Origin of the sequence: Streptomyces cinereospinus (assembly GCF_042430725.1) — a bacterium.
GTDB lineage: Bacteria > Actinomycetota > Actinomycetes > Streptomycetales > Streptomycetaceae > Streptomyces > Streptomyces cinereospinus.
The window spans coordinates 53,521-96,241 of record NZ_JBHMCY010000023.1 but is presented as its reverse complement, the minus strand read 5'-3'; the positions used below and the strand labels follow the sequence as shown (position 1 = coordinate 96,241).

The following is a 42,721-nucleotide window of genomic DNA, read 5'->3' as shown; positions in this document are numbered from 1 at the left end:
CACCTGCCACCGCGACATACCGCCCCCGACACCCACATGACCAAGCACTACTAGGTGTCCGCGGCGAACTGTTCCTCGGCGGCACGGCGGTGGCCCGCGGCTACGTCAACCGCCCGGAACTGACCGAACAGAGCTTCCGCACCGACCCCTTCACCGCTCAGCCCGGCGCACGCCTGTACCGCACCGGCGACCTGGTCCGCTGGCGCCCCGACGGCCAGCTGGAATTCCTGGGCCGCGCGGATGAACAGGTCAAGATCCGGGGCTTCCGGATCGAGCCCGGGGAAGTGGCGGCAACGCTCAGGGAGCACCCGGACGTACGGGACGCCGTCGTCGTCGCCCGCGCGTCCACGGCCGGTGCCGAAGCCTCGCTCACGGCATACGCCTGCACCGACGGCCGCAGCGCAACCGTTCCCGAGGACAAGCTGCTGGCGTTTCTTCAGGACCGGCTGCCCGTGTACATGGTCCCGGACAAGATCGTGCTGCTCCCCGCCCTGCCGCTCACCGAACACGGCAAGGTGGACCACGACGCGCTGGCCGCCCTGGCACCGAGCACCCCGGCCCAGCCCCCGGCGCAGCAGGCGCCGCAGACACCGACGGAGGAGCGCGTCGCCCGGCTCGCCTCGGCGCTGCTCCACGACCAGCCGGTGGGGCGCACGGACGACTTCTTCCGCGCCGGCGGCCACTCCCTGCTGGCGGCCCGGCTGGTGGCCCAGGTCAACGAGGCCTTCGGCGTCGAGGTCCCGATCTCCACGTTCCTCCAGCGTCCCACCGTGGCGAGCCTGGCGTACGCCGTGACCGCCGCCACGACAGGGCCGGAGACAGGCCTCGCCCCGATCACGCCGCGCAACCGCCGCACCGCCGTGCGGCCGGTGTCCGAACTCGGCCGGCCCAGTGACGAGGAAGGCGAGTCGCTCCTGCGCGACCCGCAGGAAACCGAGGTGCAGCCGTGAGCGCAGCCATCGAACCGGAAGCCGGGGAAGACAACAGTTCGGCTCCGCTGTCGTACGCACAGCAGCGCCTGTGGTTCCTCGACCAGTTGCAGCCGGGCAGCTCGGTCTACAACGTCCCGCTCGGCTATGACATCACCGGCCCGCTGAACCACACCGCGCTCGAACAAGCGCTGACCGAAGTCGTGCGGCGCCACGAGATCCTGCGAACCGCCTTCCGCTCCACCGGCGGCATCCCCCACCAGGTGGTCCTGCCGCCCGCCCCCGCCTCCATACCCGTCACGGACCTGACCGCACCCGGCCGGACGCCGGACGAGGCGCCGCGGCTCGCGGACGAGGAAGCCGGTGCCCCGTTCGACCTGGTGGCCGGCCGGGTCATCCGCGCCCGCCTGCTGCGCCTGGGCGAACAGCAGCACCGGCTGCTGCTCACCGTGCACCACCTCGCCTGCGACGCCGCGTCGGTCGGCACACTCGGCAGGGAAATCGACATCCACTACCGGGCCGCCCTGGCCGGCCAGGAATGCCGCGAGCCCGACCTGCCCATGCAGTACGCGGACTTCGCCGAGTGGCAGCACAGCACGCTGGCCGGAGCCGAACTCGACCGGCTGCTGGGGTACTGGACGGACCGGCTGGCCGGCATGCCCGCCCAGCACCTGCCCACCGACCACACCCGGCCACCGGTACAGAGCTACCGCGGCGCCGCGCTCACCTTCGAGCTGCCGCCGGCCTCGGTCCAGCGGCTCGAAGAGCTGGGCAGGACCGAAGGCGTCACGCTCTACAGCGTCCTGCTCGCCGCCTTCTCGATACTGCTGCGGGCACACGTCGGCCAGGACGAGGTCGTCGTCGGCACGCCGGTCTCCGGCCGGAGCCGGCCCGAACTGGCCCGCCTCATCGGATTCTTCACCAACACGCTGGTGCTCCGCTGCGACCTCACCCACGGCCCGACGTTCCGTGAGCTGATCCAGCGGCTGTGGACGGAAGTCAAGGGAGCGCTCGCCCACCAGGACCTGCCGTTCGAGAAACTCGTCGAAGAACTGCACCCCGACCGCGACCTCGCTCACAACCCGCTGTTCCAGGTGCTGTTCAGCTACCGGTACGAAGACGAAGGAACGGGGCTGCGCCTGGACGGCTGCCAGGTGCGCCCGGTGCTGGGCGACACCGGCGCGGCGAGGTTCGACCTCACACTGAGCCTCACACGGACCCCGGCCGGCGTGACCGGCCGCCTGGAGTACAGCACGGACCTGTTCGAGGCCACGACCGCCGAGCGGATCGCCGAACGGTACGTCAACATCGTCACCGCCGCCGCGCAGGCCCCCGACCGCCCCGTCGAAGAACTGGCGGTGCTGCCGGCGGACGAGCTCGCCACCCTGGCCGACTGGCAGACCGGCCCCCGGGCCGAGGCCCCCGACGCCCTGGTGCACGAACTGTTCGCGCAGCGGGTGGCGGCGACCCCCGACGCGGTCGCCGTGATCGCGGCCGACGCCACCTTGACCTACCGCGAGCTCGACGGGCTCGCCGACCGGCTCGCCGGCCGGCTGCGCCGGCTCGGCGTGGCACCGGACGAGCCGGTGGGCATCCACCTCGGCCGTACATCCCTGCTGATGGTCACCCTGCTGGGGATCCTCAAAGCGGGCGCAGCGTACCTCCCGCTGGATCCTGACTACCCGCCCGACCGACTGGCGTTCATGGTCGGCGACGCCGGCGTGCGGCTGGTCGTCGCGGACTCCGCCTCCGCCGCGGCCGCAGACCGCCTCGGCGCCGCCCACGTCGTGGTCCCCGACCCGGCCGCGACACCGGACGGCCCGCCCGACGGCCCGCCCGACAGCCCGCCCGCGGCAGTCACCGCCGACAACCTGGCGTACGTGATCTACACGTCCGGATCGACCGGACAGCCCAAGGGCGTCATGGTCACCCACCGCAACGTGGCCAACCTCTTCACCGGGATGAGCGACGTCTTCGGCGCCGACGAGCCCAGCACCTGGCTCGCGGTGACCAGCGTCTCCTTCGACATCTCCGTGGTCGAACTGCTGTGGGCGCTGACACACGGCCACCGGATCGTGCTGCGCCGTGAACCGCCCCTGCCGTCGGCCCCGGCCGCCGCGCAGTCGGCCGCGGTGGCCAAGGCCCGTGCCCGCCCCATCGACTTCAGCCTGCTCTACTTCGGCAGCGACTGCGAAGCCGGCTCCGACGACCGCTACCGCCTGCTCCTCGACGGCGCGAGGTTCGCCGACCGCAACGGTTTCACCGCCGTGTGGACCCCCGAACGCCACTTCCACCAGTTCGGCGGGCTGTATCCGAACCCCTCGGTGATGGCGGCGGCCGTCGCCGCGGTCACCGAGCGCGTCCAAGTGCGCGCGGGCAGCGTGGTCATGCCGTTGCACGACCCGCTGCGAGTGGCCGAGGAATGGTCCGCCGTGGACAACATCTCGGCCGGCCGGGCCGGCATCTCCCTCGCGTCCGGCTGGCACGCCAACGACTTCACGCTCGCACCCGACCGGTACGACAAGCGCAAGCAGCTGATGCTGGACGGCCTCGCCGAGGTCCGCAAGCTGTGGCGCGGCGAGAAGGTGCAGCGGCGCAACGGCATCGGCACCGAGGTCGAGGTCGGCGTCTTCCCCCGGCCCGTCCAGCCGGAGCTGCCGGTGTGGCTGACCAGCGCCAAGCACCCGGAAACCTTCCGGATGGCGGGCGAGGCCGGCACCGGGGTGCTCACCCACCTCCTCGGGCACAGCCTGGAGGAACTGGCCGAGAAGATAGCGCTGTACCGCAGGACCTGGCGCGAGCACGGGCACGGACCCGGGGACGGCCACGTGGTGGTCATGGTCCACACGTTCGTCGGCCCGGACATCGACGAGGTCCGCGAGCTGGTCCGGGAACCGATGAGCCGGTACCTGGAGACCTCCTTCGACCTGATCGCCTCGCTCGGCATCACCACCCGGAGCGCCGAGGACTTCAAGGCGCTGCCCCCCGAGGAACTGCGGCAACTGGTCGACCGGGCATTCGACCGGTTCTTCGCCACCGCCAGCCTGCTCGGCACACCGCAGGTCTGCGCCGACATGGTGGACCGGATGAAGGCCATCGGCGTCGACGAGGTCGCCTGCCTGATCGACTTCGGCGTCGAGGAGAAGGCGGCACTCGACGCCCTGACCCACCTGGCCACCGTCAGGGACATCAGCGACGAGCGCAGGAACGCCGCGCTGGCGAGGGCCGAGGAACCGATCGCCGAACAACTGCGCGAGCACGCGGTGACGCACCTGCAGTGCACGCCCTCACTGGCCCGTGCCCTGCTGGCCGACCAGGACGCGCGCGCCCAGGTGCGCCGGCTCGACCGGCTGCTGGTGGGCGGCGAAGCGCTCCCCGCCGACCTGGCCCGCGAACTCGCCGACACCGTCGCAGGCACGGTCCACAACATGTACGGGCCGACCGAGGCCGCGGTCTGGGCGACGACGTCCCGGATCCGGCCCGACGGCGGCCCGGTGACCATCGGGCGGCCGCTGGCGAACGTACAGGCCTACGTGATCGATCGCGACAGGCGGCTGTGCCCGACGGGTGTACCCGGAGAACTGTTGCTCGGCGGGGACGGCGTGGTACGAGGGTACTTCGACCGCACCGAGGTGACAGCCGAACGCTTCCAGCCCGACCCGTTCGCCGGCCGGCCCGGGGCTCGCCTCTACCGAACGGGCGACCTGGCCCGCTGGACGCCCGACGGCGCACTCGAATTCCTCGGCCGGCTCGACGACCAGGTCAAGCTGCACGGCCACCGGATCGAACTCGGTGAGATCGAGACGACGCTGGCCGAACACCCGAAGGTCCGCTCGGCAGTCGCCGTCATCCGGGGCATCGGCGCGGAACAACGGATCATCGGCTTCTACGTTCCGGCGACCGGCCAGCCCGCGACCGGCACCGAACTGCGCGCCTTCCTCGCCGCACGGCTGCCCGGCTACATGCTGCCCAGCGCCTTCCGCCCCATCGACGCGGTGCCGTTGACCCCGAACAAGAAGGTCGACCGCAGGGCACTGCCCGACCTGCCGGACGCACGGCCCGAGGGCACGACCGCGTACGCGCCACCGACGACCGCGACCGAACGGCTGGTCACCGACGTGTGGCGGGAGGTACTCGGCGTGGACCGGGTGGGCCTGGACGACAGTTTCTTCGACATCGGCGGGAACTCACTGCTCGTGGTCGTGGCCAGGGCACGCCTGCTCGAACGGTGCGACAGCGAGCTGTCGCTGGTGGACATGTTCAGCTACCCGTCCGCACGCGCACTCGCCGAGGCCCTCGACCGCAAGCCGGCCGAGGGGCCCGACGAGGCCGTCGGCGCGGGCGCCGCACGGGCAGCCGCCCGCCGCGTCGCCGGACAGGCCGCCGCACGCCGGGCGGGCAGGACGGGGGCGTGAGCGTGTTCGCGGACTCTTCGACATGGCATCAAGCCGATGGGGGCCTTGGGTGAGTACCGGGATGGAAGACGGAGTGGAGCCGATCGCGGTCGTCGGGCTCGCCGGACGGCTGCCAGGAGCCCCCACCATCGAGGCGTTCTGGCGCAACCAGCGCGACGGCGTCGAATCGGTCACCAGGTTCAGCACCCAGCAACTGGTCGACGCCGGCTGGCCGAAGGACATGGTCGCGCACCCCGACTACGTACCCGCCGCCGCGGTCATCGAGGACGCCGACCACTTCGACGCCGAGTTCTTCGGATACACCGAGGAACAGGCGCGGATCAGCGATCCGCAGCAGCGGATCTTCGCTGAATGCGTCTGGCACGCGCTGGAGGACACCGGTCATGACCCGGCGCGGTTCGACGGCGCCGTAGGCGTCTACGCCGGCTGCTTCGCCAATAAGTACCTGCCACTGAACCTGCTGGCGAACGCTCGGTTCCGCGGATCGCTGTCGGCCTTCTCCGCACGCCCCTACAACGACAAGGACTTCCTCGCGACCAGGGCGGCGTACCTGTGCGACCTCCGCGGCCCCGCGATGTCCGTGCAATCGGCATGCTCCACATCGCTCGTCGCCATCCACCTCGCCTGCCAGGCGCTGCTGGGCCACGAGTGCGACATGGCACTGGCGGGAGGAGTGGCACTGCCCATCCCGCTGATCGGCGGCTACCCCGTCGTCGCAGGCGGCATCTTCGCGCGTGACGGCCACTGCCGGCCCTTCGACGCCGCCTCCAGCGGAACCGTCCCCGGCTACGGCGTCACGGTCGTGGCACTGCGCAGGCTGAGCGACGCACTCGCGGACAACGACCACATCCGCGCACTCGTCCTGGGCAGCGCGGTCAACAACGACGGTTCGGCGAAATTCGGATTCAACGCGCCGAGCATGCAGGCACAGGCCGAGGTGATCGCCACCGCGCAGGCCGTCGCCGGCGTGGAGCCGCAGAGCATCGGCTACATCGAAGCCCACGGCACGGGCACCCCGCTCGGCGACCCGATCGAGGTGGCCGGCCTCACCAAGGCCTTCGACACCGGCGAACGCGGGTTCTGCGCGATCGGCTCCGCGAAGGCCAACATCGGCCACCTGGACGCCGCCGCGGGGGCGGCGGGCTTCGCCAGGGCGGTACTGGCCCTCGAACACGGCGAGATCCCGCCGAGCATCAACTTCGACGCGCCCAACCCGGCCCTGCTGCTGGACCGCACACCGTTCTACGTCCCGACCACCGCCCGCCCCTGGCCACGCGGCGCGACGCCGCGGCGCGCCGGAGTCAGCGCCTTCGCGGTCGGCGGTACCAACGCCCACCTGGTGCTCCAGGAAGCACCGGCACCGCGAGCCACCGAGCCGGACCCACGCGAGAGGCAACTGCTCGTACTGTCCGCACGCAGCGGCAAGGCCCTGGCGGACGCCGCGAGCAACCTCGCCGACCGTCTGGACCGCCAGGACGACCTCGACCTCGCCGACGTCGCCCACACCCTGCAGGCCGGCCGCCGCGAACTCCCGTTCCGCCGGCATCTGGTGTGCCGCGACCGGGCCGAGGCGACAGCCGCCCTGCGCGCACTGGCACGGCCCGGCACCGTGGACACCGCCGAAGGCGTGAAGGCCCGCCAAGTGGTCTTCATGTTCCCCGGCAGCGCCTCCCACCGGCCGGACGCCGCCACGGCGATCCACCGCGGCGAACCGGTCTTCGCCCAGGAGGTGGACCGCTGCGCGGAGCTGGCACGGCCACTGCTCGGCTACGACCTGCGCGCGTTGCTCTTCCCGTCCACCTGGGACGGCCCGCCGGCAGGACACGACGACCCGCGCGGCGTGCCGGCCGCGGCCTTCGGTCTGCAGTGGGCCCTCGCACGGCTGTGGCAGTCGTGGGGAGTGCACCCCACCGCGATGATCGGCGAAGGAGACGGCGAGTACGTGGCGGCCTGCCTGGCCGGCGTGATCGGCCTGGCGGACGCCATCGACATCACGGTCGCCGGTGCCGAGGCCCGCTCCCACGCCGGGGCGGGCGGAGTGCCCGACGTGTACGAGTCCGAGTTCACCGCCAAGGTGGCGGGCCACGAACTCACACCGCCGCAGGTGCCGTACATCTGTGCGGCGACCGGAACCTGGATCACTCCCGAGGACGCCACGGAACCGGCCCACTGGGCCCGCCACCTGCACGAACCGGCCCCCTTCGCCGACGGCCTGCGAGAACTGGCCGCCGATGACAGCCGGATCCTGCTGGAGGTGGGGCCGGACAGCACACTGACCGAAGCCGTCGCCCGGCAGGAGACTGCGAAGCAGCTGACGGCGCTGCCGTCGCTGACATCCGGGAAGAACGGCCAATCCGGTCCCGCCGCGCTGCTCGACACTGTCGGCAGGCTCTGGCAGTCCGCCGTCGACATCGACTGGGACGCCTTCAGCGGCACATCGCGACCGCGGCGAGTGTCCTTGCCGGGCTACCCGTTCCAGCGCAGCCGCTACTGGATCGGCCCCGACTCCGGCAGTTACGAACCACTGGGTTTGGAGGAAGCGTCATGGACGAGCCACTCGTAGCCGTCGTAGGGGCGGGTGTCATGGGCACCGGGATCTCGACGCTCGTCGTCGGACACGGTCTGCCCGTCGTACTGGTGGACATCGACGAAGGCGTACTGGATCGCGCCGCCGCCGCGTGCGCCGACGGCCTGCGGCACGCGACGCTGACGGGCGCGCTGCCGGCCGGGCGCACCCCGGCGCGACTGCGCACCACACTCTCACTGGACGATGTCGCCGACGCCGCGGTGGTCATCGAGGCAGTCACCGAACTGCCCGACAAGAAAGCGGAAGTCCTCGCCGGCGTGTCGGCGCTGGTCCGCCCCAGAACGCCCCTGATCTCCAACACCTCCGGCATACCCATCGACGAGATGGCCGCGTGGGTGAAAAGCCCGGGCGACCTCATCGGGACACACTTCATGAATCCCGCGTACCTGATCTCGATGGTCGAGGTGATCCGCGGCCCACAGACCGCGGACGAGACCGTCGAGTCGGTGCTCTCGCTGCTGACCCGGCTCGGCCGACGCGGGGTGGTGGTCCGTGACGCCCCGGGGTTCGTGACCAGCCGGCTCCTGCACCCGATGATCAACGACGCCGCACAGGTGGTCAGCGCAGGCACCGCCACCGTCGAGGACGTGGACACCCTGATGCAGGGCTGCCTCGGACATCCGACCGGCCCACTGCGCACCGCGGACCTGATCGGAATCGACAACCTCGTCGACGCCCTGGAGGCGCTGTACGCCAGGACCGCCGACAAGCGGTGCCGTCCCAGCGAACTTCTTCTCGAGAAGGTCCGGCGAGGCGAACTCGGCCGAAAGAGCGGCCGCGGTTTCTACACCTACAGTGAGGCAAAGTCATGACACCGGAACAGCAGACCGACAAGGCGCCCTTCGACGACGTGGAGGCCGTCGCCGAAGAGATCACCAGGTTCGTGGCCGAGCAGACCCGCACCAGCCCCGAGGTGGACCAGGACCTCTTCATGACCGGGATCGCCAACTCCATGTTCGCCATGCAGCTGGTCGTGTTCCTGGAGCAGACCTACTCCGTGACGATCGCCGGACCGGACTTGCAGATGTGCAACTTCCGCACGGTCAAGAGCATGGCCGCGCTCGTCGGCCGGCTCCGGGCAGAGTCTGCCGCAGACAGCGATGTCTGAGCCGCTCTGGCCAGGGCACCAGGACATCTGGCGTCTCGTCCGGGACAACGCCGGCGCATGGGACATCGCCGGCGAGATCCCACGAACCGTCCTGAGCGAACTCGGCCGCGCCGGCGTGCTCTGCGCCGAAGTGCACAAGCAGTACGGCGGACTCGGCCTGGGCAGCCAGGAGAGCGGGGCGCTCACCGCGCACGCCGGGAGCCTGTGCAGCTCCGTGCGCAGTGTGATGACCTCGCAAGGCATGGCGGCGTGGACCGTGCACCGCCTCGGCACCCCTGACCAGCGGGCCATGTTCCTGCCGCAACTGACCGGCGGCCGGCTCGCGGCAGTCGCCTTCAGCGAGCCGGACGCCGGCAGCGACCTCGGCGCGATGACCACCGAGCTGCGGTTCGCCGGTGACACGGTGATCGTGGACGGCAGCAAGACGTGGATCACCGCCGCGGCCTATGCCGACCTGATCGTCGTCATCGGGAAAGCGGGCGACGACGCGGCAGCGGTCGTCGTGCCCACGAACGCCGAGGGAGTCGAGATCGAGAAGGTCCCGCACCCCATCGGCTGCCGTGCGGCGGGCCACGCGCAGGTGCGGCTGGACAACGTACGCCTGCCGGCTGCCAACGTGCTCGGCGGCACCGGACTGTCGCTGCCGTTCCTGGTGACGACCGCCCTGGCCTACGGCCGGATGTCGGTGGCATGGGGCTGCGTCGGCATCCTGCGCGGCTGCCTCGGCGCGGTGACCGAGCACGCGAGATCGCGGCGGCAGTTCGGCAAACCGATCGCGGAGCACCAGCTGGTCTCCCGCAGGATCGCCGAGATCTACGCCGCCGAGCAGGTCGCCACCGCGGTGTGCCGGCACGCCGGCGAGTACTGGGAGTCGGGTTCGCCGGACCTCGTGATCGCCACCGTCCTCGCCAAGCACGTCAGCGCGACCCAGGCCGTGCACGCGAGCGCGTCGGCCATGCAGATCATGGCCTCGGCGGGCGCATCGGACGGCCACGTGGCCGCCCGCGCCTACCGGGACGCGAAGCTGATGGAGATCATCGAGGGCAGCAGCGAGATATGCCAGCTCGAACTCGCCAGACACGCCCTGTCGACCGGGAACAGCACAACACGGCAGGAGGAGTTCCAGTGAGCGGACCATTGCCACCGGACGAACCGGTCACCACCGTCAAATGTGTCGTCTGGGACCTGGACAACACGCTGTGGAAAGGCACCCTCCTCGAGGGCGACGACGTGGCCGTCGACGACCAGGTCTACGAGACCATCGTGGGCCTCGACTCCCGCGGCATCCTGCAGGCCGTCGCCAGCAAGAACGACCACGACCCCGCCTGGAAGCGCCTGGAGGACCTCGGCATCGCCGAGTATTTCGTGCTCGCCAGGATCGGGTGGGGCCCGAAGTCGACGTCGGTACGGGAGATCGCCGACGAACTGAAGTTCGCCCACCACACGATCGCCTTCGTCGACGACCAGCCGGCCGAACGCGCCGAGGTGGCGTTCCACCTGCCGCAGGTGCGCTGCTACCCGGCCGAGTCGGCGCCCGGACTGCTGGCGCTGCCCGAGTTCACCCCGGCAACGGTGACCGTGGACTCGCGCCGCCGCCGGGAGATGTACCAGGCGAACGCGCGGCGCCAGGCCGAGCAGGAGTCGTTCGGCGGCCCGTCGGAGGAGTTCCTGCGCTCGCTGGACCTCGCGATGGACATCCGCCGAGCCACCGCCGACGACCTGTCCCGGATGGAAGAGCTGACACTGCGCACCAGCCAGATGAACGCGACCGGTGTCCACTACTCCGACGCCGACCTGCGCGCACTCCTGGACGACGCACGCCACGAGGTCCTGGCGGTGACGATGAGCGACCGCTTCGGGGCGCACGGAGCGGTCGGTGTCGCGCTCCTGGAGACCGGGGCGGCGGTGTGGCACCTGAAGCTCCTGGCCACCTCGTGCCGGGTCGTCTCGTACGGCGCCGGCGCCACCGTGCTGAACTGGCTGATCAGCGAGGCGGCGACGGCCGGCGCCCATCTGGTCGCGGACTTCCGGCCGACCACACGCAACCGGATCATGGAAGTCGCCTATCGGTTCGCCGGGTTCACCGACGAGCTCTGTGCCTGCCTTTCCGAACTGCCACCGCCGCGCGACGGGCAGACGCAACGACTGCACATCACACCGGCACCGAGACCGGCGCCCGGCACGATGCGTCTCACCACCGTCCCACTGGCCTCGGCCTGACAGTCGATTCCTCCGCGCGTGCGATCGCGCCGGCCGTCGTCGCGTCGAGGCATGGGCCCGCCCGAACCTCGCGCGGCCGGCCGCGCCCGCGTCGGTGCGCCGGTGCACCCGCGACCCACACGCTCGCCGCCCCGCTCGTCAGCGTGGGCGGCGAGCGTCCGCGTCGCGGCGCCGCCACGCTCTGGTCCGTCATGCCGCGGCTCACCGCCCGGCGACGCTGGAGCACGACAGCGGGACCGGGCTGCCCGGAATCCACCGGATCATGGTTTTGCCAGGCGAAGAGTCCTCCGACGGGCCGTCGGAGGACTCTTCGCGTCTGGGGGATCCCGGGGTAAAGATCAGCTCAGTCGCTGCCGGTGACCTGTCCCTGTGGACTGGCCGGCCGCAACGAGGCGGCGACGCCGGCGCCCGGCACGATGCGGGCGCCGCCGTCCACCGGCCACGGCCCGACAGTCACCTCTTGCGGGCGAGTGTGATCCCGTCGGCCATCGTGAGCATCGAGACATCCACACGCGGATCGTCGCGCAGCGATGCGTTGAGCGCCCGGACCGCGGTGGTGTCCGGGTCATGGCTGTCCAGGTCGATCACTCGGCCGAAGAAGAGCGTGTTGTCTATGACTACGAGCCCCTTCGGCCGCACGAGGTGGAGCGCGGCCTCGTAGTACGCACCGTAGTTGGCTTTGTCCGCGTCGATGAACACGAGGTCGAAACTGCCGGCGCCCTGCTCGTCGGCGAGGGCGGCGAGCGTCCCCGTCGCGTCACCGATGCGCACGTCTATGCGTTCGGCGACCCCGGCGCGCTGCCAGTACTCGGCGCCGATCGCCGGCCAGCGCCCATTGAGGTCGAGGGTGACCACCGTGCCGTCCGGTGGCAGCGCACGTGCCATGCACAGCGTGCTGTAGCCGGTGAAGGTGCCGATCTCCAGCACCGATCGGGCACCGGACAGGCTGACGAGGAGCGCCAGCAGCTGGCCCTCCTCGGCCATGACCTGCATGGCCGAGCCACCCGGCAGTCCCGCGGTCTCCTCCCTGAGTTCCGCCAGGATCGGATCCTCCCGCAAGGACACGGCGCGGACGTACTCGCGGATTTCCGGTGTCGCCACAATCTGGTCTGCCATGCCGGGGCTCACCGCCGCCTGGCGGTGCAGGAGAACGACAGCGGGATCGGGTCGCCCGGGATCCGCCAATTGTGGTCTCCGTCGGACACCATCAACGGGAGCCGCTGGCGCGCGTCGTAGGGAACCTCGCGGATGCGCTCGATGGTCAGGCCGGCGCCTATGAGCGCGTTCACCACCTGCTCCACGCTCCACCGCCAGCCGTACAGGCTGTGCTTCTCCACCTCCACCTCCTCGGCGATCCGGTCGGCGTAGGTCGTGGACATCTCGTGGTGCACCTGCCGGGACTGGAACAGGGAGCGGGCCACCCGCAGTTCCCCGTCGACATCGTTGAAGAGGGTGAGCATCGGGTGGATCTCCACGATCGTGAGGGTGCCGCCCGGCTTCACGTACTGCGCCGCCACCTGGGCCCAGCCGGTGATGTCGGGCAGGAACGAGAGGGTGCCGTATCCGGTGAACACCATGTCGAACTCACCGTCGAGCACCTTCGGCAGGTCGTAGAGGTTCGCCTGGACGAAGCGCGCGTCGAGGTCGAGCTCCTCGGCGAGCTCGCGGGCGATGTCGATCGCCTCGTCCGAGATGTCGGTGCCGGTGACCTGCGCGCCCATACGGGCGAGCGAGAGCGAGTTGACGCCGATGTGGCACTGCAGTTCCAGCAGGGACCGGCCGCGGACGTCGCCGAGTTCCTCCTGTTCCAGCCTGCGCAGCATGTTGTGCCCCTGCTTGAACTTTTCGACGTCGTAGTACGAGGACTGCATGTGGGCCCGTGCTCGCAGATTGAAGCCCTCTCGGTTGGCCGATATCTTGTCGAGGTCGCTCATCGAGGTCATCGCTGTTTCCCTTCGGCATGTACGGGCGGTTTCGGACGGTCGGCGACGATCAGCGGGGCCAGGTCGCGGCGGCTGGTCACCCCGAGCTTCTGGTAGGCGCGGCCCAGGTGGTTGTCGACAGTGCGGGCGGACAGTCCCAGCCGGTGTCCTATGGCGGGACTGGTGAATCCGTTGGCGGCCAGCAGCGCGACGTCCCGCTCGCGGCTGGTGAGATCGACCAGCGGGGTGGTGAGCTGCAGCAGTGGGGTTGTCGCGGTCGGACACGCGATCGTGCTGGAGGGCGTGGAGGTGTGCCGTAGGGCGGCTGCGACCGTGGCGGTCTCCGCGGCGAGCAGGTCCATCCCGAGTTCGTTGAACCTCGCCGTGGCGACGTCCAGGCCTGCGGGATCGGAGCGGGCCAACGCGGCCGCGGCGCCGGCCATGGCCGGTACGACCGGCCCCGGCACCAGGTCGGTGAGCGCGGCGAGGCGGTGCCGTACGGCGTTGGGGTTGCCCAGACGGGCCACGTCGTAGCTTGCCGTCGCTTCGACGGCGTACTGGCCCAGGGCCATGGCGGTGTCGGCCGCAGCGAGTGCCTGCCTGGCGGCGAGAGTGGTGTTTCCGTCGGCCGCCGTGATCCACGCCTGGTTCAGGGCCGACCACGGGATGAACAGACGGTTCTCGGACGCCCGGTCGGCGGGCTGCCGGGTCTGTCGCGTGCCGGCCTCATCGCCGGACACGGCGAGTTCGGCCAGACGCGGCGCCAGCACGAGACGCGAGTTGCCGCCGTCGAACAGGCGCGAGGCGGTCTCCACGTCGGCGACGGCGGTGGCCACGTTGGCGACCTGGCCGCGCAGCGCCAGCCAGCCGTCGGCCACTGCTGAGCTCCCGGCGGCCACCTCGTCGCGGTACCCGTTCTCGGCTGTCCGGGACGCGTGCCGCACCTGCCCGGCCATCAGCATCGGGAAGCAGTGCGCGTAGCCGATCTCGGCGAACCAGGGCCGGTCCGGGTCGGGCCGGTCAACGGCCGCCGGAGACCGGTCGGCCCAGCGGGCCGGGCTGGCCGCGACGACCACGGTGGTCACCGCCGGCGGGTTCGTCCCGTCGGGCACCCGCCGGTCGCGCAGCACCTCTTCGCCTACGGCCGGTGCCGCGCGGGCGCAGCCGTCCAGCATCAACAGCAGCAGGCCGAACCCGTGTGCCTCGGGCACCGGGCTGCCCACGTTGCCCGGCTCCAGGTGCGCGGCCTCGACGTTGCCGGCCGCCCAGTAGGGTATGGCCGCCGCGGTCACCGCCCAGTGGGTGCAGCGCGCCGTCGAAGCCTTGGTCGGTGGCTGTCGGAGCGGCTGATCGGCCACCGCGATGGAATAGGTGACGGAATCTAATCGACAATAGGTCGGTTCGGTCGCCTGAGACGTGTCTGCGGCGCTGTTGCCGACGACCGCGAAGCCGGCTCGAACCGCTGGTCTGGCTGTGGCAGTTGACTGCACGACAAATACCCCCGTGTGGTGAAAGGAGACCCTTCCTGCTGAGCGCACTGTCCGGAATCGAACCGTGCGTGAGTGGATGACATCCCGTCCGCCCGGTGTCCGGGCGGAGCGAGGTGACGTCACTCTCGTGGCGGCGTCTTGAGTCGCTCCCTCAAGGTGCGCATCCGACTCCGGACGCCCGAACTGCATCTGTTGTCAGCCCAGTCCCCGCGGTGCCGTCGGGATCCCCCACTGGTCCCGGGTCGCACGGCCGTGGTCCACGGGACGCGTGCTGGGCCGCGGCAGGCACCGTCCGCCCGTGGCGGAGCGGCGTCCGGTGCCGTGCTCTCGGCGTGCCGGCCGGAAGCCCTCGTACGGGACACTCGGGCTTTCGGCCGGGTGCGGCGAGAGTGCGTGCCGGGCGTCGCGACGGGGCGGACGCCTGCCGCGGCACTAGAGGTCGATCGCCTTCTCGATGGGGGTCCCGCCGCCGACCACCACGTAGATGCGCCCGGCGGTGTCGGGCCGGTCGATGAGCGCCACGAGCACGGCGGCGACGTCCTCCCTGGCGACTTGGGCGAACCTGGCGTGCTTGGGCGCGATCCTGTTCCCGACGGTGAGTTCGACGGTGCCGTCGCCGTCCCCGTCGGTGAGCACGCCGGGCCGCAGTACCGTCCAGTCGAGCTCCGTCCGGGCGAAGATGTGCTGTTCGGCGGCATGCTTGGCCCGCAGGTAGACGGAGTACCCCTCACCGATGCCGCGCTCGTCGGCGCACCCCACGTTGATGGAGCTGACGTGCAGGAACCTTCGCACACCGGCCTGTTCCGCCGCGTCCATGACGAGTACGACGGCGGCCCGGTCCATCTTGTCGCGGCGTGCGGCGGTGGCGCTGTTGCCCGAGCCGGCCGAGAAGACGACAGCGTCCGCGCCGGCCAGGGCGGCGGCCACCTCGTCCACGGTCGCGTGCTCGAGATCGAGCACGACGGCCTCGCCGCCCGCCTTCCTGATGTCGTCGACGTGGCGGGGGTTACGCACGATGCCCACGACGGAATCGCCGCGTCCGGCCAGGCGCCGGGTCAATCGCAGGGCGATCTTGCCGTGGCCGCCAGCGATGACAATTTTCATTCGATACCCTTTTCCGGAATGGTTACTTCGGGTTTTCCCGGATGCGATGCTGCAGGCGTGCAGAGCTGCCCCGTCAAACCTGTGCCGTGACGAATGACCAGTACCGGCGACTTACTCGGCCTGTTCATTGACGTGCGCTTTCCGACAAGCAACCGACGGCATCGCCTTGCCGGCCGCCATGGCGGCCTCGAGGCGTCGCTCGAATGGCAAGTGAGTGAAGCACCGGTCGCACCTATTGGTCAATCGGCCTTTCCGTCACTCTCCTGGGGATCGGGGTCGATCTGGGGCCGGGCGGCGAGTGACCACAGGTAGCTCAGCGGCTCGCCGTCGGGTTCGTCGGGGTATTCGGCGATCAGATCCTGGATCCTGCGCTGGAGCGACTTCACGGACTCGGGCCGCAACCGCAGTACGCCCCGCTTGGCGCCACGGCTGGAATCCTTGCCCGCGGCTATCAGTTCGGTGCGGTGGGCGCCGAGCACGGCCAGGTCGACCTGCTGGGCCAGGCCGGAGTCGTCGGGCGGGATGATCAGGCCCCGGGTGCGTGCGGTCGCGCGATAGGGCCGTTGCAGTGCGCCGTGCTCACCGGCGCACACCGGTTCGGCGACCAGGAAATTGGTCTTCACCAAGGCACGGACGTGACGCAGGGTGGTCGCGGGAGCGAGGTCGAGCTCGACCGACAGCTCCTTGTTGGTGAACGCGCGGTCCAGACACAGCCGCAGGATGCGCCAGCGGACCGGGTGCCCGAGTGCCTTGAGATCTTCGATCGTCGCTTCCACATCCGGGACTGTACCTTGCCAAGGCCAGTCCTGGTTTGCTTGACTGCCATCGATTTCATTCTGTGCAATCGGTTGGAGGGTCTGTGATCAAGCAGCTCCGGGACTGGGTGAGTGCCCGGGACCTGGATGGTGAGCTGGCGGACTGGATCTCCCAGCCGAGCGTGAGCCGGACCGGCGAGGGCATGGCCGAGGCCGCGGCCCACGGTCTTCGGCTGTTACGCGCGTCAGGCCTCCAGGCACGCGAAGTCGAGACCGGTGGCTGGCCCGCGCTCGTGGGAACGGCGGACGGGCCCGGTCCGCATGTGCTGATCTACGGTCACTACGACGTGCAGCCGGCCGGGCCGCTCAAGCTGTGGACGACACCGCCGTTCGTGCCGTCGATCCGCGCCGGCCGAATGTACGGGCGCGGGACGGGCGACAACAAGGGGCAGCATCTCGCGCACTTGCTGGGGCTGCGTGCCCTGCGGGACCTGACCGGCGGATTTCCCTGCCGTGTCACGGTGTTGCTCGACGGTGAGGAGGAGATCGGCAGCCCCAACCTGGCCACGGCCGTACGTCAGGTCGGTCAGCCCGATCTGGTGATCTGGAGCGACGGGCCCGTGCACGAATCGGGCCGGGAGTGTGTGGTCCTCGGCGTACGCGGAATCCTGATGTTCGAGCTGCGCGCACGAGGCGCGAGCCGGCCGTTGCACTCGGGGAACTGGGGCGGGGTCGCACCCAACCCGGCGTGGGCGTTGGTGCAGCTGCTGGCCACCATGCGGTCGGCGGACGGGACCGTGACCGTGGCCGGCTTCGCCGACGACGTCGCGCCGCTGACCGACGGTCAGCGTGCCGCGCTGGACGATTTTCCGGTGGACGTGGCCAAGACGCTCGAAGCGATCGGGGCGGTCGTCCTGGAGCCGCCGGCCTGGCTGGGATTCCGCAAACGCCTGACCATGCCCACCCTGACCGTGAACTCGTTGAGCTGCGAGGACTCCGGCGACCACCGCGCGGTGATCCCCGACGTCGCCGTCGCCCGGTGCGAGGCCCGGTTGGTCGGCGGCCAGACACCCGACCAGGTCGCCGACGCCATCCAGCGGCATGTCGCGAGATACGCCCCCGATGTCGAGTTCACGCCTGGCGCGGCGATGGCACCGTCCACCACGTTACCCGAGACCCCTTATACGGCAACGATCGTCCAGGCGGTCGAGGACGTGAACGGGCAACGGCCGTTGCTGATCCCCTCGCTCGGCGGAAGCCTGCCGATGGCCGTGCTCAGCGATGGGCTCTCATGCCCCTGTTACGGCGTGCCGCTGGCCAACGCCGACGAGGCCAACCACGCGGCCGACGAGAATCTCGACCTCGACCGGTTCCACCGTGGGATCGTCGCCGCGGCGACGATCCAGCTCGCGTTGGCGGCGCACTCATGACCGTCTGGGGCGCTTGGCCCGCGAAGGAGGGTTTCGCGTACGTCAGCGACGAGTCCGGCCGGCCGCAGCCGTGGCTTCAGACCTGGACAGGAAAGCGGCTGATGCTCCCGGTCGACGGTGCGGTCACCCGGCTGGCGTGGCGGCCCGACGAGACGCGCCTCCTTGCCGTGGCGGACGTGACCGGCGGCCAGGACTACCGGCTGGCCGAACTCGATCCCCGCACCGGGGAGGTGGAGTGGATAGCTGCCGAACCCGGTGTCAGGCGCGAGATAGGCGTGCCGTACTCGAGCGGGAGCCAACCGTACAGTCCGGACGGCCGCCTGCTCGCGTACGCGACCAACGCGCGGGACGCCACCTGCCTCGACGTCTACGTGCGGGACCTGACGACCGGGGCGTCCAGGATGGTCATGGAGGGCGACGACCGGTACGTACCGATATGTTTCTCACCGGACTCCAGGCACCTGCTCGTGCTGAGGTTCCATCAGAACACCGACCAGGACCTGTTCGCCTGTGATCTCGAGACCGGCCGCACCCGGCACCTCACCCCGCACGAGGGCCCCGCGAAGTACCAGCCGGGCGGGTGGACTGAGGACGGGATCTACGTGTGTACCACCGAGGGCCGTGACTACCTCGGTGTCGCTCTGCTCGTGCCCGGTCGGCCGTTGGAGTGGATCGCCACGCCGGATGCCGATGTGGAGAACGTGATCGTGGGTCCGCAGGTCGTCTGGACCCTGCCCCAGGACCAGCACACGATGCTCTGCACCTCGCAGACCACAGTCGAATTGCCCGGCTTCGCCTCCCAGCCGTTCGGTTACGACGGCTTCGTGCCGCGGTTCGCCGGAGACCGTCTGCTCGTACAGGTCGGCGCCGCCGACCGGGCTACCGAGTTCTGCCTGGTGGACCTGGCAACCGGCGAGTCACACCGGCTCACCGACTTCAGCGACGGGCTGCCGGACGACCTCGTGGCACCGGAGACGGTCTGGTTCACCGCAGCGGACGGGCTGGAGATATCCGGGCTGCTGTACCGCCCGCGTGCGACGGCCGGCCCCGTCCCCGCGGTGCTGACCGTCCACGGCGGTCCGGAGTGGGCCGCGCTGCCGGTCCACGACCCGTTGATCCAGCGGTTGGTGCGCGCCGGAATGGCCGTGCTGGCGCCGAACGTGCGCGGGTCGACCGGACGGGGACTGGCCTACCAGCGGCTGATCTACCGGGACTGGGGAGGCGGCGACCTGGCCGACCTGGAAGCCGCCGCCCGGTTTCTCCGAAGCCTGGACTGGGTGGACGGCGATCGGCTCGGTGTCCACGGGATGTCCTACGGCGGGTTCGCGGCACTCAGCTGCCTGACGAGGCTGCCGCACTACTGGCGGGCCGGTGTCGTGATCTGCGGGCTGGCGGACCTCGAAACGGACGTCCGGGCCCTGCCGCCCACGTGGAGCCGGCGGGTCGTGGAGTGGATCGGGGACGTCGACGACCCGGAGGACCTGGCGAGGCTGAAGGCGGCGAGTCCACTGACCCATGCGGCCGACATCCGGGCGCCGCTGCTGCTGGCACACGCGGAAGGCGACACCACGGTCGTCATCAACGGCACCGAGCAGTTGTACGAGACGCTGACCGAACTGGGCAAGACCGTGCGGTTCATCCGCCTCTCCCGCGGTCATCTTCCGGACGACCGAGATGAATGGGACCGGCTCGACGCCGCTGTCGTGCAGTGGTTCCGCGATCACCTCGCACCGCGTTCGGACGCCGCGAATGAGGCTACCGGACACCCATAGCCGGAGTGCGCGAATACCGGCGGAGGTCTTTCCCCACGAAAGCAGCGGAGCGAACGGATCCGGTCTTCCGGTTCTCGGCTGCACGGGGAACGGCCAACGCCGTCGTCGACAGTTTTCAGCTGGGGGGATAAATGCCGTACAGGCCAAGAACCGCGAATTCCGAACCGGTCGCCGGGGCAACTGGCGGGCCCACACCCTGTCCTGAAAACGACTGACGGGGCATGCATTCATGAAAATATCCTTCGTCGGAACCTGCGGGAGCGGAGGGTTCACGCTCGGCACCGCGCTGTCCGAGCCCACCGGGCCTCCGCGCACCCACGGATTCCGCCGATGCGAGCCCCGCCGGTTCCGGCGGGCCGCTCGGCCGTCGACCGCACCACCCCAAAGCTGCCGCAGCCGGCCACCCGGCGCCATGCCGAGCGGATCACCGAAGGAAGCCGGCCGACCGGCGGCCCCACCCCCGACGGCTCGACCCGGTGAGTCACGGGACGAACACCGAACCAGTCAGCTCCGACACCCATTCGACCGGCGGGAGCACGGCCGCCCAGGCGCTGTCGATCGCCACCGGCCCGTCCTACGCCCTGCGTTACCGACCAGCACCCGAAAATCCCTGAAGGGACGGCACAGACAATGTCTCCTGCAGTCGCCGGCGCCGAGGCGCCATCCCGCCGACGCCTCGGCTGGATCCTGGCACTGCTGGCTTTTGCCCAGTGCATCTACGCGATCGACTACAGCATCGTCTTCGTAGCACTCCCCGAGATCCGTACCGGCCTCGGCTTCTCGGCCCAGACCCTCCAGTGGGTGGTCAGCGCCTACGCCGTCGCCTTCGGTGGCTTCCTGCTGCTCGGCGGCCGTGCGGCAGACCTGTTCGGACGCCGCCGCATGTTCATCTTCGGCCTGTTCCTGTACGCGGTCTCCTCGCTCGTCGGAGGGCTCGCGGGCGATCCGACGACCTTGATCATCGCGCGTGCGGTACAGGGTATCGGCGGCGCCTTCCTCGCTCCCGCCACGCTTTCACTGGTCACCACGACCTTCGCCGAAGGCCCTGAGCGCAACCGCGCACTGGCGATCTGGGGCGGCGCGGGTGGTAGCGGCATGATCCTCGGTTCGCTGCTCGGCGGTGTGCTGACGGGCGCCTTCGGCTGGGCGTCGATCTTCTTCGCCAACGTCCCGCTGGCCGGCGGTGCCATGCTGCTCGCGTTCGCCATCATCCCGAAGGACACCGACCAGACAGCCGCTGGGCGCAAGTTCGACCTGCCCGGTGCGCTGACCGCGACCGTTGGATCGACGCTGCTGGTGTTCGCCCTTGTCCAGGGACCGGTGTCGGGCTGGACTTCGCCGACGATCCTGAGCACCGCGGCCGTCGCGGTGGCCGTGCTCGCCGCGTTCGTCACCATCGAGAGCCGCGGCCGCGACCCGCTGTTGCCGCTTCGCCTGTTCCGCAACCGCAACCTGAGCACCGGTACCGTCGTCACCTTCATCTTCATGGGGACGTTCGGCGCGCTGCCCTACTTCTTCACCCTCTACTGGCAGAGCGTGCACGGCTACTCCGCGACGAAGAGCGGTATCGCCTTCCTCCTGCCGTGTGTGGGCGTGCTCATCGGCAACCTGTCCGGCGGGAAGCTGGCCACCCGCTTCGGGGTGCGTGCCACGCTGGTCGGCGCGCTCCTCATGGGTCTCGCCGGTACCGTGGCCTTCACCTTGTCCGTCTCGCCGACCGGTTCCTACATGGAGCTGGTGCCGGGTGTTCTCATCCTCAGCCTCGGTCAGGGCACGGTGTTCACCGCGATGTACGCGGCGGCGACCACCGGGGTCGCGGCACAGGAACAGGGCATCGCCTCGGGTGTCGCCTCGACCGGCCAGCAGGTCGGTGCCGCGGTCGGACTCGCCGTGCTGGTGGCGGTCGCCAACTCCGGTCACGAGGGACTGACCGGTGAGGCGCTGCGCGTCGCCACCGCCGACGGCGTGCGCTCCGCCATGTGGGCCACCGTGGTCGGCATCGTGCTGATCGTGCTGGTCGCGCTGAACTTCAGGCGGAACCCAGCGGCTCCGGCTGCCGAGGAGCCCAAGAGGCAGGACGGCGTGACGTCCACCGTCTGACCTCCTGGCACGAGCGAGTAAAAGATGATTCCACTTCGTGTCCGCGCGCACGGGTGGAATCACCTTTTCTCATCCGCAGCCGCTCGCCCGACACGAGTTCTCGGCGAAAGGCCGACGGACAGGGACGAACCCCACCGCGTGGCCCGACTGCCCGGAGCTGCGACCGCACCACTCCACAGCCCGCACCGCGAACACCCCCAGACACCCGAGAGAGAAGGAGGCGCAACCCCAGTGCACCGGATCGTGAACGTGGTCGGTGTCGGCGGTTCGAGCCGGCCCGAGTCAACCGCCGAGCAGGCCCTGCGGGTGGTACTGGACGCGGCGCAACAACGCGGCGCGTCAGTGCAACTGATCAGCGGTCCCTCACTGGCCATGCCGCTGTACGACCCCCGGCAGGGCGCCACCGCGCCCCAGGCCCGCCGGCTCCTGTCCGCCATAGCCGGCGCGGACGGCCTCGTACTCGCCAGCCCCGCCTATCACGGCGGGATCTCCGGTCTGGTGAAGAACGCCCTGGACCACGTCGAGGAACTGCGCGAGGACAGACGGCCCTACTTGAGTGAACGGGCCGTCGGATGCGTGGCGGTCGCCCATGGCTGGCAGGGAGCCGTCTCCACGCTGGCCGCGCTGCGCGACGTGACCCACGCGCTGCGCGGCTGGCCCACACCGCTGGGCGCCGCGATCAACACCTCAGCGGCACGCTTCTCGCCCGCCGGCACCTGCAAGGACACCCACGTCCAAGGACAGCTGGAGGAAATAGCGGCGCAGGTCGTCGAGTTCGCCTCGGCACGCGCCCTCGCCGCGTCCAGGACGGAAAGCGCCCGGTGACCGTCGCCGGCACACCACGTCTCCTGCGACTCCCCCACGGGGGCACATCACCCCCGACTACGCTTCCCGGACAGCGCTGGTCTCGACCACTCCCGAGCCCGCGAACCGCCCCTCCCCGCCCCGGCATAGTGGACGCACGCATAGCAGCCCTCTGAACTATGGTGCCCCACCACATGTGACCCTGACCTGCTGCTTCCTACCGTGTGCCGACACGTACCCGTCCCCACCGCACACGAGGAAGTGGCGCACATGGCATCCGGAAACACCGCTCCCCCACCCCCCGCGAGCCTCCCGAGGATCGTCGCCGCCAGCCTCATCGGGACCACCATCGAGTGGTACGACTTCTTCCTCTACGGCTCCGCGGCCGCACTGGTCTTCAACCAGCTCTTCTTCCCGGAGTCCGACCCGCTCGTCGGCACACTGCTGTCGTTCCTGACCTACGCCGTCGGCTTCGCCGCCCGGCCGCTCGGTGCGCTCGTCTTCGGGCACTACGGCGACCGGCTCGGCCGGAAGAAGCTGCTGGTGCTGAGCCTGCTGCTGATGGGCGGCGCGACCTTCGCGATCGGCCTGCTGCCGACCCACGAGACGATCGGCAGCGCGGCGCCCGTGCTGCTGACGGTGCTCCGGCTCGTCCAGGGCTTCGCGCTCGGCGGCGAGTGGGGCGGCGCGGTCCTGCTGGTGTCGGAGCACGGGGACGCGCGGCGCCGGGGCTTCTGGGCCTCCTGGCCGCAGACCGGGGCGCCCGCGGGACAGCTCCTGGCGACCGGCGTGCTGTCCTTCCTCACCGCCGTGCTGTCCGAGAGCGCCTTCACCGGCTGGGGCTGGCGCGTGCCGTTCCTGCTCTCCGGGGTGCTGGTGATCGTCGGACTGTGGATCCGGCTCTCCGTGGACGAGTCCCCCGTGTTCCAGCAGGCCCTCGCCCAGGCCGAGGCCCGCAAGGCCGGCCGCGCGGCGCAGACCGAGAGGATGCCGCTGGTGGCGGTGGTGCGCCACCACTGGCGGGACATCCTGGTGGCGATGGGCGCCCGGATGGCCGAGAACATCAGCTACTACGTCATCACCGCCTTCATCCTCGTCTACGCCACCACCTCCGCCGGCGTCTCCAGGCAGACCGCCCTGAACGCGGTGCTCATCGCCTCGGCCGTGCACTTCGCGGCCATCCCGCTGTGGGGCGCGCTGTCCGACCGGATCGGCCGCCGTCCCGTCTATCTGGCCGGCGCGGTCGGCGTCGGCCTGTGGATGTTCCCGTTCTTCGCCCTCATCGACACCGGCGGCTTCGGCAGCCTGCTCCTCGCCGTGACGGTGGGCCTGGTGCTGCACGGGGCGATGTACGCGCCGCAGGCCGCCTTCTTCTCCGAGATGTTCGCCACCCGGATGCGCTACTCCGGCGCCTCCATCGGCGCCCAGTTCGCCTCCGTCGCGGCGGGCGCCCCGGCCCCGCTGATCGCCACCGCGCTGCTGTCCGACTACGGCAGCTCCACGCCGATCGCGCTGTACGTGATCGCCGCGGCCCTCCTCACGGTCGTCGCCGTGGCGGCCGCCAAGGAGACCCGCGACCGGGACCTGGCCGACGTCCGTCCCTCGGACGCCCCGTCCCCGGCGTCCCGGGCCGCGGACACGCACACCGTCTGACCCCGCCGGCCCCGGCCCCCGCACGCCCGCGTGCGGGGGTCAGCTGCGCAGGGGAACCGTCAGGCGGTGCAGCCGCAGCGCCAGCTGGACCTCCAGGACGCGCGACGGCAGCTGCCAGTCGTCACCCAGGAGGCGCGCGACCCGGTCCAGACGCTGGGCGACGGTGTTGACGTGCACGTGGAGTGCGTCCTTGGTGCGGGCCGGGCTCATCCCGCTGGCGAAGTACGCCTCCAGGGTGCGCAGCAGGTCGGTGCCGCGGCGCTCGTCGTAGGCCACCACCTGGCCGATGGTCCGGTCGACGAAACCGGTGATGTCCCGGTCGCCGGCCAGCAGCAGGCCCAGGAAGCCGAAGTCCTCGGCGGCGGCCCCGTCGCCGGTGCGGCCGAGCAGGCGCAGGGCGTCCAGGCAGCGCCGCCCCTCCTCGTAGGCGGCGGCCACCGCGTCGGGCCGGGCGGCGAGGTCCTGGACCGGTGCCGACGCGCCGACCGTGACCGCTTCGTGGACGGCGGTGCCCAGGTGCCGGGCGGTGCGGCGGGCCAGGTCCGTCGCCGTGTCACCGGCGTCGAGCGGCAGCAGCAGGACCGTGCCGCCGTCACGGGCGGCGGCCAGGCCGTGCCGGGTGGCGGCGAGGTGGGACGCGGCGGACCACAGGCGCCTGCGGGCGTCCGCCTCGTGGTCGGCGTCGGCCGCGGGGCCGTCGAGGCGGGCGGCGAGGACGACGTGGGTGGCGTCGAGGTCCGCGTGCAGCCGGGAGGCGCGGTCGCGCAGCAGGCGGGGGTCTCGGTCGCGGGCGTCGAGCAGGTCGTCGAGGAGTTCGCCGCGCACGCGCTGTTCGGCCTCGGCGGCGGAGCGCCGGGCGAGCAGCAGCAGCGAGGTGACCATCGCGGCCCGCTCCAGGGTGCGCTGGTCGACCGGGTCGAGCCCGGGGTGGCCGCGCAGCACGAGCGCGCCGAACAGCTCACCGCCCGCGGCGACGGCGGCGATCCAGTCGTCCTCGTGCCGCACCGCGTGGCCCTCGGTGCGGAAGGCCTCCAGGGCCCGCGCGGGTGCGGCGGTGGCGTCGGTGAACTCGACGGTGCCGTCCAGGACTTCGGAGACGGCGGCGGCCACGTCGTGCACCCCGCCGCCGCGCAGCACCAGTTCGGCGAGCCGGTCGTGGACGTCGGAGGCGCGTTCGATGACGGCGCTGCGGTCCCGGATGATCTCGTTGGCGCGCTCCAGGCCGGCGAGGGCCGAGCGGGTCTCGGTGAGCAGGTTGGCGGTGTCGATGGCGGCGGCGGCCAGGGCGGCGAAGGAGCCGAGCAGGGCGATCTGCTCCCGCTCGAAGACCCGCGCCCGCCGGTCCGCGGCGAACAGGACGCCGATCACGTGGTGCCCGAGCATCAGGGGCACGCCCAGGATGGCGACCAGGCCCTCGTCCCGGACGCCCGCGTCGATGGAGTCGGTGTGCTGGAAGCGGCCGTCCTGGAAGTAGTCGTCGGTGACGTACGGCCGGGCCGTCTGGGCGACCAGGCCGCCGAGGCCCTCCCCCATGCCGAGCCGCAGCTGCTGGAAGCCGGCCGCGACCGAGCCCTCGGTGACCCGCATGTAGGTGTCCCCGCGCTCGGGGTCGTTCAGGCTGAGGTAGGCGACATCGGTGCCGAGCAGCGACCGGGCGCGCTGCACGATCGCCTGGAGCACGGCGTCCAGGTCGCGCAGTCCGGCCAGGTCGTGGGCGGTCTCGAAGAGGGCCGACAGCTCGGCCTCCCGGCGGCGCCGCCCCTCCAGCTCCGAGCGGACGCGCAGCGCGAGCAGCTTGGCGTGTTCCAGCGCCGTGATCCACTCGGCGGGCCGGCCCTGGGCGCGGGCGAGCAGCACGGGCTGCTCGTAGGCGTCGGCGGACGCGCCCCGGGCCAGCAGCTCCAGGAACGGCGCCTCGGCGCCGTCCGGAGGCGCCGCGGGGTCGCCCGTGGGGCGCTCGGCGGATTTCACGTGATCGCGGGACATGGTCACAGGATTCCTCATCGCCGGGCCGCCCCGTCCAGCCCTGTGGAAAACTCCGGGCACGCGGACGTTGATCGCACTGGTGCCGTGGCAGGCGACGTTCGCCCGTGGCGGAGCGGCGTCCGGTGCGTGCTCCCGGCGGGCCGGCCGGAAGCCCTCGTACCGGACGTACTCGGACCTTCGGCGGGTGCGGCGGGGGTGCGTGCCGGGCGTCGCGACGGGGCGAACGTCGCCTGCCGCGGCACTAGTGCGCGGTCCAGCCGCCGTCGAGCACCAGCGACGCCCCGGTCATGAAGGACGCCTGCGGGCTGCACACATAGGCCACGGCCTCGGCGACCTCCTCGGGTTCGATGAGCCGTTTGACGGCGCTGTCCTGGAGCATCACCTCCGACAGGACCCGCTCCTCGGGGATGCCGTGCGACCGGGCCTGGTCGGCGAGCTGCCTCTCGACGAGCGGGGTGCGCACATAGGCGGGGTTCACACAGTTCGAGGTGACGCCGTGCGGGGCGCCTTCCAGGGCGGCGGTCTTGGACAGCCCTTCCAGGCCGTGCTTGGCGGCCACGTACGCCGCCTTGTAGGCGGAGGCGCGCAGGCCGTGCACGGAGGAGATGTTCACGATGCGGCCCCAGCCCTGCCCGTACATGTGCGGCAGAGCGCCGCGGATGAGGCGGAACGGCGCCTCCAGCATCACCGTGAGGACGGTGTGGAAGACGTCGGGCGGGAAATCCTGGAGGGGCCGGACCAGTTGCAGCCCGGCGTTGTTCACCAGCACGTCCGCACCGGCGGCCGCGGCCTCGGCGGCGTCCAGGTCGGTGAGGTCGAGCACGCGCGGCTCGACGCCGCCGGGCAGGCCCGTCGCCCCCTCGGCCAGCGCCTCCAGGCCGGCCTCATCCCGGTCGACCGCTCTGACCTTGGCGCCGGCGGCCGCGAGCCGCAGGGCGCAGGCGCGGCCGATACCGCCGGCGGCACCGGTGACGAGGGCCGTGCGGCCGCCGAGGTCGAGCGTGGGGGCGTGAGGGCCGGGGAGGCCACGGGACGCGGTCATGGGGCCGACCCTAGGCAGCGCCCGCCCCCCGCCCCATGTGGTCAGCCCCCATACTTCATTCGAAAGTCGTGGACTCGAACCATGTGGGGGCGTCCGACAGGGCTTGCTTGATCCGCAGCACCCCGAACTCGTTGAGCTCCGGCAGGGCGTCGACGTCGAACCAGGCGACGTCCAGCGACTCGTCGTCGTTCACCCGCGCCTCACCGCCGAGGGCCCGGCAGCGGAAGGTGATGTCCATGTACTGGCAGGTGTCGCCGTTGCCGTACGTGATCGGCTGGAGCGCCTGGACCAGTACCACGCGCTCGGGCAGGCAGTGCACGGCGGTCTCCTCGTGGACCTCCCGCACGGCGCAGGCGGCGGGCTGCTCCCCCGGGTCCGGGATGCCGCCGATCAGGGACCACCGCCCGGTGTCGGAACGGCGGTTCAGCAGCACTCTTCCGTCGTCGTCGAGGACGACCGCGGTGATCCCGGGGAGCCAGAGCAGCTGATGCCCGGCGGACGCCCGCAGGGTGCGGATGAAGTCTGGAGTAGCCATGCGGCGACCTTAACGGGCGGCCCGCGCGGCGCCGGACCGGTTCCGGGGGCGTACGGCGGGTGGACGGCTACGCGTCACCCGTGCGCCGCCCGCGCGCGGTGGCGACCGCCCGGCCGAGACCACCCGCCGCGACCAGCACCAGGGCGGTCTCCGGCAGGATCCCGAGCCGGGTGGCGGGCGTGAGGGACGAGCGCAGCGGCACCTCCTGGACCAGCGAGTCGGCGACGAACATGCCGGTGCGCCGGGTGATCGTGCCGTCCGGCAGGATGATCGCGCTCACGCCGCTGGTCACCGGGACCGCGACGGTCCGGCTGTGCTCGACGGCGCGCACGCGGGACATGGCGAGCTGCTGGTAGGTCATCTCGCTGCGGTCGAAGGTCGCGTTGTTGCTCGGCACGGAGATCAGCTCGGCGCCGTCGGTGACCTCGGAGCGCACGGCCCAGTCGAACGCCGCCTCGTAACAGGTGACCAGGCCGACCGTGGCGCCGTCCATGGCGAACACGCCCGGCTCGGTGCCCCGGCTGAAGTCCTGGCGGACCATCGACGTCCAGCTCTCGTTGATCATGTCGAGCAGCGGCCGCAGCGGCAGGTACTCGCCGAACGGCTGGATCTGCCGCTTGTCGTAGGTGTCGACGGGCCCCTTCTCCGGATCCCACAGGATCTGCTCGTTCAGGAGCTTCCCGTCGCGCTCGACGACGCCGCCGACCGAGATGGGCACACCGACCGCCTTGGCCGCGCGGTCGATGACCGCGTAGGCGTCGGGGTTGGCGAAGGGGTCGATGTCGGAGGAGTTCTCCGGCCAGAGCACGAAGTCCGGCTCGGCCACCTCGCCCGCGTCGATCTCGGCGGCCAGGCGCTCCGTCTCGCGCGCGTGGTAGTCGAGTACCGCCCGCCGCTGGGAGTTGAAGTCGAGCCCCGCGCGCGGGACGTTGCCCTGGATCACCGCGACGGTGGCGGTGCCGGCCTCGGCCCGGTCACTCACGAGGGACCGCGCGGCCAGGGCGGCCAGTACGGGCACGGCCACACTGAGCAGCGCCACGGCCGCCGCTCCCCGCCGCACCGCGCGCGTGCGCCGCGCCTCCAGGGCCAGCCGTCCGGCCTCGTACAGGCCGAACCCGCACAGGACGACCGCGAAGCCGAGCACCGGCGTGCCGCCGACCGCGGCCAGCGGCAGGAACACGCCGTCCGCCTGCCCGAAGGCGATCTTGCCCCAGGGGAAGCCGCTGAACGGCACCCGCGCGCGTGCCGCCTCACCGGCGGTCCACACCGCCGCCGCCCACAGGGGCCGGCCCGGCAGCCCGGACACCGCCGCGACGCCCACGCCCACCAGCGCCACGAAGAGCGCCTCGACGGCCACCAGGGCGAGCCAGGGGCCGGGACCGACCTCCACGCCGGTCCACACCAGCAGCGGCATCAGGAACCCGAGGCCGAAGAGGTAGCCGAGGCCGAAAGCGGCCTTCCGGCTCCGGCCGCGCAGCACCCAGCCGAAGACGGCGAAGGCCGGCAGGGCCAGCCACCACAGGGTGCGCGGCGGGAAGCTGACGTAGAGGAGCACTCCGGAGAGCGCCGCGGCGGCGGCCGGAACGAGGCGGCGCAGCCACCGGGCGGCGCGCGATGCGGGCGCGGTACGGCGGCCTGCGGCGTCCGACTCGTCCACGGGGGTTGCGGTGACGGTCACTCCGGGAGTGTACGGCGACCGTCCGAACGGCCCACAGCGCGGTCGAACCGTTCCTTCCCCACCCGTGCGACATCGTTTCTGCACCAGCCCCGAACCGCTCACAAGCCGTTGCCGTGTGCCCGAGCCCGCGTGGCGGGACGGCCCGGGCCCGTCACAGGTCGGAAGAGCGGCCGGTCGCGGGGGGCGGGCGGGGTCCACGGGGGTGACGTCGACGGCCGGGACGGACGCCGACGGGGGAAGACGCAGCGCCTCCGACGCGGCGGGCGTGGTCGTGCTCGGCACCTGTGCCCTCTGGTCGCTGATCACGGCGGGCGCCCGGAGGGTGTGCCGCCGGCGGTGGCCGCCGGTTACGCCGCGGGCCGCATCTGCGGGGCGCTCGCTCCGGTCGCCGCATCCGTGACCGGGGCGCCGGCCGGAGCCGGACCGGCGGTCACCGTGCCGCGCCTCGCCCCAGGACCGCAGCCCGGCGGGCGCGCCCCGCGGTCTCAGCGCAGGGGCCCCGGTGTGGTCGGCCGCAGCCGCTCCTCGATGACCCGTACGGCCGTCTCCGCGTTGTCCACGGTGATCGTGAACGTGTGACCGTCCCACAGCCGCAGCGCCACGCCCTCGCCCCGCCGTACGACGACCGCGGTGCCCTTCTCGGGCCGCCAGCGGTAGCCCCAGCCGCCCCATTGGCGCGGGGTGACGTGCGGGACGAACTCCGCGCCGGCGACCTGCGACAGCGGGATACGGCGGCGCGGGACGCCGATGTGGCCGCAGCGCACCTCCAGGCACTCCATGTCCACCCGCAGGGCGACGTGCACGAACGCGAGCGTGCCGAACAGCACCAGCAGTCCGGCGGCGATGCAGCCGACGACGGACATCACCAGCGGGGCGAGGCCGTCGTCCGTCCACGCGGAGGCGACGGCCAGCTCGATGCCGAGCGCCACGCAGGCGGCGCCGACCAGCGCCAGCAGCCACTGGACCCGGTTGGTGGCCCGGCCGGTCCAGACCTCGGGGGGCGGGGTGTGCTCGCCGCGGGGGTGGTCCCTCATGCCATCGAGACTACTCACGTTTCGCTGAGCGGGTACCGGGTCGCAGACAGTGACGGGCGTCCCGGAGAACCGCACGGACCGAGAACGTCCGTCACTGCCGGGCGGTAACGGACGGAGAGCTTCCACCAGTACCGGGAAGTCACGGCCGGAAGGCTTCCACCAGTACCGGGAAGTCACGGCCGGAGGGCTTCCACCCGTAACGGACCGTCACGCACCGATGCCTTACATCCGTGCCCGGCGGTCACGGACCGAGGGCTTCCGTCAGTACCCCGCGGTCACCGCACGGGGCTGGCGGCGGCGAGCAGGCGGCCTTCCGCGTAGGCCAGGGCGGGCGCGGGCAGCGCGCCCTCGCGGCCGCTGAGCAGCACCGTCACACCGCCGAGGGGCGCGGACCCGGGCGCGGGGGGCAGGCCGATCCGGCGCAGCGCCTGGGCGGCCACCGCTCCCGCGGAGCCGTGCAGGACGAGCGGGGGCGGGCCGGGACGCTGCACCGCGGCGCGGATGCGCTCGGCGACCAGCTCGTAGTGGGTGCAGCCCAGGACGACGGTCGTGACGTCGTCGGGGGTCAGCTCGGCGGCCGCGGCGACGGCGCGGTCGATGGCCGACTCGTCGGCGCGTTCGACCGCCTCCGCGAGTCCCCGGCACGGCACCTCGGTGACGTCCACGCCCGCGGCGAAGTCCGCGATGAGTCCGCGCTGATAGGGGCTGCCGGTGGTGGCGGGCGTGGCCCAGATCGCGACCGGGCCGCCGCCGGCCGCGGCCGGCTTGATCGCCGGAACCGTGCCGACCACCGGCAGCGCGGGTTCCAGGCGGGCGCGCAGGGCGGTCAGGGCGTGCACGGTCGCGGTGTTGCAGCCGACGATGAGGGCGTCGGGCCGGTGGGCGGCGGCCGCCTCGGCGACGGCCAGGGCGCGCTCGGTGAGGTCCTGCGGCGTGCGGGGTCCCCAGGGCATGCCGTCGGGGTCGAGGGAGAGGACGAGATCGGCGTCGGGGCGGAGCCGCCGTACCGCTGCGGTGGCCGCCAGCAGACCGATTCCGGAGTCCATGAGCGCGATCTTCACCCGGCCACGATAGACGATGGGCCCCTCACGGCCGGTCCGGTGGGGCACACTGCGCGGGTGAGCGCCTTCCCGTGGATCGCCGCCGGATCACTCGCCGCCTGGCTGTGGCTGCTGCTCTGCCAGGGCTTCTTTTGGCGTACGGACGTTCGATTGCCGCCCCGGAGGGACCCCGCGGACTGGCCTTCCGTCTGTGTCGTCGTCCCCGCGCGCGACGAGGCCGCGGTGCTGCCGGACAGTCTGCCGTCGCTGCTGGCGCAGGACTATCCGGGACGGGCCGAGGTCTTCCTGGTGGACGACGGCAGCACGGACGGCACCGGGGAGCTGGCGCGCGAGCTGGCGCGCCGCCACGGCGGGCTGCCGCTGACCGTGGACTCGCCCGGCGAGCCGCCCACGGGCTGGACGGGCAAGCTCTGGGCGGTGCGGCACGGCATCGGCCTGGCACGCGAGCGTGCCCCCGAGTACCTGCTGCTGACGGACGCCGACATCGCGCACGCGCCGGACAGCCTGCGCGCTCTGGTGGCGGCGGCGCGCACCGGCGGCTTCGACCTCGTCTCGCAGATGGCGCGGCTGCGCGTCGAGAGCACGTGGGAGCGGCTCGTGGTGCCGGCCTTCGTCTACTTCTTCGCGCAGCTGTACCCGTTCCGCCGGATCGGCCGGAAGGGGGCACGGACCAGTGCCGCCGCGGGCGGCTGCGTGCTGCTGCGCGCCGAGGCCGCCGAGCGGGCGCGCGTCCCCGACGCCATCCGGCACGCCGTCATCGACGACGTGGCCCTCGCGCGGGCCGTGCGAGGCGGCGGCGGGCACCTGTGGCTGGGCCTCGCCGAGCGGGTGGACAGCGTGCGTCCCTATCCCCGGCTGCACGACCTGTGGCGCATGGTCGCGCGCAGCGCCTACGCCCAGCTGCGGCACAACCCGCTGCTGCTGGCCGGGACCGTCGCCGGGCTCGCGGTCGTGTACCTGGTGCCGCCCGTGGCGCTGGTCGCGGGCTGGGCGCTGGGGAGCACGGCGACCGCGGTGCCGGGCGGCCTGGCCTGGCTGGTGATGACGGGGACGTACCTGCCCATGCTCCGCTACTACGAGCAGCCGCCCTGGCTCGCTCCCCTGCTGCCCCTCACCGCGTTCTTGTACCTGCTCATGACGGTCGATTCGGCGGTGCTGCACTACAAGGGGCGCGGCGCGTCCTGGAAGGGCCGCACCTACGCGCGTCCGGGTGCCGTCCCCGACGAGGGGTGAGGCGCCCGGAGGGCCGGGGGCGCGGCCGGGCTCACTTGCGGCCGGGCGTCCAGTTCATGCCCCACCCGTAGGCCCGGTCCACGGCCCGCTGCATGCTCACCCCGCGGTCGGGCACCAGGTAGCGGGCCTCGCGCTGGACGACCAGGTCGCCGCCGGTGTTGGTGATGAGCGCCAGCGCGCACACCGGCGAGGGGACCGTGCACTCGTCCAGCGAGAACTCGATCGGCGCGCCGAACTGCGGGTGCAGGGTGACCGTGGCGTGCAGGTCGGCGAAGGACCGGGCGCCCTCGTAGATGGTGACGAAGACCAGGATGCGCCGGAACGCCCGCTGGTGGTCGAGGTTGACGGTGAGGTTCTCACCGCTCTCCACCGCACCGGTGCGGTCGTCGCCGTCGAGGTGGATGTACGGCGGCTGGTGCAGGGACCCGAAGGCGTTGCCGAGGGCCTGGACGACGCCCTTGCTGCCGTCGGTGAGTTCGTACAGGGCGCACAGGTCGAGGTCGAGGTCGGAGTGCAGGGCGACGGCACGGCCGCGCTTGCCGCCCCAGCCGGAGAACTGTGTGCGTACCTGCCAGTTGAGGTTCACGCGCAGGGCACCCGACGTTCCGCCCTGCTTGGTGAGCGACACCGAGGGGGAGGCCTTCGTGAGGGTCACCTTGGTGAGCCGGACCGGCGCGGGCGGGGCGGGGGGCGGCACGGCGGGCACGGGCGGGGCGGCGGTCACCGGCGGCGCGCCGGGTGCCGTGTGCTGCGGCTCGTCCACCGTGATGCCGAAGTCCGTGGCCAGGCCCTCCAGGCCGGTGCCGTACCCCTGCCCGACTGCGCGGAACTTCCACGCGCCCTGGCGCCGGTAGAACTCACCGAGCACGAAGGCGGTTTCCACGGTCGCGCCCGCGCTGTCGAACCGCGCCACCACCGTGCCCCGCGCGGCGTCCTTGACCTCGATGTACAGGCCGGGCACCTGCGCGAACGTCCCCCCGTCCGCGGACGCGGCGAGCACGATCGTCTCGACGACGCCCTCCACCCGCGCGAGGTCGACGAGCAGCGTGTCGATGACCTGGCCGCCGGCCTCCCGCCCGCCCTCGTACCGGATCGCTCCAGAGGAGTGCTGCGGCTGGTTGAAGAAGACGAAATCGGCGTCCGAGCGCACCTTTCCGCCCACCAGCAGCAGCGCCGACGCGTCGGTGCCGGGCACGCCGGCACCGGAGCGCCGGCCCACTTCCACCCGCAGTGCCGCCGTCGGCACCGGGACGTTCGAGCCCTTCGGCATTGACATGTCCGCCCCCATCACCTGTCACACGCCCGTTCTCTCCGCGTACCACGCTACGGCGAAGGGCGTCGAACGCCCATCGGATGTGCGCGAAGACGTCGGCCAACCGCCGGTAACACGCTCCGAACTGAGCCTTTACACGATCAAGGAACCACTCGGCGCCCCTTTTCCCCGAGTTCGCTCGGATTGGGGATCCCGCGTCACCGCCGACACGGAAAACAACCCTCTTATCGGTCTCCCCAACCAGCACATCGTGGGCTTAACTTATGTGCCATGACCTCCCCCCGCTCCACCTATGGCGGCGGCTATTCCTCCGCCTCCTTCCCGGACACCCCGATCTACGACTCGCTCGTGGCCGAGCGGGGCACCCCGCAGATCGCCCCGATCCGGGTCCCCGCCGCGTACGACACGCCGGCCGGTCACCACCTGCCCGCGCTCCCGTCCGCGCTGCCCGCCCTCCCGGCGGCCCCGTCCCAGCCCGCCTACGGCTACCCCCAGGCGCCGCAGCCCGCACCGCTGCAGCAGGCGCCGACCGCGTACATCCCCCAGCAGGCCGCCGCGCCGCGCGGCTACCCCGGCCCGCAGCAGCCGCGTCCCGCGGTGCCCGGCGGCACGGGGTACGAGGCGATGCGCCCGGCGGCTCCCCGGCCCGCTCCGGCGCCGTACCAGGACCCCTACAACAACCAGCACTACCGCGGCTACTGATCGGCTCCCGCGGCGGCCGGTGCCACCTGGCACGATGGCCTCATGCGGAACGCGGAGCTGCACTCGATACACGTCCATCCGGTCAAGGCGTTCCGGGGCCGGTCGCCCCGTGAGGCCGCCGTGGAGCCCTGGGGGCTGGCCGGGGACAGACGCTGGGTGCTGATCGACGACGGGGGAAAGGTCGTCACCCAACGCCAGCAGCCACACCTCGCGCTGGCCGCCGCCGAGCTCCTGCCCGGCGGCGTCCGGCTGTCCGCGCCCGGTCTCGACCCGCTGACCGTGCCCGTCCCGGAGCCGGCCGGCACGGTCACGCTGGAGCTCTTCGGCACCAAGGTGGAGGGGGTCCTCGCCGACGACGCCGCACACGCGTGGTGCACCGCGTACGTCGGGGCGGGCACCCGCCTGGTCCACATGGACGACCCGGCCACCCGCCGGCCGGTCGACCCGGACTTCGCGCTGCCCGGCGAGACGGTCACGTTCGCCGACGGCTTCCCGCTGCTGCTCACCACGGTCGCCTCGCTCGACGCCCTCAACTCCCTGGTGGCCGAGGACGGTCTCGCCGAGGAGGGTCCGCTGCCGATGAACCGCTTCCGGCCGAACGTGGTCGTCGCGGGCACCGCGCCCTGGGCCGAGGACCACTGGAGACGCCTCGCCATCGGCGAGGTCGAGTTCCGCGTCGCCAAGATGTGCGGCCGGTGCGTCGTCACCACGACCGACCAGGACACCGCCGAGCGCGGGCGGGAGCCGCTGCGCACCCTGGGGCGGCACCGCCGCATCGGCGGAAAGCTCGTCTTCGGCCAGAACCTCGTCCCCCGGTCACGCGGCACCATCCGGGTCGGTGACCCGGTCCGCGTCCTGGAATGAGCCCTGTCGCCGGGGGAGCCGCCCGGGCGGGAACCCCGGAGCGGTTGCCGGGCGTTGGGCTTTCGTGAGGCGTTCACGGGACCCGGGCCCCGGTGACGTCGCTTCCCCTTCGGCCCGGACCGCGTGTGCACGGCTCCGTCGGGGCTGCCGTGGAGCGGGAAGGGGGTGCGGGACATGCGCGCGTTGCGCGGCCTGTGGCGCTGGCGGCACAATCCGCTGCGCCGCACGACCGATCTCGTCGAGGCCTGGGTGGCACTGGCCGCCCTGCTGCTGATGCTGCTCGCCGCGCCCGCGCTCGGCGCCCTGGCCGGCTCCGCGGCCCAGGACGCCCTCCAGCGGTCCGTCCGGCAGCAGCGCGAGTCCCGGCACCTGGTGACCGCCACCGTCGTCCGGGAGCTGGACCGTGCCGTGCTCGCCGCCGGACCCGAGACGGTCTCGCGGGACATCCGCACGCGGGTGCTCGCCCACTGGACCGCCCCGGACGGCACCGCGCGCAGCGGCCCGGTCGTCATCCGCCTCGACGCCCCGGAGCCGCGCGACCGGTTCACGCTGTGGACCGACGAGCGGGGACGCCCGGCGCCCCGGCCGCTGGACCCCGCGACGGCGACGACGCACGCCGTGCTCGCCGGGGTCGGCGCGGCACTGCTGACCGCGTGCCTGGTCGAGGGCGGCAGACGGCTGATCGTCCGGCGTATGGTCGCGCGCCGGTACGCGCGTTGGGACCGGGCCTGGGAGCGAGCGGGGCCGGACTGGGGCAGGACCGGCACCGGCAGCTGACCGCCTTCCGGCTCCGGTCAACCGGGCGTCCGCGCGCACGCTACGGTGGAGCGGCCGAAGCCGACTTCGGCATCGACCTGCGCGCGAGCGAGCTTGCGAGGGCTGCGGCGCCCGGGGCGAACGAGCCATCAGTACGACCGAGGTGGGGGCACAGCAACGCCATGGCACAGGGCACGGTCCAGGTGACGCACGCCGGTACATCGCGGTGGCGGCGCCGCACGGGTGAGTACGCATCGCTCGCCGCCGCCCTGGAGGCCGCGGCCGACGGTGACGTGCTCACCATCGCCCCCGGGACCTACCGGGAGAACCTCGTGGTCCAGCGGGCGGTGACGCTGCGCGGGCCCGAGGGCTCCCCCGGCTCCGTGCGGATCACGCCCGCCGACGGGGTGCCGCTCACCGTGCGCGCCTCCGCGGTGGTGCACGACCTGCACGTGGAGGGGCAGGACGCGGCGGCGCCCGCGCTGCTCGTTGAGGAGGGCGCGCCGGAACTGACCGACGTGCGGGTGGTCACGCGGTCCGCCTCCGGGATCGAGGTGCGCGGCAGCGCCCGGCCGACGGTGCGGCGGTGCACCGTCGACAACCCGGCGGGCATCGGGATCGCCGTGGTCGACGGCGGGGGCGGGGTGTTCGAGGACTGCGAGGTCGTCGCGGCCGGGCAGGCCGGCGTGGCGGTGCGCGGGGGCGCCCATCCGCGCCTGGAGCGCTGCCGGGTGCACCACGCCTCGGGCTCGGGCCTCACCGCCACCGGTGAGCACTCCGCGCTGGAGGCGGTGGGGTGCGAGGTGTACGAGGTCCGCGGCAGCGGGGTGCAGATCACCGGCCGGGCCACCGCGCACCTCACGGACTGCGACGTCCACCGCACCACGGCCGACGGGGTCACCCTGGACACGGACGCCGTGCTCACCCTCGCCGACTGCCGGATCCACGACATCCCCGAGAACGCCGTCGACCTGCGGTCCCGTTCCGTGCTGACGCTCACCCGCACCAGCGTGCGGCAGTTCGGGCGCAACGGCCTGTCGGTGTGGGACCCGGGCACACGCGTGGACGCCAACCAGTGCGAGATCTTCGACAGCACCGGCGACTATCCGGCGGTGTGGGTGAGCGACGGCGCCACGGCGGTGCTCGACTCCTGCCGGGTGCACGACGTGCCCGACGCGCTGTTCGTGCTCGACCGCGGCTCGCGCGTGGACGTCGTCGACAGCGACCTGTCCCAGGTGCGCAACACGGCCGTGTCGGTGAGCGACGGGGCGACCGCGCAGCTCGACGACTGCCGGATCCGGGACGCCGCGACCGGCGCGTGGTTCCGCGACCACGGCAGTGGCGGCACGCTCAACAACTGCACGGTGGACGGCACCCAGACCGGCGTGATCGTCACCAAGGGCGCCGACCCCACCATCGAGCGGTGCACCGTCGACTCCCCCGCCGAGGCCGGGTTCTACGTCTCGGCGGGCGGCCGCGGCAGCTTCCTCGACTGCCGGGTGCGGGGCAGCGGCGGATACGGCTTCCACGTGCTCGACGGCTGCCGTACGACGCTCAGGAAGTGCCGTACGGAGCGTTGCGCGCGCGGCGGTTACGAGTTCTCCGACGGCGGCCCCGACGCCGGGTCGGGCGCGGGACCGGTCGTCGAGGACTGCACCAGCGACGAGAGCGCGGGACTGCGCACGCCCGTGGCGCCCCCGGAGCCGGCCGTCCAGACGGCCGGTCAGTCGCCGGGCCTTCTGGGCGCGATCCCCGGGCAGCGCACGACCGAGCAGGAGCCGCTGGTCGCCGCCGCCCGCCCGGAGACGCCGGTCCGGACCTCCCAGGACGTCATGGCTGAACTGGACGCCCTGGTGGGCCTGGAGAGCGTCAAGCGCGAGGTGCGGGCCCTCACCGACATGATCGAGGTGGGCCGGCGCCGCCGGCAGGCGGGACTGAAGGCCGCGTCGGTCAAGCGGCACCTGGTCTTCACGGGCTCCCCCGGCACCGGCAAGACGACGGTCGCGCGGCTGTACGGCGAGATCCTCGCCTCGCTCGGCGTGCTGGACAAGGGCCACCTGGTCGAGGTGTCCCGCGTCGACCTGGTCGGCGAGCACATCGGCTCCACCGCGATCCGCACCCAGGAGGCGTTCGACCGGGCGCGCGGCGGTGTGCTGTTCATCGACGAGGCGTACGCGCTGTCCCCGCAGGACGCGGGCCGGGACTTCGGCAAGGAGGCCATCGACACGCTGGTGAAGCTGATGGAGGACCACCGGGACGCGGTCGTGGTGATCGTCGCGGGCTACACGGCCGAGATGGAACGCTTCCTTTCCGTCAACCCCGGTGTGGCGTCCCGTTTCTCCCGCACCATCACCTTCAGCGACTACGGCCCCGAGGAGATGCTGCGGATCGTGGAGCAGCAGGCGGAGGAGCACGAGTACCGGCTGGCGCCGGGCGCCGCCGAAGCCCTGCTGACGTACTTCAGGGCGCTGCCCAAGGGCCCCGCGTTCGGCAACGGCCGCACCGCGCGGCAGACCTTCGAGGCGATGGTCGAGCGGCACGCGAGCCGGGTCGCCCAGCTCGCCGAGCCGAGCACGGACGACCTGACCCTGCTGTACGCGGAGGACCTGCCGGACCTCGGGTGACCCCCCGGGCCCGGCCCCGGCGGGCCGGGCTGCCCCGGGGGGCCGCTACGGCGCGTCTCCCGGCCGCTGGCCCGGCAGGCCGGGGCGGAGCCGGTCCAGCAGCCGGCCGCGCTCCCGGTCGAAGGCGGGGTCGGCCTGGTAGTCGGAGTGGCCGAGGATCGGGGCGGGCAGCGGGTGGAGGTCGTTGCGGGCGTGCGCCATCGGGTCCCGCATCGGCTCGCAGTCCACCTTCGGGCCGGCGCCGCCGGGCAGCTGGACGGGACCGCCGATCGGGTCGGTGAGCCGGTACAGGTTGCGCCAGCAGCCGACCTCCTCGTGCAGGGCACCGAGGGCGGCCGGGCCGAAGTGGGCCGGGAACCAGCGGCCGTACAGCCGCTCCAGCGGTGAGCCGTACGTCAGCAGCGCGACCCGTCCGCGCACGGCCGGCGTCAGCTGCCAGGCGGCCGCGGCGGCGAGGACGCTGCCCTGGGAGTGCCCGGAGAGCACCAGGCGGCCGCCCGTGGTGCGGGTCCACGTGGTGATCCGCCAGGTCAGGTCGGGCACCGCGCGCTCGGCGTAGCAGGGCGGCGCGAAGGGGTGGGCGGCGCGCGGCCAGAAGGTGCCGACGTCCCACAGGACACCGACGGTGCGCCGCGCGGACATGTCCTGGTAGGCGCGCCGGCCCAGGGCGACGAACAGCAGGAAGCCGAGCCCGATCAGCCAGGAGCCGAGTGCCTGGGCGGCTTCCGCGGCGCCGTGGACGAAGGGATGGGCGGTGCGCGCCGCCTCGCTCGGCGTCCTGCCGGTCGTCAGCGCGCCGGCCAGCGCGCCGGTGCCCAGGAGCAGGGAGACGGCGGCGACGGCGGCGACGAACAGGGGGCCGCGGTCGGTGAGGGTGGCCATCGCCCGCGCGCGGGCGATACGGCGGGTGCGCTGCGGGTCCTTGGCCTCGTCGGCCTCGGCCGCCTCATCCACGTAGTCGCGTTCCACCGCGGCGCGCTCGGCGCGGGCCAGCCGCAGGGTGCGCCAGGCCTGCCAGCCGGCGAGCAGCAGCAGGACCGCGAGCAGCGGCGGGATGACGGACGCCTGCCAGGTCAGCAGGACCGGTGCGCCGGGGATGGCGCCCCGGGTGCCGTCCACCCAGTCGGCGACCCGCTGGGACACGCCGCCGGACATCACGCCGCCGAGCGCGCAGGCCAGCATCGCGACGGCGGGTCCGGCCAGGCCCCGCATGGCGGTGCGCGGGTCGGCGTCGCTGCGGTACAGCAGGTGGGCGACGACGGCGAGGGCGATCACCAGCGCACCCTGCGCCAGGGCGATGCCCCCGAAGGCCGCGTCGCCCGGCAGCCGGCCGTCCGATGCCCACCCCGGGCGCTCCCAGCAGGCGTACACCAGGGCGAGCAGGAGCAGGGCCAGGGCGCCGAGCGGCAGATGCCGTACGAGAGAGGCGTCGATCTCCCGGTCGAGGTGCCGCTCGCTGCGGCCGCGCCGGCAGACCACCGCGACCACCAGCACCGCGCCGAGGACGAGTGCCGCCTCCAGCAGCCGTCCGAGCGTCTCCAGGGCGGCCGGGCCGCCCGTGGCGCGGTCGTGCCGGGCCGCGGCCTCGGCGACGGCGGCGGCCACCGTCAGCAGGCCGGCGGCGGTGTGCGCGCCGCGCAGCCGGGCCACCAGGCGCCGGCCGTACCAGAAACCGGGGCGGCCCAGCGCGCTGCGGGCGGTGTCCTCGCCGGGATCGTGGACCATCGGCTGCTCGGACTCGTACGCGCTCCAGGTGCGCCGGGAGAGGTACCAGAGCAGGCCGACCAGGGCGGCGGGCAGCAGGGCGGCCAGGGCGAGGCGGCGGCCCGGCGGGCTCCACCAGCCGTCACCCGACGCGGTGGGCGACAGGAAGCCGAGCCACGTGTGGCGCTCGGCGCACGCGCGCGTGCCCGCGCACTGCCATGCCGTGAGGTCCAGGGCGACCTCGCAGGCGGCCGCGACCAGCAGCACGGTCAGGCTGAGGCCGACGAGCCGCACCAGCAGCCCGTACAGGCGGACGGTGCGGGCGCGGTCGCGGGCCGAGGGCCGCATCCAGTGGGCCAGGTTGGCCACCATGAACGGCAGGAGCAGCAGCCACAGGGCTCGCGCGCCGTTCCCGGAGGTGAGGTTGCACCAGACGTACGCCTCGGGCACCGGGCGGCCGTCCGGGGCCGTGGGGCCGTTCTCCGCCTCCGCGTCGTCGGCGCGGCGGAAGACGGCCGCCGTGTCGTCGCCGGAGATCCGCACGGTGCGCGGGTCGTCCAGCATGTGCTCGGGCGTGGCCCCGCCCACCCCGTGGACCAGCAGTTCGAGCGTGGCCCCGGCCGCCGCCGGGCGGGTCGCGGGGCCGGCCGCCCCGTCGTTCACACCATGTTCCTGCGCGCTGTTCACTGTGCGTGCTTCCCCCGTGTTCTCCGCGGTGCCCCCAGGACGCGCCCAGGGCATGTCCATGAGGGACCAGGATCCCGGTCGGCGGGGGCGGCGCACACCCCGGGTCACGGAATCTCCCCGATCCGTGTGAGGGGCGGGCAGTGGATGAGACGGAGGTGACATGCGCGCGTCGTACAGGCGGTGGCGCGACTCCGGCCAAGCCGTGCGAATATGGGACGCCCACGCACCGGAGCCGGGAGAACGTCCTCGTCGGAGCGGGTGCCCGGGGCGTGTCGGACGGCTTGAGGAAAGGACCGGAGCGTACGTGAGCGAGAATCAGAACCTCCTCGCGGAGCAGCGGCGCGCTTTGATCCTGGACGAGGTGCGGCGGCGCGGGGGCGTGCGGGTCAACGAGCTGACCCGCAAGCTCGGCGTGTCGGACATGACCGTCCGCCGCGACCTGGACGCGCTGGCCCGCCAGGGCGTCCTGGAGAAGGTGCACGGCGGTGCGGTGCCGGTGCTGGAGGCCAGCACGCACGAACCCGGTTTCGAGGCCAAGTCGGGCCTGGAGCTGAGCGCCAAGGAGGACATCGCCAAGGCCGCGGCGGAGCTGGTGGCGCCGGGCTCCGCGATCGCGCTGTCGGGCGGTACGACGACGTACGCGCTGGCGCACCACCTGCTGGAGGTGCCCGACCTCACCGTGGTCACCAACTCGGTGCGGGTGGCCGACGTCTTCCACGCGGCGCAGCGTTCCTCGGGCCAGCGGCAGGGCGCGGCGACGGTGGTGCTGACCGGCGGGGTGCGCACGCCGTCCGACTCCCTGGTGGGGCCGGTGGCCGACCAGGCGATCGCCCGGCTCCACTTCGACGTGCTGTTCCTCGGTGTGCACGGGATATCGGCGGAGGCCGGCCTGTCGACGCCGAACCTCGCGGAGGCCGAGACCAACCGGCGGCTGGTGCAGTCGGCGCGGCGGGTCGTGGTGGTCGCCGACCACACCAAGTGGGGCACGGTGGGCCTGAGTTCCTTCGCGTCGCTGGACCAGGTGGACACGCTGGTGACCGACGCCGGGCTGGCCGCGGAGGCCCGGGAGGACGTCGCGGAGCATCTGCGGCAGCTGATCGTGACGGGCGAGGACGAGGGCGCCGACGAGCTCTGACGCCCGGCGCGGACGGCGGCGGGCGGACGTCCCCGGCAGGCGGTGACGGCCCGGCGGGCCGGCGGGCCAGCGGGCCAGCGGGCCAGCGGGCCAGCGGGCCAGCGGGCCAGCGGGCCAG

32 protein-coding genes are annotated in these 42,721 nt (G+C 72.4%); 19 read left to right on the top strand and 13 right to left on the bottom strand.

All coding sequences use genetic code 11. The features are described 5' to 3' along the window. The 7 genes from ACFF45_RS14730 to ACFF45_RS14700 all read left to right on the top strand — a co-directional run. The coding region (locus tag ACFF45_RS14730) for a non-ribosomal peptide synthetase (protein ID WP_381346407.1) at positions 1–950 on the top strand (950 nt) is incomplete at its 5' end. Beyond that, positions 947–5,344, top strand: coding sequence for a MupA/Atu3671 family FMN-dependent luciferase-like monooxygenase (locus ACFF45_RS14725; RefSeq protein WP_381346405.1), 4,398 nt, complete (start codon positions 947–949; stop codon positions 5,342–5,344). The genes ACFF45_RS14730 and ACFF45_RS14725, both read left to right, overlap by 4 nt. 73 nt (positions 5,345–5,417) lie before the next feature. Further along, positions 5,418–7,907, top strand: coding sequence for a type I polyketide synthase (locus tag ACFF45_RS14720; protein WP_381346403.1), 2,490 nt, complete (start codon positions 5,418–5,420; stop codon positions 7,905–7,907). After that, positions 7,889–8,743 (top strand): 3-hydroxyacyl-CoA dehydrogenase family protein, encoded by an 855-nt coding sequence (locus tag ACFF45_RS14715; protein ID WP_381346401.1) that lies wholly within the window; start codon positions 7,889–7,891, stop codon positions 8,741–8,743. Before ACFF45_RS14720 ends, ACFF45_RS14715 begins: the two co-directional genes overlap by 19 nt. After that, the gene (locus tag ACFF45_RS14710) at positions 8,740–9,039 is read left to right on the top strand and encodes an acyl carrier protein (protein WP_381346399.1); all 300 of its coding nucleotides are present in this window, start codon (positions 8,740–8,742) and stop codon (positions 9,037–9,039) included. The genes ACFF45_RS14715 and ACFF45_RS14710 overlap by 4 nt, the downstream gene beginning before the upstream one ends. After that, positions 9,032–10,168 carry an acyl-CoA dehydrogenase family protein gene (locus ACFF45_RS14705; protein ID WP_381346397.1) on the top strand — a complete coding sequence of 379 codons (1,137 nt, stop codon included), beginning with the start codon at positions 9,032–9,034 and terminating at the stop codon, positions 10,166–10,168. The genes ACFF45_RS14710 and ACFF45_RS14705 overlap by 8 nt, the downstream gene beginning before the upstream one ends. Then, positions 10,165–11,259, top strand: coding sequence for an HAD-IIIC family phosphatase (locus tag ACFF45_RS14700; RefSeq protein ID WP_381346395.1), 1,095 nt, complete (start codon positions 10,165–10,167; stop codon positions 11,257–11,259). The genes ACFF45_RS14705 and ACFF45_RS14700 overlap by 4 nt, the downstream gene beginning before the upstream one ends. Before the next feature lie 453 nt (positions 11,260–11,712). On the opposite strand, the gene ACFF45_RS14695 is transcribed toward ACFF45_RS14700, so the two are convergent. From ACFF45_RS14695 to ACFF45_RS14675, 5 genes are all read right to left on the bottom strand, one after another. Then, entirely contained in the window at positions 11,713–12,375 is a 663-nt protein-coding gene (locus tag ACFF45_RS14695; RefSeq protein WP_381346393.1) for an O-methyltransferase, read from the bottom strand. 8 nt (positions 12,376–12,383) lie between these two features. Continuing rightward, positions 12,384–13,202, bottom strand: coding sequence for a class I SAM-dependent methyltransferase (locus tag ACFF45_RS14690; RefSeq protein ID WP_381346391.1), 819 nt, complete (start codon positions 13,200–13,202; stop codon positions 12,384–12,386). Next, positions 13,199–14,473 (bottom strand): helix-turn-helix domain-containing protein, encoded by a 1,275-nt coding sequence (locus tag ACFF45_RS14685; protein WP_381346389.1) that lies wholly within the window; start codon positions 14,471–14,473, stop codon positions 13,199–13,201. Before ACFF45_RS14685 ends, ACFF45_RS14690 begins: the two co-directional genes overlap by 4 nt. A 630-nt stretch (positions 14,474–15,103) precedes the next feature. Beyond that, positions 15,104–15,775, bottom strand: a complete 672-nt coding sequence (locus ACFF45_RS14680; RefSeq protein ID WP_381346387.1) for an NAD(P)H-binding protein — start codon at positions 15,773–15,775, stop codon at positions 15,104–15,106. Positions 15,776–16,014: 239 nt separating this feature from the next. Next, the gene (locus ACFF45_RS14675; protein ID WP_381346385.1) at positions 16,015–16,551 is read right to left on the bottom strand and encodes an ArsR/SmtB family transcription factor; all 537 of its coding nucleotides are present in this window, start codon (positions 16,549–16,551) and stop codon (positions 16,015–16,017) included. Between the two features lie 83 nt (positions 16,552–16,634). On the opposite strand from ACFF45_RS14675, the gene ACFF45_RS14670 reads away from it, so the two are divergent. The 6 genes from ACFF45_RS14670 to ACFF45_RS14645 all read left to right on the top strand — a co-directional run bounded on the left by ACFF45_RS14670 (position 16,635) and on the right by ACFF45_RS14645 (position 24,289). After that, positions 16,635–17,960: a M20/M25/M40 family metallo-hydrolase gene (locus ACFF45_RS14670; RefSeq protein ID WP_381346383.1), complete on the top strand. Its 1,326-nt coding sequence runs from the start codon at positions 16,635–16,637 to the stop codon at positions 17,958–17,960. After that, positions 17,957–19,732, top strand: coding sequence for a S9 family peptidase (locus ACFF45_RS14665; RefSeq protein WP_381346381.1), 1,776 nt, complete (start codon positions 17,957–17,959; stop codon positions 19,730–19,732). The genes ACFF45_RS14670 and ACFF45_RS14665 overlap by 4 nt, the downstream gene beginning before the upstream one ends. A gap of 330 nt (positions 19,733–20,062) precedes the next feature. After that, positions 20,063–20,212: a hypothetical protein gene (locus ACFF45_RS14660; RefSeq protein ID WP_381346379.1), complete on the top strand. Its 150-nt coding sequence runs from the start codon at positions 20,063–20,065 to the stop codon at positions 20,210–20,212. Between the two features lie 150 nt (positions 20,213–20,362). Beyond that, complete coding sequence (locus ACFF45_RS14655; protein ID WP_381346377.1) at positions 20,363–21,832, top strand: MFS transporter; 1,470 nt, start codon at positions 20,363–20,365, stop codon at positions 21,830–21,832. Between the two features lie 231 nt (positions 21,833–22,063). Next, a complete protein-coding gene (locus ACFF45_RS14650) occupies positions 22,064–22,657 on the top strand; it encodes an NADPH-dependent FMN reductase (protein ID WP_381346375.1) in 594 nt (197 codons plus the stop codon). Positions 22,658–22,906: 249 nt separating this feature from the next. Beyond that, positions 22,907–24,289 (top strand): MFS transporter, encoded by a 1,383-nt coding sequence (locus ACFF45_RS14645; protein WP_381346373.1) that lies wholly within the window; start codon positions 22,907–22,909, stop codon positions 24,287–24,289. Positions 24,290–24,328: 39 nt separating this feature from the next. On the opposite strand, the gene ACFF45_RS14640 is transcribed toward ACFF45_RS14645, so the two are convergent. From ACFF45_RS14640 to ACFF45_RS14615, 6 genes are all read right to left on the bottom strand, one after another. Next, entirely contained in the window at positions 24,329–26,275 is a 1,947-nt protein-coding gene (locus tag ACFF45_RS14640; RefSeq protein WP_381346371.1) for a helix-turn-helix domain-containing protein, read from the bottom strand. 241 nt (positions 26,276–26,516) lie between these two features. After that, entirely contained in the window at positions 26,517–27,317 is an 801-nt protein-coding gene (locus tag ACFF45_RS14635) for a 3-hydroxybutyrate dehydrogenase (RefSeq protein ID WP_381346369.1), read from the bottom strand. Between the two features lie 55 nt (positions 27,318–27,372). Continuing rightward, entirely contained in the window at positions 27,373–27,852 is a 480-nt protein-coding gene (locus ACFF45_RS14630; protein ID WP_381346367.1) for an NUDIX hydrolase, read from the bottom strand. 67 nt (positions 27,853–27,919) lie between these two features. Then, entirely contained in the window at positions 27,920–29,530 is a 1,611-nt protein-coding gene (gene lnt, locus ACFF45_RS14625; protein ID WP_381346365.1) for an apolipoprotein N-acyltransferase, read from the bottom strand. 485 nt (positions 29,531–30,015) lie between these two features. After that, entirely contained in the window at positions 30,016–30,564 is a 549-nt protein-coding gene (locus ACFF45_RS14620; protein ID WP_381346363.1) for a hypothetical protein, read from the bottom strand. Positions 30,565–30,839: 275 nt separating this feature from the next. Continuing rightward, on the bottom strand, positions 30,840–31,625 hold the full coding sequence (locus tag ACFF45_RS14615; protein WP_381346362.1) for a glutamate racemase: 786 nt from the start codon (positions 31,623–31,625) through the stop codon (positions 30,840–30,842). A gap of 57 nt (positions 31,626–31,682) precedes the next feature. Between ACFF45_RS14615 and ACFF45_RS14610 the strand changes: the two genes are divergently transcribed. Beyond that, the gene (locus ACFF45_RS14610) at positions 31,683–32,858 is read left to right on the top strand and encodes a glycosyltransferase (RefSeq protein ID WP_381346360.1); all 1,176 of its coding nucleotides are present in this window, start codon (positions 31,683–31,685) and stop codon (positions 32,856–32,858) included. Between the two features lie 31 nt (positions 32,859–32,889). Here the strand turns inward: ACFF45_RS14610 and ACFF45_RS14605 are convergent, their stop codons facing one another. Next, positions 32,890–34,128, bottom strand: a complete 1,239-nt coding sequence (locus ACFF45_RS14605) for a TerD family protein (protein ID WP_381346416.1) — start codon at positions 34,126–34,128, stop codon at positions 32,890–32,892. Between the two features lie 273 nt (positions 34,129–34,401). Here ACFF45_RS14605 and ACFF45_RS14600 point away from each other — a divergent pair, with 273 nt between their 5' ends. The 4 genes from ACFF45_RS14600 to ACFF45_RS14585 all read left to right on the top strand — a co-directional run bounded on the left by ACFF45_RS14600 (position 34,402) and on the right by ACFF45_RS14585 (position 39,077). Next, the gene (locus tag ACFF45_RS14600; protein ID WP_381346358.1) at positions 34,402–34,833 is read left to right on the top strand and encodes a DUF6643 family protein; all 432 of its coding nucleotides are present in this window, start codon (positions 34,402–34,404) and stop codon (positions 34,831–34,833) included. 42 nt (positions 34,834–34,875) lie between these two features. After that, complete coding sequence (locus tag ACFF45_RS14595; protein WP_381346356.1) at positions 34,876–35,697, top strand: MOSC domain-containing protein; 822 nt, start codon at positions 34,876–34,878, stop codon at positions 35,695–35,697. Positions 35,698–35,871: 174 nt separating this feature from the next. After that, the gene (locus ACFF45_RS14590; protein WP_381346354.1) at positions 35,872–36,474 is read left to right on the top strand and encodes an Rv1733c family protein; all 603 of its coding nucleotides are present in this window, start codon (positions 35,872–35,874) and stop codon (positions 36,472–36,474) included. Positions 36,475–36,635: 161 nt separating this feature from the next. Continuing rightward, positions 36,636–39,077 carry a right-handed parallel beta-helix repeat-containing protein gene (locus tag ACFF45_RS14585; RefSeq protein ID WP_381346352.1) on the top strand — a complete coding sequence of 814 codons (2,442 nt, stop codon included), beginning with the start codon at positions 36,636–36,638 and terminating at the stop codon, positions 39,075–39,077. Positions 39,078–39,122: 45 nt separating this feature from the next. On the opposite strand, the gene ACFF45_RS14580 is transcribed toward ACFF45_RS14585, so the two are convergent. Beyond that, positions 39,123–41,468 (bottom strand): hypothetical protein, encoded by a 2,346-nt coding sequence (locus ACFF45_RS14580; protein ID WP_381346350.1) that lies wholly within the window; start codon positions 41,466–41,468, stop codon positions 39,123–39,125. Positions 41,469–41,772: 304 nt separating this feature from the next. Here ACFF45_RS14580 and ACFF45_RS14575 point away from each other — a divergent pair, with 304 nt between their 5' ends. Further along, positions 41,773–42,603 (top strand): DeoR/GlpR family DNA-binding transcription regulator, encoded by an 831-nt coding sequence (locus tag ACFF45_RS14575; protein ID WP_381346348.1) that lies wholly within the window; start codon positions 41,773–41,775, stop codon positions 42,601–42,603. The last annotated feature ends 118 nt before the right edge of the window (positions 42,604–42,721 follow it).

Bases quoted from the DNA above. Each gene is read 5' to 3' on its own strand.
- ACFF45_RS14630 (WP_381346367.1), bottom strand. From the start codon at position 27,852: ATGGCTACTCCAGACTTCATCCGCACCCTGCGGGCGTCCGCCGGGCAT.
- ACFF45_RS14640 (WP_381346371.1), bottom strand. From the start codon at position 26,275: ATGTCCCGCGATCACGTGAAATCCGCCGAGCGCCCCACGGGCGACCCC.
- ACFF45_RS14715 (WP_381346401.1), top strand. From the start codon at position 7,889: ATGGACGAGCCACTCGTAGCCGTCGTAGGGGCGGGTGTCATGGGCACC.
- ACFF45_RS14705 (WP_381346397.1), top strand. From the start codon at position 9,032: ATGTCTGAGCCGCTCTGGCCAGGGCACCAGGACATCTGGCGTCTCGTC.
- ACFF45_RS14635 (WP_381346369.1), bottom strand. From the start codon at position 27,317: ATGACCGCGTCCCGTGGCCTCCCCGGCCCTCACGCCCCCACGCTCGAC.
- ACFF45_RS14590 (WP_381346354.1), top strand. From the start codon at position 35,872: ATGCGCGCGTTGCGCGGCCTGTGGCGCTGGCGGCACAATCCGCTGCGC.
- ACFF45_RS14645 (WP_381346373.1), top strand. From the start codon at position 22,907: ATGGCATCCGGAAACACCGCTCCCCCACCCCCCGCGAGCCTCCCGAGG.
- ACFF45_RS14655 (WP_381346377.1), top strand. From the start codon at position 20,363: ATGTCTCCTGCAGTCGCCGGCGCCGAGGCGCCATCCCGCCGACGCCTC.
- ACFF45_RS14665 (WP_381346381.1), top strand. From the start codon at position 17,957: ATGACCGTCTGGGGCGCTTGGCCCGCGAAGGAGGGTTTCGCGTACGTC.
- ACFF45_RS14710 (WP_381346399.1), top strand. From the start codon at position 8,740: ATGACACCGGAACAGCAGACCGACAAGGCGCCCTTCGACGACGTGGAG.
- ACFF45_RS14600 (WP_381346358.1), top strand. From the start codon at position 34,402: ATGACCTCCCCCCGCTCCACCTATGGCGGCGGCTATTCCTCCGCCTCC.
- ACFF45_RS14595 (WP_381346356.1), top strand. From the start codon at position 34,876: ATGCGGAACGCGGAGCTGCACTCGATACACGTCCATCCGGTCAAGGCG.
- ACFF45_RS14585 (WP_381346352.1), top strand. From the start codon at position 36,636: ATGGCACAGGGCACGGTCCAGGTGACGCACGCCGGTACATCGCGGTGG.
- ACFF45_RS14620 (WP_381346363.1), bottom strand. From the start codon at position 30,564: ATGAGGGACCACCCCCGCGGCGAGCACACCCCGCCCCCCGAGGTCTGG.
- ACFF45_RS14695 (WP_381346393.1), bottom strand. From the start codon at position 12,375: ATGGCAGACCAGATTGTGGCGACACCGGAAATCCGCGAGTACGTCCGC.
- ACFF45_RS14690 (WP_381346391.1), bottom strand. From the start codon at position 13,202: ATGACCTCGATGAGCGACCTCGACAAGATATCGGCCAACCGAGAGGGC.
- ACFF45_RS14605 (WP_381346416.1), bottom strand. From the start codon at position 34,128: ATGCCGAAGGGCTCGAACGTCCCGGTGCCGACGGCGGCACTGCGGGTG.
- ACFF45_RS14660 (WP_381346379.1), top strand. From the start codon at position 20,063: ATGCGAGCCCCGCCGGTTCCGGCGGGCCGCTCGGCCGTCGACCGCACC.
- ACFF45_RS14680 (WP_381346387.1), bottom strand. From the start codon at position 15,775: ATGAAAATTGTCATCGCTGGCGGCCACGGCAAGATCGCCCTGCGATTG.